Annotated in this window: 50 protein-coding genes and 1 tRNA gene (2 of these 51 cut by a window edge); 25 read left to right on the forward strand and 26 right to left on the reverse strand. The window is 70.5% G+C overall.

What is annotated here, in order from left to right; genetic code table 11:
• The 3 genes in view from V4F39_RS07310 to V4F39_RS07320 are tightly spaced (at most 26 nt apart) and all read right to left on the reverse strand, a layout consistent with a single transcriptional unit that may run on beyond the window.
• On the reverse strand, positions 1-2,331 hold the 5' portion of the coding sequence (locus tag V4F39_RS07310) for a response regulator (RefSeq protein ID WP_332288656.1). 384 nt of this gene lie to the left of the window's left edge; the window shows 2,331 of its 2,715 coding nt (coding positions 1-2,331); its start codon is at positions 2,329-2,331; the stop codon falls past the left edge of the window.
• Positions 2,328-3,176, reverse strand: coding sequence for a hypothetical protein (locus tag V4F39_RS07315; protein ID WP_332288657.1), 849 nt, complete (start codon positions 3,174-3,176; stop codon positions 2,328-2,330). The genes V4F39_RS07310 and V4F39_RS07315 overlap by 4 nt, the downstream gene beginning before the upstream one ends.
• 26 nt (positions 3,177-3,202) lie before the next feature.
• Positions 3,203-3,973, reverse strand: a complete 771-nt coding sequence (locus V4F39_RS07320; protein WP_332288658.1) for a substrate-binding periplasmic protein — start codon at positions 3,971-3,973, stop codon at positions 3,203-3,205.
• 227 nt (positions 3,974-4,200) lie between these two features.
• Between V4F39_RS07320 and V4F39_RS07325 the strand changes: the two genes are divergently transcribed.
• Positions 4,201-4,842, forward strand: coding sequence for an NAD(P)-dependent oxidoreductase (locus tag V4F39_RS07325; RefSeq protein ID WP_332288659.1), 642 nt, complete (start codon positions 4,201-4,203; stop codon positions 4,840-4,842).
• Positions 4,843-4,847: 5 nt separating this feature from the next.
• On the opposite strand, the gene V4F39_RS07330 is transcribed toward V4F39_RS07325, so the two are convergent.
• From V4F39_RS07330 to V4F39_RS07345, 4 genes are all read right to left on the reverse strand, one after another.
• Positions 4,848-5,834, reverse strand: coding sequence for an isopenicillin N synthase family dioxygenase (locus V4F39_RS07330; protein ID WP_332288660.1), 987 nt, complete (start codon positions 5,832-5,834; stop codon positions 4,848-4,850).
• Between the two features lie 32 nt (positions 5,835-5,866).
• A complete protein-coding gene (locus tag V4F39_RS07335) occupies positions 5,867-6,352 on the reverse strand; it encodes a nucleoside deaminase (protein WP_332288661.1) in 486 nt (161 codons plus the stop codon).
• Positions 6,353-6,360: 8 nt separating this feature from the next.
• Complete coding sequence (locus V4F39_RS07340) at positions 6,361-7,386, reverse strand: ABC transporter substrate-binding protein (protein ID WP_332288662.1); 1,026 nt, start codon at positions 7,384-7,386, stop codon at positions 6,361-6,363.
• A gap of 98 nt (positions 7,387-7,484) precedes the next feature.
• A complete protein-coding gene (locus V4F39_RS07345; protein WP_332288663.1) occupies positions 7,485-8,408 on the reverse strand; it encodes a LysR family transcriptional regulator in 924 nt (307 codons plus the stop codon).
• Between the two features lie 59 nt (positions 8,409-8,467).
• On the opposite strand from V4F39_RS07345, the gene V4F39_RS07350 reads away from it, so the two are divergent.
• Together V4F39_RS07350 and V4F39_RS07355 are read left to right on the forward strand one after the other, a co-directional pair.
• Positions 8,468-8,541: transfer RNA gene (locus tag V4F39_RS07350), tRNA-Gly, on the forward strand.
• Positions 8,542-8,909: 368 nt separating this feature from the next.
• The gene (locus tag V4F39_RS07355) at positions 8,910-9,827 is read left to right on the forward strand and encodes a GGDEF domain-containing protein (RefSeq protein ID WP_332288664.1); all 918 of its coding nucleotides are present in this window, start codon (positions 8,910-8,912) and stop codon (positions 9,825-9,827) included.
• 34 nt (positions 9,828-9,861) lie between these two features.
• Here V4F39_RS07355 and V4F39_RS07360 read toward each other — a convergent pair whose 3' ends face one another.
• A complete protein-coding gene (locus V4F39_RS07360) occupies positions 9,862-10,761 on the reverse strand; it encodes an aspartyl/asparaginyl beta-hydroxylase domain-containing protein (RefSeq protein WP_332288665.1) in 900 nt (299 codons plus the stop codon).
• Between the two features lie 19 nt (positions 10,762-10,780).
• Positions 10,781-12,253: an NAD-dependent succinate-semialdehyde dehydrogenase gene (locus tag V4F39_RS07365; RefSeq protein ID WP_332288666.1), complete on the reverse strand. Its 1,473-nt coding sequence runs from the start codon at positions 12,251-12,253 to the stop codon at positions 10,781-10,783.
• Between the two features lie 94 nt (positions 12,254-12,347).
• Between V4F39_RS07365 and V4F39_RS07370 the strand changes: the two genes are divergently transcribed.
• The 3 genes from V4F39_RS07370 to alaS are packed head-to-tail and all read left to right on the forward strand — an operon-like array spanning position 12,348 to position 15,671.
• Complete coding sequence (locus tag V4F39_RS07370) at positions 12,348-12,611, forward strand: type II toxin-antitoxin system Phd/YefM family antitoxin (protein WP_332288667.1); 264 nt, start codon at positions 12,348-12,350, stop codon at positions 12,609-12,611.
• Positions 12,608-13,003, forward strand: coding sequence for a type II toxin-antitoxin system VapC family toxin (locus tag V4F39_RS07375; RefSeq protein WP_332288668.1), 396 nt, complete (start codon positions 12,608-12,610; stop codon positions 13,001-13,003). The genes V4F39_RS07370 and V4F39_RS07375 overlap by 4 nt, the downstream gene beginning before the upstream one ends.
• A gap of 28 nt (positions 13,004-13,031) precedes the next feature.
• Positions 13,032-15,671: an alanine--tRNA ligase gene (gene alaS / locus V4F39_RS07380; protein WP_332288669.1), complete on the forward strand. Its 2,640-nt coding sequence runs from the start codon at positions 13,032-13,034 to the stop codon at positions 15,669-15,671.
• Between the two features lie 31 nt (positions 15,672-15,702).
• On the opposite strand, the gene V4F39_RS07385 is transcribed toward alaS, so the two are convergent.
• The 7 genes from V4F39_RS07385 to V4F39_RS07415 all read right to left on the reverse strand — a co-directional run bounded on the left by V4F39_RS07385 (position 15,703) and on the right by V4F39_RS07415 (position 25,273).
• Positions 15,703-18,228 (reverse strand): chemotaxis protein CheW, encoded by a 2,526-nt coding sequence (locus V4F39_RS07385; RefSeq protein ID WP_332288670.1) that lies wholly within the window; start codon positions 18,226-18,228, stop codon positions 15,703-15,705.
• A 120-nt stretch (positions 18,229-18,348) separates the two neighbouring features.
• Positions 18,349-18,471, reverse strand: a complete 123-nt coding sequence (cydX, locus tag V4F39_RS07390) for a cytochrome bd-I oxidase subunit CydX (protein WP_332288671.1) — start codon at positions 18,469-18,471, stop codon at positions 18,349-18,351.
• Positions 18,472-18,497: 26 nt separating this feature from the next.
• Positions 18,498-19,652, reverse strand: a complete 1,155-nt coding sequence (gene cydB, locus V4F39_RS07395; RefSeq protein ID WP_332288672.1) for a cytochrome d ubiquinol oxidase subunit II — start codon at positions 19,650-19,652, stop codon at positions 18,498-18,500.
• Complete coding sequence (locus V4F39_RS07400; protein WP_332288673.1) at positions 19,649-21,250, reverse strand: cytochrome ubiquinol oxidase subunit I; 1,602 nt, start codon at positions 21,248-21,250, stop codon at positions 19,649-19,651. The genes cydB and V4F39_RS07400 overlap by 4 nt, the downstream gene beginning before the upstream one ends.
• A gap of 27 nt (positions 21,251-21,277) precedes the next feature.
• The gene (cydC, locus tag V4F39_RS07405; RefSeq protein WP_378235071.1) at positions 21,278-23,002 is read right to left on the reverse strand and encodes a thiol reductant ABC exporter subunit CydC; all 1,725 of its coding nucleotides are present in this window, start codon (positions 23,000-23,002) and stop codon (positions 21,278-21,280) included.
• Positions 22,999-24,699 carry a thiol reductant ABC exporter subunit CydD gene (gene cydD / locus V4F39_RS07410; RefSeq protein WP_332288674.1) on the reverse strand — a complete coding sequence of 567 codons (1,701 nt, stop codon included), beginning with the start codon at positions 24,697-24,699 and terminating at the stop codon, positions 22,999-23,001. Before cydD ends, cydC begins: the two co-directional genes overlap by 4 nt.
• 4 nt (positions 24,700-24,703) lie before the next feature.
• Positions 24,704-25,273 carry a GbsR/MarR family transcriptional regulator gene (locus V4F39_RS07415; protein ID WP_332288675.1) on the reverse strand — a complete coding sequence of 190 codons (570 nt, stop codon included), beginning with the start codon at positions 25,271-25,273 and terminating at the stop codon, positions 24,704-24,706.
• Between the two features lie 104 nt (positions 25,274-25,377).
• On the opposite strand from V4F39_RS07415, the gene coaBC reads away from it, so the two are divergent.
• On the forward strand, positions 25,378-26,598 hold the full coding sequence (gene coaBC, locus V4F39_RS07420; protein WP_332288676.1) for a bifunctional phosphopantothenoylcysteine decarboxylase/phosphopantothenate--cysteine ligase CoaBC: 1,221 nt from the start codon (positions 25,378-25,380) through the stop codon (positions 26,596-26,598).
• Complete coding sequence (gene dut, locus V4F39_RS07425; RefSeq protein ID WP_332288677.1) at positions 26,595-27,044, forward strand: dUTP diphosphatase; 450 nt, start codon at positions 26,595-26,597, stop codon at positions 27,042-27,044. The genes coaBC and dut overlap by 4 nt, the downstream gene beginning before the upstream one ends.
• Before the next feature lie 15 nt (positions 27,045-27,059).
• Here the strand turns inward: dut and V4F39_RS07430 are convergent, their stop codons facing one another.
• Positions 27,060-27,581 (reverse strand): FKBP-type peptidyl-prolyl cis-trans isomerase, encoded by a 522-nt coding sequence (locus tag V4F39_RS07430; protein WP_332288678.1) that lies wholly within the window; start codon positions 27,579-27,581, stop codon positions 27,060-27,062.
• A 57-nt stretch (positions 27,582-27,638) separates the two neighbouring features.
• On the opposite strand from V4F39_RS07430, the gene V4F39_RS07435 reads away from it, so the two are divergent.
• From V4F39_RS07435 to V4F39_RS07445, 3 genes are all read left to right on the forward strand, one after another.
• Complete coding sequence (locus tag V4F39_RS07435) at positions 27,639-28,787, forward strand: JmjC domain-containing protein (protein ID WP_332288679.1); 1,149 nt, start codon at positions 27,639-27,641, stop codon at positions 28,785-28,787.
• Positions 28,784-29,281, forward strand: a complete 498-nt coding sequence (locus V4F39_RS07440) for a hypothetical protein (protein WP_332288680.1) — start codon at positions 28,784-28,786, stop codon at positions 29,279-29,281. Before V4F39_RS07435 ends, V4F39_RS07440 begins: the two co-directional genes overlap by 4 nt.
• A 138-nt stretch (positions 29,282-29,419) precedes the next feature.
• A complete protein-coding gene (locus V4F39_RS07445) occupies positions 29,420-29,644 on the forward strand; it encodes a hypothetical protein (RefSeq protein WP_332288681.1) in 225 nt (74 codons plus the stop codon).
• An 81-nt stretch (positions 29,645-29,725) separates the two neighbouring features.
• Here the strand turns inward: V4F39_RS07445 and V4F39_RS07450 are convergent, their stop codons facing one another.
• Positions 29,726-30,187: a DUF192 domain-containing protein gene (locus V4F39_RS07450; protein WP_332288682.1), complete on the reverse strand. Its 462-nt coding sequence runs from the start codon at positions 30,185-30,187 to the stop codon at positions 29,726-29,728.
• Positions 30,188-30,319: 132 nt separating this feature from the next.
• Between V4F39_RS07450 and icd the strand changes: the two genes are divergently transcribed.
• Entirely contained in the window at positions 30,320-31,579 is a 1,260-nt protein-coding gene (icd, locus tag V4F39_RS07455) for an NADP-dependent isocitrate dehydrogenase (protein WP_332288683.1), read from the forward strand.
• A gap of 98 nt (positions 31,580-31,677) precedes the next feature.
• A complete protein-coding gene (locus tag V4F39_RS07460; RefSeq protein ID WP_332288684.1) occupies positions 31,678-33,918 on the forward strand; it encodes an NADP-dependent isocitrate dehydrogenase in 2,241 nt (746 codons plus the stop codon).
• A gap of 31 nt (positions 33,919-33,949) precedes the next feature.
• Here the strand turns inward: V4F39_RS07460 and V4F39_RS07465 are convergent, their stop codons facing one another.
• Genes V4F39_RS07465 through V4F39_RS07475 form a run of 3 tightly spaced genes read right to left on the reverse strand, consistent with a single transcriptional unit; the run spans position 33,950 to position 35,670 of the window.
• On the reverse strand, positions 33,950-34,621 hold the full coding sequence (locus tag V4F39_RS07465; RefSeq protein WP_332288685.1) for a glutathione S-transferase family protein: 672 nt from the start codon (positions 34,619-34,621) through the stop codon (positions 33,950-33,952).
• Positions 34,622-34,643: 22 nt separating this feature from the next.
• The gene (locus tag V4F39_RS07470; RefSeq protein ID WP_332288686.1) at positions 34,644-35,216 is read right to left on the reverse strand and encodes a PAS and helix-turn-helix domain-containing protein; all 573 of its coding nucleotides are present in this window, start codon (positions 35,214-35,216) and stop codon (positions 34,644-34,646) included.
• A gap of 13 nt (positions 35,217-35,229) precedes the next feature.
• Positions 35,230-35,670, reverse strand: a complete 441-nt coding sequence (locus V4F39_RS07475; protein WP_332288687.1) for a PaaI family thioesterase — start codon at positions 35,668-35,670, stop codon at positions 35,230-35,232.
• An 82-nt stretch (positions 35,671-35,752) separates the two neighbouring features.
• Between V4F39_RS07475 and V4F39_RS07480 the strand changes: the two genes are divergently transcribed.
• Both V4F39_RS07480 and V4F39_RS07485 read left to right on the forward strand, forming a co-directional pair.
• On the forward strand, positions 35,753-36,472 hold the full coding sequence (locus V4F39_RS07480) for a CoA transferase subunit A (RefSeq protein ID WP_332288688.1): 720 nt from the start codon (positions 35,753-35,755) through the stop codon (positions 36,470-36,472).
• Positions 36,473-36,474: 2 nt separating this feature from the next.
• Complete coding sequence (locus tag V4F39_RS07485) at positions 36,475-37,113, forward strand: 3-oxoacid CoA-transferase subunit B (RefSeq protein WP_332288689.1); 639 nt, start codon at positions 36,475-36,477, stop codon at positions 37,111-37,113.
• 12 nt (positions 37,114-37,125) lie between these two features.
• On the opposite strand, the gene V4F39_RS07490 is transcribed toward V4F39_RS07485, so the two are convergent.
• Both V4F39_RS07490 and V4F39_RS07495 read right to left on the reverse strand, forming a co-directional pair.
• Complete coding sequence (locus V4F39_RS07490) at positions 37,126-37,719, reverse strand: hemerythrin domain-containing protein (protein ID WP_378235072.1); 594 nt, start codon at positions 37,717-37,719, stop codon at positions 37,126-37,128.
• A 39-nt stretch (positions 37,720-37,758) separates the two neighbouring features.
• Entirely contained in the window at positions 37,759-38,817 is a 1,059-nt protein-coding gene (locus V4F39_RS07495) for a quinone-dependent dihydroorotate dehydrogenase (protein ID WP_332288690.1), read from the reverse strand.
• A gap of 41 nt (positions 38,818-38,858) precedes the next feature.
• On the opposite strand from V4F39_RS07495, the gene rpiA reads away from it, so the two are divergent.
• A complete protein-coding gene (rpiA, locus tag V4F39_RS07500) occupies positions 38,859-39,518 on the forward strand; it encodes a ribose-5-phosphate isomerase RpiA (protein WP_332288691.1) in 660 nt (219 codons plus the stop codon).
• On the opposite strand, the gene mnmC is transcribed toward rpiA, so the two are convergent.
• The gene (gene mnmC / locus V4F39_RS07505) at positions 39,515-41,443 is read right to left on the reverse strand and encodes a bifunctional tRNA (5-methylaminomethyl-2-thiouridine)(34)-methyltransferase MnmC2/FAD-dependent 5-carboxymethylaminomethyl-2-thiouridine(34) oxidoreductase MnmC1 (protein ID WP_332288692.1); all 1,929 of its coding nucleotides are present in this window, start codon (positions 41,441-41,443) and stop codon (positions 39,515-39,517) included. The genes rpiA and mnmC overlap by 4 nt on opposite strands.
• Positions 41,444-41,763: 320 nt before the next feature.
• Here mnmC and V4F39_RS07510 point away from each other — a divergent pair, with 320 nt between their 5' ends.
• From V4F39_RS07510 to V4F39_RS07545, 8 genes are read left to right on the forward strand one after another with little or no spacing between them, the layout of a single operon-like run.
• Positions 41,764-42,381, forward strand: coding sequence for a polysaccharide biosynthesis/export family protein (locus tag V4F39_RS07510; RefSeq protein ID WP_332288693.1), 618 nt, complete (start codon positions 41,764-41,766; stop codon positions 42,379-42,381).
• Complete coding sequence (locus V4F39_RS07515) at positions 42,378-43,907, forward strand: GumC family protein (RefSeq protein WP_332288694.1); 1,530 nt, start codon at positions 42,378-42,380, stop codon at positions 43,905-43,907. The genes V4F39_RS07510 and V4F39_RS07515 overlap by 4 nt, the downstream gene beginning before the upstream one ends.
• Positions 43,908-43,916: 9 nt before the next feature.
• Entirely contained in the window at positions 43,917-45,068 is a 1,152-nt protein-coding gene (locus V4F39_RS07520; RefSeq protein WP_332288695.1) for a glycoside hydrolase family 5 protein, read from the forward strand.
• A complete protein-coding gene (locus V4F39_RS07525) occupies positions 45,065-46,363 on the forward strand; it encodes a VpsF family polysaccharide biosynthesis protein (protein WP_332288696.1) in 1,299 nt (432 codons plus the stop codon). The genes V4F39_RS07520 and V4F39_RS07525 overlap by 4 nt, the downstream gene beginning before the upstream one ends.
• The gene (locus V4F39_RS07530) at positions 46,360-49,023 is read left to right on the forward strand and encodes a WecB/TagA/CpsF family glycosyltransferase (protein ID WP_332288697.1); all 2,664 of its coding nucleotides are present in this window, start codon (positions 46,360-46,362) and stop codon (positions 49,021-49,023) included. The genes V4F39_RS07525 and V4F39_RS07530 overlap by 4 nt, the downstream gene beginning before the upstream one ends.
• Before the next feature lie 2 nt (positions 49,024-49,025).
• Positions 49,026-50,489 carry a glucosamine inositolphosphorylceramide transferase family protein gene (locus tag V4F39_RS07535; protein ID WP_332288698.1) on the forward strand — a complete coding sequence of 488 codons (1,464 nt, stop codon included), beginning with the start codon at positions 49,026-49,028 and terminating at the stop codon, positions 50,487-50,489.
• Between the two features lie 2 nt (positions 50,490-50,491).
• A complete protein-coding gene (locus V4F39_RS07540; protein ID WP_332288699.1) occupies positions 50,492-51,601 on the forward strand; it encodes a glycosyltransferase in 1,110 nt (369 codons plus the stop codon).
• Positions 51,602-51,623: 22 nt separating this feature from the next.
• Positions 51,624-53,069, forward strand: coding sequence for a lipopolysaccharide biosynthesis protein (locus tag V4F39_RS07545; protein ID WP_332288700.1), 1,446 nt, complete (start codon positions 51,624-51,626; stop codon positions 53,067-53,069).
• A 10-nt stretch (positions 53,070-53,079) separates the two neighbouring features.
• Here V4F39_RS07545 and V4F39_RS07550 read toward each other — a convergent pair whose 3' ends face one another.
• Positions 53,080-54,192, reverse strand: a complete 1,113-nt coding sequence (locus V4F39_RS07550; protein ID WP_332288701.1) for a GNAT family N-acetyltransferase — start codon at positions 54,190-54,192, stop codon at positions 53,080-53,082.
• 243 nt (positions 54,193-54,435) lie between these two features.
• Here V4F39_RS07550 and V4F39_RS07555 point away from each other — a divergent pair, with 243 nt between their 5' ends.
• On the forward strand, positions 54,436-55,260 hold the full coding sequence (locus tag V4F39_RS07555) for a hypothetical protein (protein ID WP_332288702.1): 825 nt from the start codon (positions 54,436-54,438) through the stop codon (positions 55,258-55,260).
• Positions 55,261-55,290: 30 nt separating this feature from the next.
• On the opposite strand, the gene V4F39_RS07560 is transcribed toward V4F39_RS07555, so the two are convergent.
• Positions 55,291-55,388 carry the end of a hypothetical protein gene (locus V4F39_RS07560; RefSeq protein ID WP_332288703.1) on the reverse strand. It continues 850 nt past the right edge of the window, so the window shows 98 of its 948 coding nt (coding positions 851-948); the start codon falls outside the window, past its right edge; its stop codon occupies positions 55,291-55,293.

A 55,388-nucleotide genomic window follows, 5' to 3' on the forward strand; every position in this document is an offset into this window, starting at 1 on the left:
CACCGGCGGGTCGGCGGGGCGCAGCCAGCGGGCGAGGGTGCGGTACAGGTCGTCGACGTCGATCGGCTTGGCGACGTGGTCGTTCATGCCGACGGCCAGCACCCGCTCGCGGTCGCCGGTCATCGCGTTGGCCGTCATCGCGATCACCGGCAGCCGCTGCCAGCGCGGGTCGCTGCGCAGTCGCCGCGTCGCCTCGTAGCCGTCGGTGACGGGCATCTGGCAGTCCATCAGGATGCCGTCGAAGGTCTGCTCCTCCAGCCGCTGCAGCACCTCGTCGCCGTTGGCGGCCACCGTCGTGACGATGCCCACGCGGTGCAGCAGCTCCAGCGCGAGTTCCTGGTTGATGTCGTTGTCCTCCGCCAGCAGCACGCGCAGGCCCCGCAGGCGCTCGCGCTCCCCAGGGGTGGTTTCCTTGCGGGCCACCGGCTGGCCGCGCGATTCCGCACGGCCGAGCGCGGCGCAGCAGGCGTCGAACAGCGTGGACGGCGTCACCGGCTTGGTCAGCACGGCGCAGACCGCCACATGCTGCTGCCGCATGCGTTTGAGCACCTCGTCGCGGCTGAACGCCGTGACCATGAGCACGTCGATCGGCGCCGTCGCGGCCTGGCGAAGCCGCACCGCGCACTCCACACCGTCCATGCCCGGCATCTTCCAGTCGAGCAGCACGATGTTGAAGGGCCGGCCTTGGCGTTGCTCCCGGGCGACCGTCTCGATCGCCGCTTCCCCGCTGCCGACCGCCGTCACGTCGAAGCCGAACTGGGCCGCCATCGCCACCAGGATGGTGCGCGCGCTCTCGTTGTCGTCCACCACCAGCAGGCGGCCGCCCAGCGGCGGTGTCCCCGCCGCTGGCGGCACGGGGGACGAGCGGGGTGAAGCCGCCACGCCCAGCCGCAGCGTGAACGAGAAGCGGCTGCCCGCGCCGAGCTGGCTGCGCACCTCGATGTGCGAGCCCATCAACCGCACGAGCTGCTGGCTGATCGCCAGGCCCAGGCCGGTGCCGCCATAGCGGCGCGAGGTGGTGGTGTCGGCCTGCGCGAACGGCTGGAACAGCTTGGCTTGCTGCGCCTCGCTGATGCCGACACCGGAATCCTCGACCCAGAAGCTCAGCAGCACGCTGCCGGCGTCGCGCTCCAGCTCCTCGATGCCGATGACGACCTCGCCGCGCGAGGTGAACTTGACGGCGTTGCCTGCCAGGTTCACCAACACCTGCTGAAGGCGCAGCGGGTCGCCGACGAGCATGTCGGGCAGCGTTGGGCTCTGCCGGATGAGCAGCTCGATGTCCTTCTCGTCGGCCTTCAGGCTGATCATGTCGATCAGCGCATCGATCGTGTCGATCAGGCTGAACTCGACCGATTCGATCTCCAGCTTGCCGGATTCGATCTTCGAGAAATCGAGGATGTCGTTGATGATGCCCAGCAGCAGCTTCGCCGAGGTGTGCACCTTCTGGATGTAGTTGGTCTGCCGGGCATCGAGGCCGGACTGCAGTGCCAGGTGCGACATGCCGATGACCGCATTCATCGGCGTGCGGATCTCGTGGCTCATGTTGGCGAGGAACTCGCTCTTCGCGCCGTTGGCCAGCTCGGCCGCCTCCTTCTCGATGGCGAGTTGCTGGCTGAGGCGCTCGGATTCGCGCCGGCGTTCCATCTCGGTGCGCAACGAGACGCGCATGCCGTTGATGGCGCTCGCCAAGGCGTCGATCTCATCACGCTGGTGGCGCCCGCGATCCGGCAGCTTGAGCGGGCTGTCGAGGTTGTCGATGGTCATCTTCGACGAATAGGCGGCGATGTGGCTGAGATGCCGCGTGATCAGCTGGCGCATCGCCAAAATGATGGCGAAGGCCAGGACGGCCGCGCGGACGATCTCGGTGATCACGATTGCCGTGCCGGTCTGCCACAGGCGGCCATGCAGGCCCTGCAGCGACGCTTCCACGTGGAGCTGGCCGATCGAATGGGTCTGGCGCCTGTCGAGCGGATCCGTGTAACGGAGTTCGAACTCCCTGCGCAGGGATGAGCCGTCGTCCGCGTCGTCCGGGACCGCGGCGCCCGCTGCACGCGCCTGCCAGGGCAGGTTGCCGCTCAGGCGGGCGTGCACGATGTCGGGCAGTTGCGCGATGCCGTCGAGCTGCTTCTCGACCAGGTTCTGGTCCAGCAGCCAGACATTGGCGGCGAGCGCGGGCACATGGCTGTTGGCGATGATGTCGAAGGTGTCTTCGATCGCACGCACGCCCGCCCGGTAGCCGCTGTGGATCTGGTATGCCGCCGAAACCGCCGCGATGACCACGCTGATCGCGAGGATCAGCACGGTCATGCGCCGGGTGATCGAAGGCGTCATCGAAGCGGCGACGGCGTCCGCGGCGGCGTCATCTGTGTGTATCGGTCGACAATTTGTTGGAAGGCGCCCGTGCTTTTCATCGTTTTGAGCTGATGTTCGAGGCGTTGCATGTCGCCGGCGGAGCGGCCGACGGCATGCACGCTCACCGGTTCGCGAAAGATCTCGTGGAAAGTGACTTTTTCTGCATAGTCGATGCCCGGAGTATCACTGTCTTTGCGGGCCGCCAGCACTTTGCGGTGGTAGTGGAAGATGTCCCGGTCGATCAGGATCACGTCGACCTGTTCCTGCCAGAAGGCCTGGTTCTGGGCGAGCCGGTTCTGCGTCTCCGCGTAGGCGGGCGAGTCGGCCAGCAGGTGGCGGTGAAAGCGGTTGAAGGCCGGCCCGAGCAGTTGGTGCGCCCCGCCATAGGCCAGCACACGCTTGCCGACCAGATCGCGGAAGCTGTCGATGCGCAGGCCGAGGCGCGCCTTGGTGACGGCCACGTCGTGGAACTCGTAGAGCTTCACCGCCGGGTAGCGCGTGGGCGGGCCGGCCTGGGCACCCACGTACATCGACAGGTTCGGGAAGCGGGCCAGCGGATCGAATTCCAGCTGCAGGTTCGGGAAGAAGCGGGGCACCATCACCCGGCCGTCGGCCTGCAGCGCCATGCGCATGAGGTCGACGAAGATGCCGTCGCGGGCGAACTCGTCGGCAAACGGGGGGATGTTGCGGATGAAGCCGACCTCGGCCTGTCCGGCAGCGGCGGCCCGGCGGCCGGCGGCGGCCAGGCTGGCGGCGAGTGCTGCGGCGAGGGCGCGCAGCGCCCCGCGCCGTGTGCCCTCGCAGGAGAGGCGGGCGGGTTCCATGCGCATCCGGCTGGGGGTGGAGGAGGCTACAGCCCGAACTGGCGACGGAATCGGGTGGTGATGCGGTCGTACTCGCCGCTCGCCTTGATCGCGAGCAGGCCTTGCTCGAAGGTGGCGGCCAGCGCCTCGCCGCCGGCCGCCTGCTTGGAGAACGCGATCCAGAATCCGTCGGTCTGCAAGGTCCCGACGAGCTTGACGCGGCCCTGCAGCGCGGGGGTATTGGCGATGCGCATGTAGCCCGGCATGGTGTTGAGCAGGATGTATTCCACGCGGCCGGCCGCCAGCATGTTCAGCAGGTTGGCGTCGGAATTCGCGCTCTGGCGGGTGATGCGCGGGTTGGTCATGAAGCTCGTAGGGTAGGTGTAGCCGGCGGTGATGCCGACCAGCTTGCCCTCCAGGTGCTTCTCGGTGAGGCCGGCGCGGGCCGCGTCGCTGCGCGCGAAGATGGCCAGGTCTTCATGGAAGAGCGGCGTGGCATGCCAGTGGTAGGTGTTCCGGTTCGCTTCGGTGATCGTGGCGTTGAAGCAGCCCGCCACGCGCCCCGTCTCGGCGTACATCAGGCAGCGCGAGAAGGGCACCACCAGGAAGTTCACCTCGATGTCCTGGGTGCGGAAGGCGGCGCGCACCAGGTCCGGAGACAGCCCTTCGACGCCCGAGCGATCGGCCTTCATCGACGAATAGGGCGCCCAGTCGTCTTCCGCGGCGAGGGTGAGGGTCCGCTGCGCCTGCGCGGCCGTGATCAGCAGGCCCAGTGCGAACGTGAGGAGGATGCGCAGTGTCATGAGAAGTCGGTTCACGAAGAGGCAGCCATGCTGCCGGGCGGCGTGTACTGCAACCCGTGGCCGACCCGCTGCCACGACGCGATCGAGTAGACCGCAGCCGTTTTGCGATGTCCAGCCAATCCCTCGGCGGCCAGACTTTATCTTGAAGGCTGGCTTCATGGTCATGGAAGCCTGGGCAGACTTCCCGAGTGATTGTGAAGATCCTATCGTTCCAGCCTGATGCAACCCGTTGGATGGAACCCATGAAGATCGCACTCATCGGCGGCACCGGCTTTGTCGGCTCGGCCGTGCTGGAAGAACTGCTGCGCCGCGGCCACGCCGTCACCGCGCTGGCCCGCAACACCGGCAAGTACGCCCCGCGTGAAGGCTTGGCGGTGGTGCGGGCCGACGCGCTGGACGCCGGCCAGGTGTCGGCCGCGGTGGCCGGCCAGGATGCCGTCGTCGACGCCTACAACCCGGGCTGGACCGAGCCGCAGATCCACGACCTGTTCCTGCGCGGCACCGACGCCATCCTCGACGGCGTGCAGGCCGCGGGCGTGAAGCGCGTGCTGGTGGTGGGCGGTGCCGGCAGCCTCTACGTGGCGCCAGGCCTGCAGCTCGTCGACACGCCGGAGTTCCCGGCCGCCTACAAGCAGGGTGCGCTGGCCGCGCGCGAGGCGCTGAACCGCATCCGTCAGCGCGGCGCGCTGGACTGGACCTTCCTGTCGCCCCCGATCGGCCTCGCCCCGGGCGAGCGCACCGGCGCCTACCGCGTGGGCACCGACGACGTGCCGATGGACGGCGGCCAGCCCGCCGGCATCTCGGTGGCCGACCTGGCCGTGGCCATCGTCGACGAGATCGAGTCACCGCGCCACGTGCAGCGCCGCTTCGTCGCCTACCGGTAGGCGGGTCAGTACTTGGCGAAATTCGCGTTGACGCGGCGGTAGAGGTAGTCCTCCGCCGTGATCGGCTCGTACTTCTTCGCGGGGCCCTGGACCACCACGTCGCGGTTGGCCTGCGCGAAGAAGGCCAGGCTGTAGCGCGCACCCTGGTATTCGTGGGGCTGCGGGTTCTTCACGCGGTGGAAGTTCGACGGCAGCTGGTCGTCGCTCCAGCGCATCAGCATGTCGCCGATGTTGCAGGTGATGACGTCGTCCGCCGGCTCGATCGGCGTCCACGCACGGCTTTCCATCTCCTTGCCCGGCAACACTTGCAGGCCGCCCTGGCCGGTCTGCTGGAACAGCAGCGTCAGGCAGTCGTAGTCGGTGTGCGCACCGGCGCGCCACAGGCCCATGTGGTCGCGCTGCTCCGGCGGGATCGCGAAGTAGTGCAGCAGGCGCAGCGTGCTCTGGTAGGCCGGCACGCTCGGGTCGTGCGCCTTGGTGAAGAAGTCGGTCTCGAAGCCGAGGCGGTCGGCGAAGCACGACAGCACGCGCATCGCCACTTCCCAGCAGCGCGCTTCGAACGCCAGCATGGTCTGTTCGAAGCCGGGCAGCACGGCTTCGCCCGGCCACAGGCCGTCCATGTGCGGGCGGGTGATCTGGTACGACTCCTTCTGGTCCGGCGTGCCGGTCGAGGGGCGCACCTGGGCGCGGCTTTCCCAGCCGGCGTTGAAGGCCTTCTTCAGCGGGTGGCGCGCCTTCACGCCGTCGGGCAGCGCGAAGAAGGACTCGGCCGTCTTGAACGCGCGGCGGATCTCGGCCACGTCGATGCCGTGGTTCACGAGCTGGAAGAAGCCGATGTCGACCGACGCGGCCCAGAGCTGCTCGGTGATCTCGGCCTTGCGGCGGTCGAAGTCCGACAGGTCGATGCGGCGGATCTCGCGGGTGCTGGTTTCCGACCCCATGGACCCCATGCGGGACTCCTTGGCCAGTTCTTCAAGAGAGGCGACGGTCATGGCGTTTGCTCCAGTTCCATTAAAGGCGGGTCTCAGAGATTCCAGAAGGCACGGTGCGGCGCGGCGGCCTCGTCGAGCAGCGCGGGGCCGAGGGTCTCGATGGCATGGGGCGCGGCGGCGAACACGTCGCGGCACGACATCTGCACGTCGCCCGCGCCGGCCTGCGTCGCGCGGAAGGTGCGCAGGCTGACGGCGTCGATGCCGAACACCACGCGGCGGATGTTCGACCAGAAGATCGCCCCGGCGCACATCACGCAGGGCTCGCCGGAGGCGTACATCGTGGCGCCGGCCAGCACGTCGCGGCCGTGCTTCGGGCTGGCGATGCGCAGCGCGTTGACCTCGGCGTGCGCGGTGCAATCGCCGGTGGCGGCGTTGTCGTTGTGCGCCTCGGCCAGTACCCGGCCGTCGGCGGCCACCACCACCGCGCCGAAGGGCCGGCTGCCTGCGCGCGAGGCGAGGGTGGAGAGCTCGATCGCGCGGCGCAGATAGCGCGCGTCGTTGTCGTTCAGCGTGTCCATGGCCGGTGTCAGGCCTTGAGCAGGCGCTCGGCCTTCGGCGGCAGGAACGACAGGTTGTAGATGCCGTCGGCGCTGGGCGCCTGCTTCAGGCCGAAGGTCTGGCTGACCTCGGCCACCTGCTGCGCCACCAGCTCGGGGCGCACGTCGCCCAGGCCGTGGGCGCGTGTGTCGGCAGCGGTGATGTAGCGCGCGGTGATCTTGAAGCGTTCGGCCTCGACCTTCTCGTCGATCATCGGTTCGCGCCGCTTCACGTAGGCCATGGCGGCGACCGGATCGGCCAGCGTTTCCATCAGCGCGCGGTTCGTCGCCCGCAGGAAGCCGCGCACGAGGTCGGGCTTCTCGGCGATCAGCCTGCTCGAGGCGAGGATCGCGTTGCCGTACAGGTTGAGCCCCGCCTCCGCATACGACAGCACGCTGAGCTGCGCCGGGTCGAGCCGCTGGAAGAGCGACAGCGCCGAATCGTGGAAGTAGGTGGCGCCGTCCACGTCGCCGCGGATGATGACGTTGTCGCGCTGCGAGAAATCGGTGGTGACCCACTCGAACGCATCCACCTTCATGCCGGCGTGCTTGGCGGCCATCGGCCAGGCGCGGCGGGTCGATTCGACCGCGGCGGCCGCGATGCGCTTGCCCTGCAGGCTCTTGAAGTCGGTGGTGATGCCGCGGTCCTTGCGGCCGATGATCACGAAGGGCGCGCGGTTGTAGTACTGGTAGACCGCCTGCACCAGCGGTGCGCCGGGCTGTGCGGCATTGAACTCCACCAGCGCGCTGATGTCGCCGAAGCCCATGTCGTAGGCGCCGCTGGCGGTGCGGGTGATGGCCGCGACCGAGCCGTTGCCGACGTCGAAGCCCGGCTCCAGCCCTTCGGCCGCGTAGTAGCCCTTGTGCAGCGCCACGAAGAACGGCGCCACCTGGCCGCTGATGCGGAAGTCCAGCGTGAACTTGAGCTTGGCGGGATTCGGCTGCGACAGCACGGCCGGGGCGGCCAGGCCGGCGACGCCGGCGGTGCTGAGTTGCAGGAAGTGGCGGCGTTGCATGGCGGTGGCTCCTGGATGGCTGCTGCTGAAGGGCAGTCTAGGAACCGGGCCTCCATGGCAGAAGGCCGCCGCCGGCCATACCCGGCATAACAGGTCTGTTATGCCGCCATCGATTCCGCCTCGGCATGGACCTGCTGGCGCAACCACCGGCTGGCTGCGCTGGTGTGGTTGCGCTCGTGCCAGAGCTGGTAGAAGCGCATCGGCGGGATCTCCGACGGCGCGCGCACCACGCTGATCGGCCAGGTGGCGGCGTAGTGCTCGGCGAAGCGGCGCGCGGTGGTGAACACGAGGTCGGTCGACAGCAGCACGTGCGGAACGAGGTTGAACTCGGGCACCGTGGCGGCGATGTGGCGCTGGTAGCCGGTCTTGGCGAGCTCGCCGTCGATCGGGCCGGTGCGGGGCGTGGCGCTGGCCGCGGGCGCGAGGTGGCGCATGCGCAGGTAGCGCGCCAGCGGCAGGCGGCGGTCCTGCTCCAGCGGATGGCCGCGCCGCATCATGCAGACCACCTCGTCGGTGTAGAGCGCGCCGATGCGCAGGTCTTCGCGGGGGCGCGGGTCGTTGCTGATGACGAGGTCGACGCCGCCGTCGTCGAGCGCCTGTGCCACGTCGAAGGCGGGGTTCGACGGCCGCACGTGGGCGCCGATGCGTGTGCCCGCGCCGGTGAGTCGCGCGATCACGCCGGGCAGGAAGGTGGGCGGCAGGCAATCGGCGCACACGATGTTGAAGGCGCGTTCGGCCGCGGCCGGGTCGAAGCGGGAGACGCCTTCGAGCCTGGCCACTTGGCCGAGGATTTCGCGCAGCGGTGCCTTCAGCGCCGCGGCCCGCTCGGTCGGCACCATGCGCCCGCCGCTGCGCACCAGCAGCGGATCGGCCAGCACCTCGCGCAGGCGCTGCAGCTTGCGGCTGATGGCCGGCTGGGCCTGGCCTGCGCTCTCGGCCACGCGCGTGATGCTGCACTCCTGGAGCAGCAGGGCGAGCAGCCGCAGGTCGTTGAGGTTCAGGGAATGCAGGTCGTCGGGCATGCCGCGATCATCGCAGTGCCGGGCCCTGCGCATTCAGGCTATAGAATGCGCGGCGCTACGCGGGTGTAGTTCAATGGTAGAACGGCAGCTTCCCAAGCTTCATACGAGGGTTCGATTCCCTTCACCCGCTCCAAACACCACCTTCCAGAAGCGGCCCCCGGGGCCGCTTTTTTGTGGCTTGCGAGCCCCCGCCCAGTTCGCGGCCTTGCGGCGGCGGGCCATCATCCCCGCGGCGCCGAGGCCGGTGGTGTGAGCAGTTTTCGGATAGGTCAAGCCCTGTTGCTGTGCCCATGGTGTCGTTCATTGCATGGCGGATCGACCCGTGCATGGCGCCTGTGCGCCCGGCACCTCGCGGGCACGCGGCGCATGCGTCATACACTGTGGAATAAGCACGCTCCAGGTCGGGCGGACCGCGCGCGGTTCGTGGCCGGCCGGGAGCCATCCTCTGGTATGCGCGCAGCGCGAGGCCGATGCCTTTCGTGCGCCTGATTCGCAAGTCGCATGAGCACGACGTACCAACTGCTGACCATCGGTCCGGTACCGGATGACCTGGCCGCCTCGGCATGGGGGCCGTTCGAGGCGACCGCCTGCACCTTCGAAGGCGCCAATGCGGTGCTGCATGAGCAGGCCTTCGATGCCGTGCTGATGTGGCTCGACGAAGACGAACTGCAGCAGCTGCCGTTGTGGCCGGCGCTCTCGCATGCCGTGCTCGACGCGGCGGTGTTGGTCGTCTCGCCGCAGTTGTCGCCGCTGGTGGCCATGCGCCTGCTGCAGGCCGGCGTGCAGGACGTGCTCGCGCCCGGCGAGGCCGAGACGCTGCCGCGCCGGCTGCGCCTGGCGATCGAGCGCAAGCAGCTCGACCGCACGGCGCGCAAGGCGCATGCGACCGACCTCGCCACGGGCCTGCCCAACCATGCGCAGCTGCTCGAGCACATGACGCACCTGCTGGCCCTGCGTGAGCGCGAGCCCGCTCCGATGGCCCTCGTCGTGCTGCGCATCGAAGGATTCGCCACCGCGTCGGCGCGGCTGGGCGTGGAGTCGGCCAACGTCCTGCGGCGCAAGGTGGCCGTGCGCCTGCGCGCGGGGCTGCGGGCGAGCGACGTGGTGGCCTCGGTGGGCAACGACGTCTTCGCCGTCCTGCTGGCCTGGATCGACGCGCCGACCGATGTGCCGGGCGTCGTCCACAAGCTGGTGCAGTCGCTGCAGCAGCCGTTCAGCGTGACTGGCCGCGACGTGGCCGTCGCCGTCAGTGCGGGCGTTGGCCACTATCCGGAGCATGGCAAGGATGCCGGCGCTCTGATGCGGCGTGCGATGGGCCAGGCCACGGGCGCGGCGCCGGTGGGCCGCGCAGGCTTCGCGAACCGCGTGGAGCGCGGCCCCGCCGCGGCGGCCAACGACGAGGATGCGGCGCCGGCGTAGGCGCCGTCCGCCGTCCGCCGTCAGCGGCGGCGCGTCACCAGAAGAGCATCCAGGCGACGGCCGCGATCAGCGCCCATTTGCCGGCGTAGTACAGCGTGCGGTTCGACGCCTTCAGCGCCTTCGCCTTCAGCCGGGCCTGGTAGGCGTGCTGGAAGACGCGGTTGATGCCGCCGACCGCCTCGGCCTCGGTGTTCTGGCTGGACGCCGCCGCCATCACGTGCTTCGCGAAGAAGCGGTTGAACCAGCGCAGCGGCGCCCCGTGCAGCGGCCGCTCCACGTCGCAGAACAGGATCACGCGCTGGTGCTGCGTGGCGTTCTCGGCATGGTGGATGTAGGTCTCGTCGAACATCACCGCCTCGCCGTCGCGCCAGTGGTAGCGCTGGCCGTCCACGTCGATGTAGCAGCCCGGGTCGTTCGGCGTGACGAGGCCCAGGTGGTAGCGCAGCGAGCCGGCGTACGGATCGCGGTGGCGCACGAGCTTGGCGCCCGGCGGCAGCGAGGCGAACATCGCCGCCTTGATCGTCGGGATGCTCTTCAGCAGCGCCACGGTCTGCGGGCACGCGGCCTGCGCGGAGGCCAGGTCCTTGCCGTACCAGCTCAGGTAGAAGCGCTTCCAGCCGGTGCGGAAGAACGAGTTGAAGCCGATATCGTTGTAGGCGCCCGCGGCGCGGATGTCGCCCGCCTCGTTCAGGCGCATCGCCTCGTCGCGGATGGTCTGCCAGTTCGCCTTCAGCACCTCCAGTTCGGGAAAGTCCTTTGCGTCGAGGTACGGCGTGGCCGGCGTGCGCGAGAACAGGTACATCAGCGCGTTGACCGGCGCCAGCAGGATCGTGAAATCGAGTGCGCGCTTCAGGCTGAACCGCACCCGGCCGCGATAGTGGATATAGAGCGCCGATGCGAGAAACACCAGCAGGACGGCGTGCCGAACTTCCATGACTGCCTCAAGCGTCGGGTTACTTCTGGATGTCGCCCAGGCAGAGGTACTTCACCTCGACGTAGTCGTCGATGCCGTGGTGCGAGCCCTCCCGGCCCAGGCCCGACTGCTTCACGCCGCCGAAGGGCACTTCGGCGGTGGAGATCAGGCCGGTGTTGATGCCGACGATCCCGTATTCCAGCGCCTCGCCCACGCGGAAGATGCGGCCCACGTCGCGGCTGTAGAAGTAGCTCGCCAGCCCGAACTCGGTGTCGTTAGCCAGCGCGATGGCCTCGGCTTCGGTCTTGAAGCTGAACACCGGCGCCACGGGGCCGAAGGTTTCCTCGCGCGCGCACAGCATGTCGCTGGTGGCGTGGGCCAGCACGGTGGGCTCGTAGAAGCGGTCGCCGCTTTTGCGGCCGCCGGTGAGCACGCTGGCGCCCTTGGCGACGGCGTCGGCCACGTGGCGTTCGATCTTCTCGACCGCCGCGTCCTCGATCACCGGGCCGATCGTCACGCCGGCCTCGAAGCCGTTGCCCACCTTCAGGCCCTTCACCTTCTCGGTGAGCTTCTGCACGAAGGCGTCGTACACCGTGTCCTGCACGTACAGGCGGTTGGCGCACACGCAGGTCTGGCCCGCGTTGCGGTACTTGCTGGCGATGGCGCCTTCCACCGCGCTGTCGAGGTCGGCGTCCTCGAACACGATGAAGGGCGCGTTGCCGCCCAGTTCCAGACTGAGCTTCTTGATCGTCGGGGCGCACTGGCCCATCAGGATGCGGCCTACCTCGGTCGAACCGGTGAAGGAGAGGTGCCGCACCACGTCGCTGCCGCACAGCACCTTGCCGACGGCGGCCGAATCGCTGCTGGTGATGACGTTGAGCACGCCCGCCGGCATGCCGGCGCGCTGCGCCAGCTCGGCCACGGCCAGCGCCGACAGCGGCGTCAGCTCCGCCGGCTTGATGACCACCGGACAGCCGGCCGCCAGCGCGGGCGCGACCTTGCGCGTGATCATCGCGATCGGGAAGTTCCACGGCGTGATGGCCGCGCACACGCCCACCGGCTGCTTGATGACGAGGAAGCGCTTGCCGTTGTCGTTGGTCGGGATCGTTTCGCCGTACACCCGCTTGGCTTCCTCGGCGAACCATTCGATGAAGCTGGCCCCGTACACCACCTCGCCGCGCGCCTCGGCCAGCGGCTTGCCCTGCTCGGCCGTCATGATGCGGGCGAGGTCGTCGGCGTTCTGGTTGATCAGCGTGAACCAGCGCTGCAGGATGGCCGCACGCTCCTTGGCCGTCTTGGCGCGCCAGGCCGGCCAGGCCTTGTCGGCCGCGGCGATGGCGGATTCGGTCTCGGCCGGGCCCAGGTCGGCAACGTCGACCAGCTTCAGGCCCGTGGCCGGGTCGGTCACGTCGAACCGCGCGTCGCCAGGCAGCCATTCGCCGTTGACCAGGCCGTCGGTCTTCAGCAGGCTGGGGTCGTTGAGTTCGGCGAGCGGGGTGGTCTTCGTATCCATTGGAGTCTCCTGTGCAGGCGGCACTGTAGCGTTGGCACCAAGGCCTTGCCGCGGACGCTAGAATCTGGTTGATTCAACCAATTGGGGTGCTGCCATGGCGTCCATCGGCTTGTTCGAGGCCAAGACCCACCTGTCCGAGCTGGTGGCCCGGGCGGAGCGGGGCGAGGAAGTCGTCATCACGCGGCACAACCGGCCGGTGGCCAAGCTCGTTCCCGTCGATGGCGTGCCGGCCGACCTGGTCGAGCGCCGCCGTGCTGCACTGATGCGCATGGGCAGCATCGGGCGCGAAGTCGCGCGCAACGGCGGCCCCGTCACCCGCGAGGAGATCCTCGAGTGGGTGCATGAGGGCCGGCGGTGATCGTCGTCGACACCTCGTATTCGCTGGCTGCCGTGATGCCCGACGAGACCCGCCCTGCCAGCCTGGAGTACGCGCTGCAGGCGCGCCTGCTGGTGCCCGCGATCTGGCCCCTCGAGGTCGCCAACGCACTGCGCAACAGCCTGCGGCGAGGACGGCTGGACGCCCAGCAGCTGCCCGCGCTGTGCGAGACGCTCGAGGCGCTGGAGGTCGAGGTCGAGCAGCCATCGCCCTCGCCGCTGCGGGGCGTGCTCGAGGCCGCGCAGCGGCACGGCCTGACGCCCTACGACGCGAGCTACCTCGAACTTGCCCTGCAGCGCCGCGCGTCGCTCGCGACGCTCGATACCCAGCTTGCCGCCGCCGCCCGGCGTGCCAACATTCCCGTGCTCGATTGAGCCCGTCCTGCTTTCCACTGAGACCGACATGAAAGCCTCCGCCATCCGCTCCACGTTCCTGAAGTTCTTCGAATCGAAGGGGCACACCATCGTCAGCTCCAGCCCGGTGGTGCCGGGCGACGACCCGACGCTGCTGTTCACCAACGCCGGGATGAACCAGTTCAAGGATGTGTTCCTCGGCTTCGACAAGCGGCCGTACACGCGCGCCACCACGGCCCAGAAGTGCATCCGCGCCGGCGGCAAGCACAACGACCTGGAGAACGTGGGCTACACCGCGCGCCACCACACCTTCTTCGAGATGCTGGGCAACTTCAGCTTCGGCGACTACTTCAAGAAGGACGCGATCGCCTACGCCTGGGAGCTGCTGACCGAGCACTTCAAGCTGCCGAAGGAGAAGCTCTGGGTCACCGTCTACTCCGAGGACGACGAGGCCTACGAGATCTGGAACAAGCAGGTCGGCGTGCCCGCCGAGCGCATCGTGCGCATCGGCGACAACAAGGGCGGCCGCTACATGTCCGACAACTTCTGGATGATGGGCGACACCGGCCCCTGCGGCCCCTGCACCGAGATCTTCTACGACCACGGCCCCGAGGTCGCCGGCGGCCCCCCGGGCAGCCCGGACGAGGACGGCGACCGGTACATCGAGATCTGGAACAACGTCTTCATGCAGTTCAACCGCACCGAAGACGGCGTGATGCACCCGCTGCCCAAGCCCAGCGTCGACACCGGCATGGGCCTGGAGCGCGTGACGGCGGTGCTGCAGCACGTGCACAGCAACTACGAGATCGACCTCTTCGTCGCGCTGCTGGCCGCGGCCAAGGCCTCGGTCGATGCCGCCGGGGCGGGCGACTGCGACAAGGACAGCCCGTCGCTGAAGGTCATCGCCGACCACATCCGCGCCTGCTCGTTCACCGTGGCCGATGGCGTGATCCCCGGCAACGAAGGCCGCGGCTACGTGCTGCGCCGCATCGCGCGCCGCGGCATCCGCCACGGCTACAAGCTCGGTGCGCGCAAGCCCTTCTTCTACACGCTGGTGGCGGCGCTGGTCGAGCAGATGGGCGAGGCCTACCCGGAGCTGCGCCAGCAGCAGGCCCGCATCACCGAGGTGCTGAAGCAGGAGGAAGAACGCTTCTTCCAGACCATCGCCAACGGCATGGAGATCCTGGAAAGCGCGCTGGCGAACGTTGAAACCGCTGGCACCAAGGTGCTCGACGGCGAACTGGCCTTCAAGCTGCACGACACCTTCGGCTTCCCGCTCGACCTGACGGCCGACGTGTGCCGCGAGCGCGGCGTGACGGTGGACAGCGCCGGCTTCGACGCCGCGATGAACCGCCAGCGCGAGCAGGCGCGTGCCGCCGGCAAGTTCAAGATGCAGGCCGGCCTGGAGTACAGCGGCGTGCCCACCGCCTTCCATGGCTACGACGGGCTGACGCACGAGAACGCGAAGGTCACCGCCATCTACGTCGACGGCACGCCGGCGCAGAGCGCCAGGGCCGGCGACGACGCGGTGATCGTGCTCGACCACACGCCGTTCTACGCCGAGAGCGGCGGCCAGGTGGGCGACACCGGCGAGCTGCGCAACGGCAGCAGCCGCGTGCTGGTGGAAGACACGCTGAAGATCCAGGCCGACGTGTACGGCCACCACGGCCGCGTGGTCGAGGGCGAGGTGAAGGTCGGTGACGTGATCAATGCGAAGGTCGACACCGAGCACCGCGCCAAGACCGTGCGCAACCACAGCGCCACCCATCTGATGCACAAGGCGTTGCGCGAGGTGCTGGGCGCGCACGTGCAGCAGAAGGGCTCGCTGGTCAATGCGGAGCGCACGCGCTTCGACTTCGCGCACAACGCGCCGCTGACGCCCGAGCAGATCGCCAAGGTCGAGGCCATCGTCAACGCCGAGGTGCTGGCCAATGCCGACACCAGCGCGCGCACGATGCCGATCGACGAGGCGCAGAAGCTCGGCGCGATGATGCTGTTCGGTGAGAAGTACGGCGACGAGGTGCGTGTGCTCGACATCGGCTCCAGCCGCGAGCTGTGCGGCGGCACGCACGTGCAGCGCAGCGGCGACATCGGCCTGTTCAAGATCGTGGCCGAAGGCGGCGTGGCCGCCGGCATCCGCCGCGTGGAAGCAGTCACCGGCGACAACGCGCTGGCCTACCTGCAGTCGCTGGAACACACGGTGGACGGCGTGGCCTCGGCGCTGAAGGTCACGCCGGCCGACGTGCCGGCGCGCGTGGCCGCGGTGCTCGACCAGGTGCGTTCGCTCGAGAAGGAGATCGCCGCGCTGAAGGGCAAGCTGGCCTCCGCGCAGGGCGACGAACTGCTGGGCCAGGCGGTGGACGTGGGCGGCCTGAAGGTGCTGGCCGCGCGCCTGGAAGGCGCCGACGCGAAGACGCTGCGCGAGACCATGGACAAGCTGAAGGACAAGCTCAAGTCCGCCGCGATCGTGCTGGCCGCCGTCGACGGCGACAAGGTGCAGCTCGCCGCGGGCGTGACGGCCGACAGCGTCGGCAAGCTCAAGGCCGGCGAGCTGGTGAACTTCGTCGCCCAGCAGGTGGGCGGCAAGGGCGGCGGCAAGCCCGACATGGCGATGGCCGGGGGCACCGATGCCAGCAAGCTGCCCGCGGCGCTGCAGTCGGTGCGCGGCTGGGTGGCCGAGCGGGTCTGACGCGGCGCGGCGGGCGCGGCGGTCCGCGGGGTCAGGCGATGGCCGCCGCGGGCTCGTTCGACGTCGCCTGCCACAGCAGCCGGGCGTCGAGCAGCGTGAGCATCTGCAGGCCCGTGCCGCGCACCAGGCGCTCGGGGCCGCCGGGCAGCGCCTGCACCGCGTCGGCCGGCACCTCGAAGACGGGGCCGAGGGCGTGCACCCTCAGGGCCAGCCGATGATGGCGTGCGGCCTGCACGACCACGAGCGGGGCGTCCGCCGGCGCCGGCGCCGCGCTGCCCCGTAGCAGCGCCAGATCGAGCACGGGCAGCCACTCGTCCTCGAAAGCAAGCAGGCCCGGCAGGTGCCGCGGCGTGCTGGGCAGCGGTGTGAACCGCGCCGTGTCGGGCGCCTGGATCACCTGGTCGGCCGGCAGGCCCAGCCAGGTGTCGTCGATGCGGAAGCCGGCCACCTGCAGTGCCTGCGCGCCGCGCGCGTGCGAGGCCGAAGGGGCGTGCGTGAAGACCTCCAGCGCCGGTGCCGCCTGCGGCAGCCGATCGCCCAGGCGCGTCAGCACCAGCGCGCCCACGTCGTCCTGCGGCGCGCGCGGCGCGACGGGGTATTCGCGGTAGCCGCCGGCCATCGCGTAGCCGGCGGCATGGGCGACGCCGTCGAGGTCGATCACCGCGCTGCCTGCCTCGCCCCGTTCCAGTGAGGCCCAGCCCGGCGGCAGCGGCGCACTGCTGCCCACGGCGAACCGCTCGTCGCTGCTGGCGACCACGGTGCCGCTGCGGCTCACCAGCAGTGCGCAACTGGCGGCGCCGTGGGGCAGCGCGTCGGCCAGCATCGCGGCGAACTGCGGTGCGCCGTCGAACACGATCGCGATGCCGCCGAGGGCCCGGCCGCCGTCGTCGCGCACGCAGGCGCCGTACACATAGGTGGGCCGTCCGCCGTAGAGCGTGCTCGGCAGGTGCCGCGATACCGCGTGGCTCTGGCTGTCGCGGGCGGCCAGGGTGTCGGCCACCCAGGGCTCGTCCAGCACGCGGCCCTGCCAGTGCGCAGCGGCCGGGTCGGACACGGCCACCACGCAGCCGGCCGCGTCGAACAGCACCAGCAGCGAATACACCGTGTACAGCCCATTGATGTGGCGCAGCACCGCGGCGGCGCGCTGGATCGACCGGGTCTGCGGCGGCTCGGCGAGCGTTTCGCGCAGCACGCCGTCGAGCGCCCACCACCGGCAGTCGTTCGCACGCTCGTAGAGGTTGCGGTCCATGATGTCGATGGCCAGCCGGGCGTGGTGGCGCGCCTGGTCGAACACCGCGGCCAGCGTCGCGCGGTACAGGTTGCCGATGGCCTGGTCGAACACGCCGCGCAGGCGCTCGCCGGTCTGGCCCACCTCGTTCAGCAGCGTGTCGGCGAAGGCTGCGTCGACCGTCGCCGTTGCGCGCTGCCGGCGCAGCCTGCCGTTCCAGAGCAGGCGCGACAGGTCCTGCTCGATGCGCCGGGCCTGCGGGGCGATCGCCAGCAGCCCCGCATCGAACAGGCCCCGCGTGTCGAGCCGCGTGGCCAGGCTGGCGATGCCGTCGTTCGCGTCGTCGGCCTGCAATGCTTCGAACGCCTGGTCGATGGGCGCCAGCGCGAGCGCCGACCAGCCGGGGCCGTGGTAGCCCTCGTAGCCGGTCGCGTTCGCCGCGACGGCGAGGTAGTCGCGCCCGGCGAAGCGCAGGCGGGCTGCGCCGGCGGGCCGCAGCGGCGCGCCCGCGGGCAGTTGCCAGGGGTCCGAACTGGCCACGACCCGGCCGGCGGCGTCGACCAGCACCAGCACGTCGGCGTCGTCGCCGGCGAGCAGTTGCCGGAAGACGCGGTGCATCTCGTCGTCGAGGCGGAACGACAGGCACAGCACGCCGGCCACGCCGCCCGCCGGGCCGCGCACGGCGCTGGCGTAGAGCAACCCGCACCGGCCGCCCAGCAGGGGCGTCGGCCCGTGGTGCTCGACGTAGCCGCCCTGGCGCAGTGCGCGGGTGAACCACGGTGCGTCGGCGATGCCCGGCAGGTCGGTGTCGACCGTGCGGTCCAGCCTCGCCAGCACGCGGCCCGACGGCGACAGCACGACGATGTCGTCGTATACCGAGTACTTCGCGACGTAGGCGCGGAAGCGCGCCTCGATCGCGCTGCGGTCTGCGTCGGGCACCGGCGCGTCGCCTGCGTGGAAGCGCTGCGCGTGTGCGCACAGCGCGCTGTCGGTCGACAGGAAGCCGACGTCGGCCGTGCGCTCGAAGAGGTTGCGCACCAGGATGTCGATCGCCACCTGTGCACGCCCTTGCAGGCGGTGGCGCAGGTTGGCCAGGGTGCGGCTGGCCAGCGCATCGAGCAAGGTGGCCCCGAGCGACGCGAACGCGCGGCGCGTGTCGCCGATGTCGGGCACGGTACCGCTCATCTGGCCCAGCAGCGCGAGGCTGTCCCACACGTCCTGCAGGCGCTGCAGGTTCTCACGGTGCTCCTCGACCGTGGGCATGCGCGCCACGAATGCGGCGACGTCCGGGGAGAACGGAACGCCCCGGTGGAGGATCTTCTTGGACATGGCAACGGCCCCCAACATCGGCCGGCGGGTACTGCGATTACGTGGCAGGCTACGCGCCGCCATGCGGGCCGATCTGCGGAAAAGCGGCGCAAAAAGGGGCCGGCCGTGCCGCCGGCGGCGTCAGTCGTGCGATGCCGAGCCGCGCCGTGCCTCGTCGTCCTCCATCAGTTCGTACCACATCGCATTGAGCACCGCGAAGGTGGCGGCCAGCGGCAGGCCGAGCAGCCAGGCGAAGTACCACATGGTCGGGTTCCTTTCTTCTTGCCCGTTCAGTAGGCGTGGGTGTGCGGGTCGTCCAGCGAGGCTTCGTCGACCTTGCCCCACAACACGTGGTAGACCCAGCTCGTGTAGGCCACGATCAGCGGGATGAACACCGCGGTGACGACCAGCATGATGAAGAGCGTGAGGTGGCTCGAGGACGAATCCCACACGGTGAGGCTCGCGCGCGGGTCGGCCGACGACGGCAGCAGGAACGGGAACATCGACACGCCGACGCTCAGGATGATCCCCGTCACGCCGAGCGCGCTCGACAGCAGCGCGAAAATCTCGCGCCGCGCGCGCAGGCCGATGAAGGCCATGGCCGCGCCCACCAAGCCCAGTGCCGGGGCGGCCCACAGCGCGGGGTGCGCGCGGTAGTTGTCGAACCAGGCGCCCGCGGCCGCCACCGCCACCTTGCGCAGCGGGTTGGAGGGGCCGAGCGTGTCGACCTCGCTGGTGATGCGGTAGCCGGCTACCCCCTGCGCCAGCCACAGGCCGCCCAGCGCGAAGAGCACGAGGGTCGCCACCGCGGCGATGCCGCCGTAGCGACGCGCCCGGTCGGCCACGGGGCCGGAGGTCTTGAGCTGCAGCCAGGCCGCGCCGTGCATCACCAGCATCGCCACCGAAACGCCGCCGCACAGCAGCGCGAACGGGTTCAGCAGCCCGAAGAACGTGCCCTCGTAGGTGATGCGCAGTTCGTCGCTCAGCCGGAACGGCACGCCCTGCAGCACGTTGCCGATCGCGACGCCGAAGATCAGCGCGGGCACGAAGCCGCCGATGAAGAGCGCCGCGTCCCAGCCCCGGCGCCATGCGGCGCTGTCGCGCTTGCTGCGGAACTTGAAGCCCACCGGCCGCAGGATCAACGCCGCGAGGATCGCGAACATCGCCAGGTAGAAGCCCGAGAACGACACCGCGTACAGCGGCGGCCAGGCCGCGAACACGGCACCGCCGCCGAGGATCAGCCACACCTGGTTGCCTTCCCATACCGGGCCGATGCTGTTGATGATCACGCGGCGCTCCTTGTCGGTGCGCCCCGCGAAGGGCAGCAGCATGCCGGTGCCGAGGTCGAAGCCGTCCATCACCGCGAAGCCGATCAGCAGCACGCCGATCAGTGCCCACCAGATGAAGCGCAGCGTGTCGTATTGGAGGTATTCGTGCAGGATCATGCGGTGTGCTCCACGGCTTGCGGGGGTTGCGGGCCGACCAGCGGCGACAGCAGCGCGGCGCCTTCGCCGCGATCGGGGTGGGGGCCCTGGCGGATGGCCTTGAGCATCAGCTTCATCTCGATCACCAGCAGCACGGTGTAGATGAGCACGAAGCCCACGAGGGTGGACAGCACCGTCGCCACGCCCAGGTCGGAGACGGCGGCCGCGGTGGGCAGCACGCCCTCGATGATCCAGGGCTGGCGTCCGAACTCGGCCACGATCCAGCCGGCCTCCGCCGCGATCCACGGCAGCGGGATCGCGAGCACCGCCAGCTTCAGCAGCCATCGGTGGCGGTCGAGCCGCCGGCGGGCCGAGAGCACGAAGAACGTGGCGGTCAGCACGATGAAGAACATGCCCAGTCCGACCATGACGCGGAACGACCAGAAGAGCGGCCAGACCTGCGGCACGGTGTCCCAGGCGGCCTTGTCGATCATCTCGGGCGTGGCCTGGCGAGGGTCGTCGATGTAGCGCTTGAGCAGCAGCGCGTAGCCCAGCTCGAGTCCGTGCTCCTCGAAGGTCTTGCGCACGTCGGGCGGGATGGCCGAATCGCGGCCGGCCGCACGCACGGTTTGCAGCGCGTCGTAGGCCAGCACGCCGTTGTGGATGCGCTCCTTCGCACGTTCCACCAGTTCGTGGATGCCGGGGATCTCGGTGGTGAGCGACCGGGTGCCGATCAGGCCCATCACGATCGGGATGTGGATCGCGAAGTGCGTCTCGCGCGCGGCCTGGTCGGGGAAGCCGAAGGCGGTGAAGGCGGCCGGCGCGGGCTCGGTGTGCCACATCGCCTCGATCGCGGCGAGCTTCATCTTCTGGTGCTCGGTGCTGAGGTAGCCGGATTCGTCGCCCAGCACCACGACCGACAGCGAGGCGGCCAGGCCGAAAGAGGCGGCGATCGTCATCGAGCGCTTGGCGAGCTGCAGGTGCCGGCCCTTGAGCACGTACCACGCCGACACGCCGAGCACGAAGATCGCCGCCACCACGTAGGCCGCCGACACCGTGTGCACGAACTTGGCCTGCGCCACCGGGTTGGTGAGCACCGCGAAGAAGTCGGTGACCTCCATGCGCATGGTCTGCGGGTTGAACTGCGCGCCAACCGGGTTCTGCATCCAGCCGTTGGCGATCAGGATCCACAGCGCCGAGAAGTTGGAGCCGATGGCCACCGCCCAGGTGGCGATCAGGTGGCCGACCTTCGAGAGCTTGTCCCAGCCGAAGAAGAAGAGGCCGACGAAGGTGGCCTCGAGGAAGAAGGCCATCAGCCCCTCGATGGCCAGCGGCGCGCCGAACACGTCGCCGACGTAGTGGCTGTAGTAGCTCCAGTTCATGCCGAACTGGAACTCCATCACGAGGCCGGTGGCCACGCCCATCACGAAGTTGATGCCGAAGAGCGTGCCCCAGAACTTGACCATCTGCCGCCATACCGGGCGGTCGGTCATCACGTACACCGTCTCCATGATCGCGAGGATGACCGCCAGGCCGATCGTCAGCGGCACGAAGAGGAAGTGGTACAGCGCCGTGATCGCGAACTGCAAACGCGAGAGCGCAACGATGTCGAGGTCCATGGTGGAGTGCCTTCCGTGGGGTCGGTGTCAGTCGGGCCGGAGGGTGGCGAGGGTCGTGTCGAAAAGGGGGTCGCCGCGGCGCAGGTCGGCGGCAATGCGGCCGTTGCGCATCACGAGCAGGCGATCGGCCAGCGCGGCTTCACGCTGCAGGTGCGTGGCCATCAGCCAGGCCGGGCCAGCCGATGCGCCGGCGCGGGCCGCAAGGCGCTGCAGCACGTCGTGCGCGGTCGCGGCGTCCAGGCCTTCGGTGGGTTCGTCGAGCAGCCACAGCGGCACGCGCCGCAGCAGCAGGCGCGCCAGCGCCAGCCTGCGCTGCTGGCCGCCCGACAGGCCCAGGCCGCCCTCGCCGAGCGGCGTGTCCAGGCCCTGCGGCAGCGCGGCGACCACCTCTGCCAGTCCCGCGGCCTGCAGGGCCTGCAGCAGGCGGGGGTCGTCGGCGGCGGGGTCGGCGAGGCGGAGGTTGTCGCGCAGGCTGTCCTGGAAGAGCTCGGTGCGCTGCGTCAGCAGCGTGTGGGGCAGCGCCTGCAGGCGGCCGCGGCGCGGTGCCAGTTCGCCGGCGATGGCGGCCAGCAGGGTCGACTTGCCGCTGCCGCTGGGGCCGACGAGCGCCACGCGTTCGCCCCGCGCGATCGACAGCGACACGTCGTGCACCGCGGCGGCCGGGGCGTCGGCATGGGCGACGGTGACCGACTGCAGGCGCAGCGCGCCATCCCCGGCCGGTGCCGTGTGCGCGGCCTCGGGTGCGGCGTCCGGCCGCAGGCGTGGCGCCAGCCGGCGCGCGGCCAGGGCGCAGCGGCCGAGCTCGACGGCGCCGCGGCGCAGCGCGGCAAAGGGCTCCATCGCCCCCAGCACCATCAGCACCGCCAGGGCGGCGAGTGGCACGCCGATGCGGCCCGCCTCGACGAGCGCTGCCGCCGCGAGCAGGGTGCCGGCCAGCAGCAGCGTGCCGGTGGCGCCGAGGGCCATGCCGGCGCGCACGTCGAGCCGGTGGAGTGCATCGTCGGCCTGCGCGAGCCGCCGGTCGGCATCGGCCACGGACCGGCACTGCGCCGCCAGCCGGCCCGCCATCGCCAGCGTGGCCTGGCCGGCCACCAGGTCGACCGTGCGGGCGCGCAGGGCCTCGACCGCATGCGCGCGCCGCCGAGCCGGCCGGTCCGCCCGGCGGGCGGCGGCCAGCGGCACGCCCAGGCCGGCACCGGCCAGCACGCCGCCGAGTGCCAGCCCCAGCAGCGGATGCAGCCACAGCCCCACGCACAGGCCGACGACGAGCGCTGCGGCGATGCCGGCCACCGCGGGCACCAGCACGCGCAGGTACAGCGTGTCGAGCGCGTCGATGTCGGCCGTCAGGCGGAACAGCAGGCGCGCCGGCCGCGCCAGCAGGCTGCGCGCGGCCGCCGGCTTCGCCCAGCCGAGGAACAGCCTTTCCCTCAGGGCGGCCAGCACGGCCAGCGTCGCGTCGTGGGTGACCAGCCGCTCGCCGTAGCGCGAGGCGGTGCGGCCGAGCGCGAACAGCCGCACCCCGGCCCCGGGAGCGAACAGGTCGAATGCCCAGGCGGTGGCGAGCGACAGCCCCGCCAAGCCCGTGGCGGTGATGAACCAGCCGGAGAGCCCCAGCAGCCCGATGCCGGCCGTGACCGTCAGCGCGGCCAGGGCCGCGCCCCCGATCAGCATGCGCCGGCGTTCGGAGAAGAAGAGCCGCAGCACGGCGCGCAGCGCGGCGTGGCGGCCCCGGCGTGCGCGTGCGCCCGTCATGCCGTGCTCCCCTCGACGGACGTGTCGTGCAGTGGGACGGCGCGGTCGAGCCGCGCGGCGAGCACCGGGTCGTGCGTGGCGACGATCAGCGTCCGCCCCTGGGCCAGCATCAACAGCCGCTCGGTCACCTCGTCGGCCGTGGCGCGGTCGAGGTGCGCGGTGGGTTCGTCGACCAGCAGCAGGTCGGCTGCCGGATCGGCCGCGGCGCGGGCGATGGCCAGGCGCAGCGCCTCGCCGCCCGAGAGGCCGACGCCGCCTTCGCCCAGCGGCGTGGCGGCGTGGGCCTGCGCAACGTGGCGCAGCGCGGCGATGTCGAGCGCCTGGGCGACGCGGGCGGCGCCGATGCCCGGGCGGCCGAGCGCGATGTTGGCTTGGACCGTACCGGCGAAGAGGTGCGTCGCCTGGCCGATCCAGGCGATCCGGCGGCGCAGCGCTGCGGCGTCGGCGGACGTCAGCGCCTGTCCGCCGATGGCGATGCTGCCGGCGTCGGCCGGCACGAGGCCGGCGATCAGCGCCAGCAGCGTCGACTTGCCGCTGCCGCTCGGCCCGACCAGCGCCAAGTGCTCGCCGGGCGCCACGTGCAGGTCGAAGCCGCGCAGCACGTCAGTGGCCGCGCGGGCGTGTCGGAAGCGCAGGCCGTGCACCTCGACGGCCGGCGGGCGCGGGTGGTGCACCGGCAGCGCATCGGCCGCAGGCGATCCTGCGCCGCCGGGCAGCGGCACGCCGTCGTCCGCCAGCGCGGCCAGCGAGGCCAGCGCCGCCTGCCCGGCGGCGCGGTCGTGCCATGCCGCCGACAGGTCGCGCAGCGGCTCGAAGAACGCCGGCGCCAGCAGCAGGACAAAGAGCCCCTGGCCGAGCGACAGCCGCCCGCCCCAGGTGCCGGTGTCGAACTGACCCAGCAGGTGCAGCCCCGTGTACACCGCCACGGTCGCCACGCCGAGGGCGGCGAACAGCTCCAGCACCGCCGACGACAGGAACGCGATGCGCAGCACCGCCATCACGCGCTGGCGCAGCTGGTCGGCCGAGGCGCGCAGGCGCCGGGCCGTGGCTTCCACCGCACCCATCGCGCGCACGGTGGCCAGCCCGCGCAGGCGGTCGAGCAGGAAGGCGTTCATGCCGCCCAGCTCGACCAGGTGCGCCCGGCTGGCGGATTCGGCACGCCAGCCGATCAGGGCCATGAACAGCGGAATCAGCGGCGCCGCCAGCAGCAGCGCGAGCGCGGCCAGCCACGACAGCGGCGCCACGGCGGCCAGGATCGCCGGCATCACCACCATCACGCGCAGCCGCGCCGGCTCGAAGCGCGAGAGGAAGGGCACCAGGCTTTCCGCCTGTTCGGCCAGCACGCTCGCGGCCAGCCCCGAGGCCGGGCGGGCGGCATCGAGCGGCGAGCGCTGCGCGAGCGCCGCGGTGGCGCGATCGCGCAGCGCCGTCAGGTGACGCCGCGCGGCCCGGAAGCTGCCCCGTGCGCCCGCTGCGTCGAGTGCGCTGCGCAGCAGGCCGAACAGCACGACGCCGCTGGCCGGCGCCCACGCCTGCGCGAGCCCGCCGCCGTCGGCCAGCCGCTGCAGCGCCCACGCGAGACAACCGGCCTGCGGCAGCCAGAGCAGCGCCGCGGCGGCCTGCAGCCAGGCCCCCGCGCGGGAGACAGGGGGCAGCTCGGCAGGCCCGGGCGGCGCAGGAGGGGGCTGCGTGGCCATCGCGTCAGCCGGCCTTGCCCTTGCTGCCGGCCACCAGCTTCACCTTGCCGGTGAACTCCAGCAGCCGCTGCACCTTGGAGCCCATCTTCATCAGCTGCGACAGGGTCTGGCGGTCCATGCGCTGCACGTCGTCGAACCAGGTCGTCATCAGCTCGATCAGCTCGTGCATGCCGCGCATGCGCTCCTGCGCGATGCGGTCTTCCTCGGTCGCGGGCGTCTCCAGCAGTGCGGCGCGCAGCATCGACAGCGTCGGCTCGATCTCGCGGCGGCGGCGTTCCTCGGCCAGCGTGCGGAAGATCTCCCATGCGTCGGTCGGCGCCTCGAAGTACTCGCGGCGATCTCCGGGCAGGTGGCGCAGCGTGACCAGGCGCCAGGACTGCAGCTCTTTCAGGCCCATGCTGACGTTGGAGCGGCTGAAGGCCAGCTGCTCGGCGATGTCGTCCGCGTTGAGCGGCCGCACAGACACGAAGATCAGCGCATAGATCTGCCCCACCGTCCGGTTGATGCCCCAGCGGCTGCCCATCTCGCCGAAATGGGCCACGAAGCTGCGAACGAGGGGAGAGAGGGTCGACATGGGAGGCGACTGTAGTTTGAATTTTCAGTAATTACTGAAATTTAAAGACAAACCCTGCGGCGCCGCGGGGCTTCGGGCCGCCGGTCTGCCGCTACAGTGGCGCCATGTCCGAACGCCTCGACCTCGCCGGCCGCCACATCCTGCTGGGCCTCTCCGGTGGCATCGCCTGCTACAAGTCGGCCGAACTCGTGCGCGAGCTGGTGCGGGCCGGTGCCACCGTGCAGGTGATGATGACCGAAGCCGCCGAGCACTTCATCACCCCGGTGACGATGCAGGCTTTGTCCAACCGCCCGGTCTTCACCAGCCAGTGGGATGCGCGCGCGGCCAACAACATGCCGCACATCAACCTCACCCGCGAGGCGGATGCGGTGCTGATCGCGCCGGCCAGCGCCGACTTCATCGCGAAGCTGGTGCAGGGCCGGGCGGACGACCTGCTCAGCCTCACCTGCTTGGCCCGGCCGGCCGGGCGCTGCCCGCTGCTCGTCGCCCCCGCGATGAACCGCGAGATGTGGGCCCACCCCGCCACGCAGCGCAACGTACGCCAGCTGGTGGCCGATGGCGCCACGGTGCTCGGGCCCGACGCCGGCGACCAGGCCTGCGGCGAGATCGGCGACGGCCGGATGCTCGAGGCGGTGGACCTCTGCGAGGCCATGGTCGCGTTCTTCCAGCCCAAGGTGCTGGCCGGCCGGCGCGTGCTGGTGACGGCCGGGCCCACGTTCGAGCCGATCGACCCCGTGCGCGGCATCACCAACCATTCGAGCGGCAAGATGGGTTTCGCCATCGCCCGCGCGGCGCAGGAGGCGGGCGCCCAGGTCACGCTGGTGGCGGGGCCCGTGCACCTGCCCACGCCCCGCGGCGTGGTGCGCCTCGACGTGCAGACGGCGCAGCAGATGCACGACACCGTGCTGCCGGCCGCACCCGGCCACGACGTGTTCGTCGCCACTGCCGCGGTGGCCGACTGGCGGCCGGCGGCGAGCGCGCAGCAGAAGATCAAGAAGCAGGGCGACCGGCGCGTGCCGACGCTCGAGCTGACCGAGAACCCCGACATCCTGGCCGCGGTGGCACGGCTGCCTTCGCCGCCCTACTGCGTGGGCTTTGCGGCCGAGAGCGAGAACCTGCTGGCCCACGCCAGCGAGAAGCGCGTGCGCAAGAACGTGCCGCTCATCGTCGGCAATGTCGGGCCGGCCACCTTCGGCCGCGACCACAATGCCCTGGTGCTCGTCGATGCCGACGGCCACCGCGAGATTCCCACCGCCGACAAGCTCACGCTGGCGCGCGCCCTGGTGCGCGACATCGCGGGCCGGCTCGACTCCTCCCGCCCATGACCCTCATCGATGTGAAAGTGCTCGACGCCCGCATGGCCGAGCAGATGCCCGCCTATGCGACACCTGGCAGCGCAGGCCTCGACCTGCGCGCCTGCCTCGATGCCCCGCTGGTGCTCGAGCCCGGGCAGTCGGCGCTGATCCCCACCGGCCTGGCCATCCACATCGGCGATCCGGGGTTCGCCGCGATGCTGCTGCCGCGCTCGGGCCTGGGCCACAAGCACGGCATCGTGCTGGGCAACCTGGTCGGCCTGATCGACAGCGACTACCAGGGCCCGCTGATGGTGAGCTGCTGGAACCGCAGCCCCGTGAGCTTCACCGTGCAGCCGATGGAGCGCATCGCGCAGATGGTGATCGTGCCGGTGGTGCAGGCCTCGTTCCGGCGCGTGGACGCGTTCGACGCCAGTGAGCGCGGCACGGGCGGCTTCGGGTCGACCGGCACGGCCTGACCCGCCGCGGCCGGGTCAGTGCAGGCCGGGCGCCGGCGGCACGGTGCTCAGCACATTGAAGGCGGCTTCGCCGACGCTGCCGGCCTCCACCTCTTCCTCCGTCGCCTCGCGCACGTCGCGCACCGTCAAGTGCAGCCGCAGCGCGATGCCCGCCAGCGGGTGGTTGGCGTCGAGCACGACTTGCGACGGGTAGACCTCGGTGACGGTGTAGACCGCGTCCTTGGGCATGTCGGGCGTGGCGGCGCCTTCGGGCAGCCCCTCGAACTGCATGCCGGGCTCGACCTGTTCGGGGAACAGCGCGCGGTCCTCGAAGCAGACGAGGTCGGCGTCATAGTCGCCGAACGCATGTTCGGGCTCGAGGTGGAGGTGGACTTCGTAGCCCGTGGCCTGGCCGGCCAGCGCTTCCTCGACCTTGGGCAGCAGGTCGTCGCCGCCGAAGAAGAATTCGACCGGCTCGGCCAGTTCGTCGATGGCTTCGCCCTGGGTATCGGAAAGGCGCCAGGTCAGTGAGACGACGCAGGGGGCAGTGATCAGCATCGGGCGATGATGTCACAACGTACGGGCCCCTCCGCGCGGCGCGGCGAGAATCCCGCGATGGACATCGATCGACCTTTGCCGCTGCTGGGCGGGCTGTCGCCGGCGGCTTTCATGCGCCGCCACTGGCAGAAGAAGCCGCTGCTCGTGCGCCAGGCCGTGCCCGGCGTGCAGCCGCCCGTGACACGGGCCGAGGCCTTTGCCCTGGCCGCCCGCGACGACGTCGAGTCGCGCCTGGTGGTGCAGTCGGGCGAGGACTGGCGGCTGCGCCGCGGGCCGCTGCCCCGCGCTGCGCTGCCGCCGCTCAAGCAGCCCGGCTGGACGCTGCTCGTGCAGGGGCTGGACCTGCACGAGGCCGCGGCGCATGAGCTGCTCGCGCGCTTCCGCTTCGTGCCCGAGGCGCGCCTCGACGACCTGATGGTCTCCTACGCCACCGACGGGGGCGGCGTCGGGCCGCACCTCGATTCCTACGACGTCTTCCTGCTGCAGGTGCAGGGGCGGCGGCGCTGGCGCATCGCGCCGCCCGGTGACGCCACGCTGCGCGAGGGCCTGCCGCTGAAGATCCTGGCCCGGTTCGAGCCGCAGCAGGAATGGGTGCTCGAACCCGGCGACATGCTGTACCTGCCGCCCCGCTGGGGCCACGACGGCGTCGCCGAGGGCGGCGACTGCATGACCTGCTCGATCGGATTCCGCGCGCCGTCGCGGGGCGAGCTGGCGCGGGACCTGCTCCAGCGCCTGGCCGACATGGCGGCCGAGGAGGCCGACGAGCGGCTGTACCGCGACCCTTCGCAGCCCGCCACGCAGGCGCCGGGCCAGGTGCCGGCCGCGCTGGCCGTGTTTGCGCAGCAGGCGCTGCAGCGTGTCTTCGAGGATCCCGATGCCCTGGCCTGCGCGCTGGGCGAGACCCTGAGCGAGCCGAAGTCGGCCGTGTGGTTCGAGCCGGGCGAGCCGCTGAAGGAAGGTGCCGCCGTCACGCTCGACCGCCGCACCCGCATGATGTACGACGAGCGGCACGTGTTCATCAACGGGGAGTCGTTCCGCGCGGGCGGCCGTGATGCCACGCTGATGCGCCGGCTGGCCGACGGCCGCCGGCTGGCGGCGCCGGACGTCGCGCGCCTGAGCCCGCAGGCGCGCGGCCTGCTCGGCGACTGGGCCGCGGCCGGCTGGGTCCGCGGCGCTGCCGCTGCGGCGGGCGAGGCGCAGCGATGACGCCGGACGCCGGTGGCGAGGGCGGCCGCTTCACCGGGCTGCGCGAGTTCCGCGAGGTGGCGCTGCAGGTGCTGCACGACGCCCTGGCGGCCGGCCAGCCGGACATCCTGCTGCTGGACGCCGACTTCGCGGCATGGCCGCTGGACGATGCCGGCCTGCTGCAGGCGCTGACCCGCTGGGCGCGGGCGCCGCAGCGCCGCCTGCATCTGCTCGCCCGGCACTACGAGGAACTGCCGCGCCGCCACCCCCGTTTCGTGCACTGGCGGGACCTGTTCGCGCATGTGGCGTTGTGCCGAGCGGCACCCGGCGTCGACGCCTCGGAGTTCCCCGTCCTGGTGCTCACGCGCAGCACGGGGCTGTACGCCACGGCGCCGCCGTCATGCCGTGGTTACAAACTCGTGACAGAAGCCGACCTTCGGACCTGGCGCGAGGTTTTTGACGCTATTTCACAACGGTCTGAAGAGGCGTCTCCGGGGCACTCCCTCGGTCTCTAGGGAACTCCCCTAGTCCTCGTATAATCATGGGCTAGACAAAGGGACAGCTCGAGCGTTCCTTGTCTTGGGTGGCGAGCAGCGCCTTGCGTAGTCGCCCCATGACCAGTAATTGTTCGACATTCAGATCTGAGGACACAAATGAACAAATCGCTCCTGTTGGCTGCCCTGTTTGCTGGTGTTGCCCTGACCGCCTGCGGCAAGAAGGAAGAAGCTCCGGTCCCGGCTCCGGCGCCTGTCGAAGCTCCGGCTCCGGCGCCCGTGGAAGCCCCGGCTCCCGCCCCTGCCGCCGCTGCCGAAGCCGCCTCCGCTGCTGCCGAAGCCGCGTCGGCTGCCGTGGAAGCTGCTTCCGCCGCCAGCAACTGATCGTCCACGATCCTTGCTCGAAGAAGCCGCCCTTGAGGCGGCTTTTTCATGCCCGCTCCACGGGAGCGCGGCCCCGTGGCTTCAGCGGGGGGCGTTGCTGAATGGCGCACCCGACAGCTTGAAGCCCGGCTTGATGCCGCGCTTCGCGAACCAGCCCTGGTTCATCTCCAGCGCATAGCGCACGGGCTGCGACGAGCAGTGGCTGTCGAGCTGCTGCGGCTGCATGTCGGCGATGCTGACCACCGTGCCATCGTCCGCCAGGAAGGCGATCGACAACGGCAGCAGCGTGTTCTTCATCCAGAAGCAGCGCTGTGCCGACTGCTCGAACACGAACAGCATTCCCTCGTGCGCCGCCATCTCCTTGCGGAACATCAGGCCCTTCTGGCGCTGCTCTTCCGTCGCGGCGACTTCGGCGCGGATGTTGTGCATGCCGGCGTTCAGCGCGATGGCCTGCAGGCGTTGCGGGCCCTCCTGGGCGGAGGCGCCCATGGCGGCGCAGGCGGCGAGCAGCAGGCCGGCCAGGGCCTTGGGTATCGGTTTCATCGGTCTGGAAGGGAGCTGGAGGCGCACATGGTAGCGAGCGCTCCGGGCCTCGCCCGTCCCCATGGTTGACAGGGACCCTGAACTAGAATTAATCGCGATCCCCCTTCGTTGTTTACCGGAGCCCCTCCATCCATGTACCAGCACATCAAGGTGCCCGCGGGCGGCCAGAAGATCACCGTCAACGCGGACTTCTCGCTCAATGTTCCCGATGAGCCGATCATTCCCTTCATCGAGGGCGATGGCACCGGGCTGGACATCACGCCGGTCATGTTGAAGGTGGTGGATGCGGCGGTGGCGAAGGCCTACGGCGGCCGCCGCAAGATCCACTGGATGGAGGTCTACGCCGGCGAGAAGTCGACGAAGGTCTACGGCCCCGACGTGTGGCTGCCCGAAGAAACGCTGCACGCCGTGCGCGACTACGTCGTCTCGATCAAGGGTCCGCTGACCACGCCCGTCGGCGGCGGCATCCGGTCGCTGAACGTCGCGCTGCGCCAGGAGCTCGACCTGTACGTGTGCCTGCGCCCGATCCAGTACTTCAAGGGCGTGCCCAGCCCGGTGAAGGAGCCTGAAAAGACCAACATGGTCATCTTCCGGGAGAACTCGGAAGACATCTACGCCGGCATCGAGTTCGAGGCCGAGAGCGACAAGGCGAAGAAGCTCATCAAGTTCCTGCAGGAGGAAATGGGCGTGCGGAAGATCCGCTTCCCCGACACCTCCGGCATCGGCGTCAAGCCCGTCTCGAGGGAAGGCACCGAGCGCCTGGTGCGCAAGGCCATCCAGTACGCGATCGACAACGACAAGCCCAACGTGACCATCGTGCACAAGGGCAACATCATGAAGTTCACCGAAGGGGGCTTCCGCGACTGGGCCTACGCGCTGGCGCAAAGGGAGTTCGGCGCGCAGCCGATCGACGGCGGCCCGTGGTGCAAGTTCAAGAACCCGCGCACGGGCAAGGACATCACCATCAAGGATTCGATCGCCGACGCCTTCCTGCAGCAGATCCTGCTGCGTCCGGCCGAGTACTCCGTGATCGCCACGCTGAACCTGAACGGCGACTACGTCTCCGATGCGCTGGCGGCGCAGGTCGGCGGCATCGGCATCGCGCCCGGCGCCAACCTGTCGGACTCCGTCGCGATGTTCGAGGCCACGCACGGCACCGCCCCGAAGTACGCCGGCAAGGACTACGTCAACCCCGGCTCCGAGATCCTCTCGGCCGAGATGATGCTGCGCCACATGGGCTGGAAGGAAGCCGCCGACCTCATCATCAGCGCGATGGAGAAGGCGATCGCGTCCAAGAAGGTCACCTACGACTTCGCCCGACTGATGGAGGGTGCGACGCAGGTGTCCTGCTCGGGCTTCGGTCAGGTCATGATCGACGCCATGGATCAGTAGTCCCGGCCCCTGTACCGTACCCCCGTTTCACGCCGCGCAGGCGCCAGGCCCCACCTCGGGCGGCGCCGGCGGGCGCTACCTCATTCAGGAAGTCCACGATGAGCACCACCCAGCAACCCACCATCATCTACACCCTCACCGACGAGGCGCCCGCGCTGGCCACCTGCGCGTTCCTGCCCGTCGTGCGTGCGTTCACCGCGCCGGCCGGCATCCGCGTCGAGACCAGCGACATCTCGGTCGCCGGCCGCATCCTGGGCCAGTTTCCCGAGTGCCTGACGGAAGCGCAGCGCGTGCCCGACAACCTGGCGGAGCTGGGCAAGCTGACGCTCCAGCCCGACGCCAACATCATCAAGCTGCCCAACATCAGCGCCTCGGTGGCGCAGCTGATGGCGGCCATCAAGGAACTCCAGGGCAAGGGCTACAAGATCCCCGACTACCCGGAGAACCCGAAGACGGACGAAGAGAAGGCCGTGCGCGCGCGCTACGCGAAGTGCATCGGCAGCGCGGTGAACCCGGTGCTGCGCGAAGGCAACTCCGACCGCCGTGCGCCGCTGGCCGTCAAGAACTACGCCCGCAAGAACCCGCACAGCATGGCCGAGTGGAGCCAGGCCTCGCGCTCGCATGTCTCGCACATGCATGCCGGCGACTTCTACCATGGCGAGAAGTCGATGACGCTGGACAAGGCGCGCGACGTCAAGATGGAGCTGGTCACCAAGAGCGGCAACACCATCGTGCTCAAGCCCAAGGTCGCGCTGAAGGACGGCGAGATCATCGACTCGATGTTCATGAGCAAGAAGGCGCTGCTGGCTTTCTACGAGAAGGAGATCGACGACGCGTACAACACCGGCGTCATGTTCTCGCTGCACGTGAAGGCGACCATGATGAAGGTCTCGCACCCCATCGTGTTCGGCCACTGCGTCAAGATCTTCTACAAGAAGGCCTTCGAGAAGCACGCCAAGCTGTTCGAGGACCTGGGCGTCAACGTCAACAACGGCATGGTGAACCTCTACGACAAGGTCAACACGCTGCCGCAATCCCAGCGCGACGAAGTCCTGCGCGACCTGCACGCCTGCCATGAAGGCCGGCCCGAGCTGGCGATGGTCGACTCGGCCAAGGGCATCACCAATTTCCATTCGCCCAACGACATCATCGTCGACGCCTCGATGCCGGCCATGATCCGCAACGGCGGCAAGATGTGGGGTGCCGACGGCCGCCTGAAGGACGTCAAGGCCGTGATGCCCGAGAGCACCTTCGCCCGCATCTACCAGGAGATGATCAACTTCTGCAAGTGGCACGGGGCCTTCGATCCGAAGACCATGGGCACCGTGCCCAACGTCGGGCTGATGGCGCAGCAGGCCGAGGAGTACGGCTCGCACGACAAGACCTTCGAGATCGCCGAGGACGGCGTCGCCAACATCGTCGACCTGGCCACCGGCGAGGTGCTGCTGTCGCAGAACGTGGAAGAGGGCGACATCTGGCGCATGTGCCAGGTGAAGGACGCGGCCATCCGCGACTGGGTCAAGCTGGCCGTCACGCGCGCCCGCAACTCCGGCATGCCCGCGGTCTTCTGGCTGGACCCGTACCGCCCGCACGAGAACGAGGTCATCAAGAAGGTCAAGACCTACCTGAAGGACCACGACACCACCGGGCTGGACATCCAGATCATGAGCCAGGTGCGCGCGATGCGCTACACGCTGGAGCGCGTGATCCGCGGGCTCGACACGATCTCGGTCACCGGCAACATCCTGCGCGACTACCTGACCGACCTGTTCCCCATCATGGAACTGGGCACCAGCGCCAAGATGCTGTCCATCGTGCCGCTGATGGCCGGCGGCGGCATGTACGAAACCGGGGCCGGCGGCTCCGCCCCCAAGCACGTGCAGCAGCTGGTCGAGGAGAACCACCTGCGCTGGGATTCGCTGGGCGAGTTCCTGGCGCTGGCGGTTTCGCTGGAGGACCTGGGCATCAAGGCCGGTAATGCGCAGGCGAAGATCCTGGCCAAGACGCTGGACCTCGCCACCGGCAAGCTGCTGGACAACAACAAGAACCCGCTGCCCAAGACCGGCCAGCTGGACAACCGCGGCAGCCAGTTCTACCTGGCGATGTACTGGGCGCAGGCGCTGGCCGAGCAGACGGAGGACAAGGTGCTGCAGGCGCACTTCGCGCCGCTGGCCGCCACCCTGGCCGCCAACGAGCAGACCATCGTGGCCGAACTGCTCGCGGTGCAGGGCCAGCCGGCCGACATCGGCGGCTACTACCTGCCGGATGCCGAGAAGACCCGGGCCGTGATGCAGCCGAGCAAGACGTTCAACGCGGCCCTGGCTTCGGTGCGCGGCTGATCGGCCTGCCGTCCGCCCCGCGGCGGGCGGCTCACCGGGAGAGCCGATAGGGCCCGCCGCGCTGCAGGGCCTGCCGGTAGGCCGGGCGCGCGTGGATGCGTGCCAGCCAGTCGGCCAGGTGGGGGCGCGACGGCCCGGTGTCGCCGCCGGCCGCTGCGGCCTCGACCGGAAAGCTCATCTGGATGTCCGCGGCGCTGAACTCGGCGCCTGCGAACCAGGGCTGCCGGGCCAGCGCGGCGTCCATGAAATCGAGTTGCCGGCGCAGGTTGGGCTGCACGAGCAGGTCCATCACCTTGTCGGCGATGCCACGCGCGATCGGCTTGACGAAAAACGGCATCGGCTGGCTGCGGATGCGTTCGAAGACCAGCTTCAGCAGCAGCGGCGGCATGGCCGAACCTTCGGCGAAGTGCAGCCAGTAGGTGTATTGGCGCCCCTCGGCGCTGCCGCGCGGCGGTGCCAGCCGGCCCGCGCCGTAGGTGTCGAGCAGGTACTCGACGATGGCGCCCGATTCGGCCACCGTGATGTCCCCGTCGGTGATGACCGGCGACTTGCCCAGCGGGTGCACGGCGCGCAGTTCCGGCGGGGCGAGCAGCGTCTTCGGATCCCGCTTGTACAGCGTGATCTCGTAGGGCAGCGCCAGCTCCTCCAGCAGCCACAGCACTCGCTGCGAACGGGAGTTGTCGAGGTGGTGGACGGTGATCATCGGCGCCGCGCCAGGCCAGGGCTCAGGCCCGCAGCATCTTCTGCACCAGCTCGGGCGTGGTGGCGGCTTCGTACTTGCGCATCAGGCGGGCGCGGTACACGTCGACCGTGCGGGGGCTGATGCCCAGGCGCTTGCCGATCAGCTTGCTGGTCAGGCCGTCGATCAGCAGCGCGGCGATCTCCCGTTCGCGGGCCGTGAGTTCGCAGCCGACACGGCGCTGCGCGGAGAGATCCTCGAAGGTCCAGATCCCCGCGGCGTGCGGCTGGCTGGGATCGAGGGCGCGGCCGGAGACGTGGCACCAGAAGAGCTCGCCGCCCTTCGCGCCGCCCAGGCGCTTCATCACGCGCTCGTCGGCGTAACGCCCCCCCGGGCCGAGGCGGGCGACGATGCGCGCGCCGGTGCGCTCGAACTCGTCGTGCGTGGGATAGAGCCGCTCGAAGGACTGGCCGATGATGTCCTCGCGCGAGGCGCCGAAGATCTCCAGCATCTGGCGGTTGCAGTCCACCATCAGGCGATGGCGCGACATCACCAGCCCGATCGGTGCCTGGTCGAACGCGGTGCGGTAGTCCAGCGGAAGCTCGGCGAGGGCCACCATGGCAGGCTCCGGTTCAGAGCAGGGCGTAGGTGGTGGTCGCCTGGGCCGCAAGCTGGCCGTCGGCGCCGGTGATGTCGATGCCGCCGAAGGCCAGGCTCTTGCCCATCTTGAGCACCCGCGCGCGCACCCGGGCGCTGCCGGCGCCGGCGGGCACCGCACGCAGGAAGCTGGTCTGCAACTGCACCGTGGTCATCGGCCGGAAGCGGCCGCCGTGGCGGCTCATGACGGCCAGCACCATGGCGGTGTCGGCCGCGGCCATCAGCGTCTGGCCGCAGACCACGCCGCCGACGTGCACGTGATGCGGCGTGACGGGCAGCGAGAGCAGCACCTCGCCGGGCGAGGCCTCCAGCACCTGCAGCCTCAGTTCCTGTACCCATGGCGCGAAGAGGCTGGAGAGCGCATCCTGCAGGCCCGGTACCGACACGGGCTCGGTTGCGGCGGGGGTGGGCTCCATGCTCCTCCTTAAGCGATTGTGCGTATCTTCTACTTAATCCTATACGTAGTACGCTCGCGCGTCCCGTTCCAGGAGCTTCCAGATGAACAAGGTTTTCCCTAGTGCCGCGGCGGCACTCGATGGGGTTGTGAAGAGCGGCCAGTTGCTGGCGGTCGGGGGCTTCGGCCTGTGCGGCATCCCCGAGGCGCTGATCGACGCGCTGCGCGACAGCGGCGCGAACGACCTGACCGTGATCTCGAACAACGCAGGGGTCGACGGCTTCGGCCTCGGCAAGCTGCTGGAGACGCGGCAGATCAAGCGGATGATCTCCAGCTACGTCGGCGAGAACAAGGAGTTCGAGCGCCAGTACCTCGCCGGCGAACTGGAGCTGGAGTTCACCCCGCAGGGCACGCTGGCCGAGAAGCTGCGCGCCGGCGGCGCCGGCATCCCGGCGTTCTTCACGCGCACCGGCGTCGGCACGATCGTGGCCGAAGGCAAGGAGACGCGCGAGTTCGATGGCCACTTGTACGTGATGGAGCGGGCGCTCAACCCGGATGTGGCGCTGGTCAAGGCCTACAAGGCCGACAAGAGCGGCAACCTCGTCTTCCGCCGCACGGCCCGCAACTTCAACCCGGCCTGCGCGATGGCCGGCAAGCTGACGGTGGTGGAGGTGGAGCACCTGGTCGAGACGGGCGACATCGATCCCGACGACATCCACCTGCCCGGCATCTACGTGCACCGCATCGTCGTGAATGCCCATCCCGAGAAGCGCATCGAGAAGCGCACGATCACCGAGAAAGTCACTTCGAAAGCAGGAGCCTGACCATGGCCTGGACGCATGACGAAATGGCCGCGAAGGCCGCCGCCGAACTGCAGGACGGCTTCTACGTGAACCTGGGCATCGGCCTGCCCACGCTGGTGGCCAACCACCAGCCCCCGGGCATCGAGGTCTGGCTGCAGAGCGAGAACGGCATGCTCGGCATCGGCCCGTTCCCGACGGAGGACGAGGTGGACGCCGACCTCATCAACGCCGGCAAGCAGACGGTGACGACGATCCCCGGCTCGTCGATCTTCGGCTCGCACGACAGCTTCGCGATGATCCGCGGCGGCAAGATCAACCTGTCGATCCTCGGTGCGATGCAGGTCAGCGCCAAGGGGGACCTGGCCAACTGGATGATCCCCGGCAAGATGGTCAAGGGCATGGGCGGCGCGATGGACCTGGTGGCCGGCGTGCCGCGCGTGATCGTGCTGATGGAGCACGTCGCGAAGAAGAAGGACGGCAGCACCGACCTGAAGATCCTGCCCGAGTGCACCCTGCCGCTGACGGGCGTGGGCGTGGTCAACCGCATCATCACCGACCTGGCGGTGATGGACGTGACGCCTCAGGGCCTGAAGCTCGTCGAACTCGCGGCCGGCGTCACCCGCGACGAACTGCAGTCGAAGACGGGCGTGCCGCTGCTCTGAACGCGGCCTGCCTCACGCGCGTGCCGGCCCGAGCCCGATCGGCGCCGGCACCAGCGCGACGATGCGGCTGAACAGCGCCGCGTAGTCGGCGGTCGGCGCGTGGCCGGTGAAGGGGTCGCGGTTCTGCTCGAACGCGGCGTCCAGCTCCGCCCAGTCGGTGGGCGTCAGCACGCGTTCCGCCAGCGGCAGCAGCTGCTGCTCCTCCAGGCTCATGTGGGCCCGGTAGTGGTCGACGTACCACTCCATCGCACGCTCGAACGGGCCCCGCCGCGGTTCGCCCATCATCTCGAAGCCCAGCAGCGCGTGCTCGACCTCGCGGATCGCGCGCTCGCTGCGGCCATGCTGGTGGTCCAGCTCGTCGAGCAGGTCGCGCGAGAGCGGCGTGCGGGCGCGCAGCTTGGGGAACAGCAGCTCCGACTCCTTGCGGTGGTGGCGCTGTTCGGGGAACTCGTCCACGTAGAACAGCATCGCGCGCAGCGCCGTGAAGTCGGGCAGCGTGCCCTCGCGCCGCGACTGCGCCAGCAGCAGCAGGATCGAGCGCAGCATCGCGGAGAGGGCCGCGTGCTCCTGGCGGATGATGTCGGTGGTCTTGTGCATGATGGGCATGCACTCTAGGCCTGCGCGCCGCGGCCACCCTGATCCAGATCAAGGCGCTGCGATCGGGCCGCGCATCGCGAGCGCCGCTTCGTGCACCAGGGCGGGCCCGCGGTAGATGAGCCCGGTGTAGATCTGCACCAGGTCGGCGCCGGCCGCCAGCTTGGCGCGTGCATCGGCGCCGCTGAGTACGCCCCCCACGCCCACGATCGGGAAGCCGCTCCCCAGCTCGGCGCGCAGCTGGGCGATGACGCGGTTGCTGGCTTCGAAGACGGGGCGGCCCGACAGCCCGCCGGTTTCCTGGGCGTGCGGCAGGCCTTGCACCGCCTCGCGCGAAATGGTGGTGTTCGTCGCGATGACGCCGTCCACGCCGGTGCGGCGCAGCGTGCCGGCGATGAGCTTGACCTGCGTCTCGTCGAGGTCCGGCGCGATCTTGACGAACATCGGCACGCGGCGCGAGCGGTCGGGCTGCGCCGCCTCCAGTTGCTGCTTGCGCGCCTGCAGCGTGCTCAGCAGCGCATCGAGCGCCTCGTCGCTTTGCAGCGAGCGCAGGTTCTGCGTGTTGGGGCTGGAGACGTTGACGGTGACGTAGTCCGCATGCGGGAACACGCCCTCCAGGCAGGCCAGGTAGTCGTCGGCCGCCCGCTCGATCGGCGTGCTCGCGTTCTTGCCGATGTTGAGGCCGAGCACCCCGCCGCCCCGCCTGAAGCTGTACGCGCGCTGCACGTTCGACAGGAACGCCGTCAGCCCTTCGTTGTTGAAGCCCAGGCGGTTGATCAGCGCCCCGGCGGCCGGCAGGCGGAACATGCGCGGCTTGGCATTGCCCGGCTGGCCCTTGGGCGTGACGGTGCCGATCTCCATCGCGCCGAAGCCCAGCGCGCCGAAGCCGTCGATGCAGCGTCCGTTCTTGTCGAGCCCGGCGGCCAGGCCGATGCGGTTGGGAAAGCGCAGGCCGGCGACGGTGACCGGGTCCGATACGCGCGCCTGGGCCCAGAGGCACTGGGCCGGCGTGTTCTGCAGCCGCGAGACGGCATCGAGGGTGAGGTCGTGCGCGCGCTCGGCATCCATGCCGAAGAGCAGCGCGCGGGGAAGGGCGTAGGGAACGATCATGGCGCTATTGTCCCGCGCCGCCGGCACTCGATAATCCGCGCATGACACAAGACGAACTCAAGGCCCTCGTCGGCCAGGCCGCACTGGCCCATGTCGTGCCCGGCAGCATCGTTGGCGTGGGCACCGGCTCCACGGTGAACAAGTTCATCGATGCGCTGGCAGGCATCCGCGACCGCATCGCCGGGGCGGTGTCCAGCTCGCAGCAGAGCACCGCACGGCTGGAGGCGCACGGCATCCGCGTCTTCGACGGCAACGAGGTCGAGCACCTGCCGGTGTACGTCGACGGCGCCGACGAGATCGACCACCGCGGCTTCATGATCAAGGGCGGCGGTGCCGCGCTGACGCGCGAGAAGATCGTCGCCGACCTGGCGGACCGCTTCGTCTGCATCGCCGACGCCTCCAAGCTCGTGGGCACGCTCGGCGCCTTTGCGCTGCCGGTCGAGATCATCGCGTCGGCGCAGGCGCAGATCACCCGGCGCTTCGCCGCGCTGGGCGGCCAGGCCACGCTGCGGGCGGGGGTGCTGACCGACAACGGGCATCCGCTGCTGGACGTGCGCGGCCTGTCGATCACGGATCCGCTGGGCCTGGAGACGGAAATCAATCAGTGGCCCGGCGTGGTCAGCGTCGGGATCTTCGCGCGCCACAAGGCACGCGTGTGCCTGCTCGGCACCGCCGACGGCGTTCGGACGCTGGAGTTCTAAGCGCCGTTCCCGCCGGGGCGGCGCATCCTGCGCACCGCGAAGCGGGCCGGGTCGAGCGCATCGACGAGCGCTGCCTCCAGCGGCATCGGTGCCCCCGTGATCCACGCGGCCAGCAGCTCGCCGGCGAGCGGCGCCCAGGTGATGCCGCGCGAACCGAGCGCGGTGCACACGTAGAGGCCCGGTTCCCGTGCAACATGCCGCGGCTGCTCGGCCTGCGCGTCCGGCTGCGGCACGGCGCCGACCACCGGCAGCCGGTCGCTGGCCACCAGGCGGAACGCCGTGCGGCCGCTGACCCTGCCGCTGCCGGCGTCGATGTGCGTGCCGGTCAACCGTGCCAGCTGGGCGAGGTTGGCGGTGGTGTCGGCCGGCCGGACGGCGGGGTCCTCGTCGCCGAACTGCGCCGTCGCCCCGCACAGCACGCTGCCGTCCGGCAGCGCCAGCGTGTAGCCCGCGCCGGCCACCGGCAGCGCCGGCGGCACGAGCCCGGGTTCGCCGGCACCGACCCGCGTGAGCTGGCCGCGCTGGCGCTGCACGGGCCAAGCAGGGCCGCCGAGCAGCCGCAAGGCATCGTGCGCATTGCAAAGCACCACCTGTGGAGCGGCGGCGATCACGCCGCCATCCGCATCGAGCGCCAGCCAGCGCCCGCCCTCGCGCCGCAGGCCGGCCACGGCCGTGCCGGGGTGGGGCGTGACACCCGGCCCGGCGAGCCACTGGCGCACCAGCGCCCCGGGGTCGAGCCAGCCGCCCTGGGGATAGGCCCAGGCAGGCTCGCCGAGCGGCAGCCCGCTGCGCTGCCGGGCCTGCGCGGCGTCGAGCGCCTGCACGTACTCGGGCGGCAGCGCCAGGTCGGCCAGCACGGCCTGCATCGCCTCTGCGGCCCCTGCGTCGAACACCAGCCTCAACAGGCCGTCGATGCGGCCGGGCACGCGACCGTCGGCCAGCAGGGGCGCGTAGCAGCGTGCCGCCGCCAGCGCCGCCGCGCGGTTGAAGCGGGCATGCAGGCCGTCCTGCGGATTGACGATGCCGTGGAACAGGCCGCCCGGATTGCCCGAGGCCTCCTGCGCCGGTGCGGCATGGCGCTCGAGTACCGTCACCTCGCAGCCCTGCCGGGCGAGCGCGCGGGCGCAGGCGGCTCCGGCCAGCCCGGCCCCGACGACGAGCACGCCGGTGCCGGCGGCGTTCATCGGCGCGGCCTGCACCGCGCGGGGTGCCGCGAAATGCGGCGCGAAGCGGGCGACCGTCATCTCCGGCTTCGGCGGCAGGCCCGGAGCGAGCTGCACCTCGAATCCCGCGGACACGAGGTCCCGGCGCATGCTGCGCGCGATGCTCCAGGTGGCGGCCGTCGCGCCCGGCGCAGCGAGCCGGCCGAGCGCCTTGAGCACGTGGCGGTCCCACATCGCCGGGTTGCGCGATGGCGCAAAGCCGTCGAGGTAGATCGCGTCCGCCTGCAACCGGAGCTGGCGCATGCCGCTGGCGACGTCATCGAAGAGCAGGTGCAGCAGCACGGCGCCGTCCTCGAACGCCAGCCGGTTCATCCCCGGCGCCAGCGGCGGCCAGGCAGCGACCAGCTGGCGCGCCAGCGGCGCGTGCGGCGAGACGGACAGCGCGCGGTCAAGGTCCTCCCGCCGAGGCGGATGCTTCTCGATCGAGACGAACCAGAGCCGTGCGCAGTGCTGCGGGTCGTTGCGCCATGCGGCCCAGGTCGCGAGGAAGTTGTTGCCCAGGCCGAAGCCGGTCTCGAGCACGACAAAGCGGGGCCGGCCGCGCCAGCGAGTCGGCAGGCCGTTGCCGCCGAGGAACACATGCTCGGCCTGCGCCTGGGCGCCCGTGCGCGCGTGATAGACGTCGCCGAAGGCCGGCGCCTCAGGCACCCCATCCGGGCCGAAGCGGATCGTCGCAGGCTCGAGGCGATGGAGCTGATTCACGCGCATCCCGCCAAGTGGTGTTTGTGTGCTGAAGAAGTGAGGAATTTTGCACTGACGGCTCCCTTCCTCAGGGGGGGGAGGGTGCCACTCTTCGGCGTGATACAGCCCTAGGATTTGGGCATTCGAACAGTTGCCAGGGGTAGGCGGGCTGGCGCCGCAGGGCTGAATAAAGCCTTGTCGTCCACCTCGTCGCGGTTTTCACCATGCATCGATTTTCACTGCCCGGATCACGGGGCGGCGGGCTTGCCATTGCCGTTTTTTGGCTGGGTGTCGCTGCCTCGTCTGGCGCAACCGACACGCACGCCGTTGCCGCCCCCGCCGTGGCGGTGCCGCCGGCGTACGTCTACCGGATCGTCCGTGGCGACGAGCTGAACTTCCGCTTCCTCTACACGCCGGAGCTGAACACCGTGGCCACGGTGCGCTCCGACGGCCGCGTGGCGCTGCCGCTGGCCGGCGAGCTGGAGGTCGAGGGCCTGAGCGTGGCCGAGCTGACGGCGCTGCTGGCGCAGCGTCTTGAAAGCAGCGTGAAGCGCTTCGAGGTCTCGATCAACGTCGCCGGCGCGGCATCGCAGCGGGTGTTCGTGGGCGGTGAAGTCGCGCGTCCCGGCGTGCAGCCTTTGCTCGGGCCGCTGACCGCGCTGCAGGCCGTGATGGCCGCGGAGGGCTTCCGCGAAACGGCCCAGCCGCGTGAGGTCGTGCTGATGCGCCGTGGCGAGCGCGGCGAGCGCCAGATGGTGAAGCTCGACCTCGATGCCGCGCTGGCCGGGGGCGACCTGTCGCAGGACGTCCTGCTGCAGCCGTACGACGTGGTGGTGGTTCCGCGCAGCGGCATCGCGAACCTCAACCTCTGGATCGACCAGTACGTGCGGCGCAACCTGCCGATCAGCGTGGGCTTTTCCTACTCGATCAACCGCGACGGGGTGGGGGTGCAGCGATGAAGAACGAGTGGGCCGCGACCGTGGTCATGCCCGAGCTCGCAGCAGTGCACAACGATCTCGCACGCCTGTCGGCCCCCGCGCTGGGCAGCTCGCGCCTGTCGCTGCGCGAGTTCCTGAACACCGCCTTCTGCGACCGGCGCCGCATCGCGCTGGCCTTCCTGGCGGCCATGGCGCTCACGGTGCTGGCGTCGTTCATGCCGTCGCCCCGGTACACCGCGGAGTCCTCGCTGCTGCTGCGGCTGGGGCGGGAGTACATGTACCGGCCAGAGGTCGGCGCGGCCGCCGCCGCGTCACCGATCGCCTACGACAGCCGCGAGACGCTGCGCGCCGAGGTCGAGATCCTGAACAGCCGCGACATCAAGGAAGCGGCGGTCGACCGGATCGGCCCGGCGGTCGTCTATCCGTGGCTCGCGAAGGACGCGAAGTCGGCAGCCGAGCTGCGCGACCAGGCGGTGCTCGAGCTGCAGCATGGCTTCGACGCCAAGCTGATCAAGGACTCCAACGTCGCCGTGCTCACCTTCACGCACCGCGATCCCGAGATGGCGGCCCGCGTGCTGGCCCAGATCACCGAGGCCTACCTCGATCACCGCCGCACGATCTTCAGCCCGGCGTCGCTCGGCACCGCGCAGGCCAAGGCGGACGAGCTGGCCGGCCGGCTGCGGTCGCTCGAGACGCGGCTGGAGGCGTTCAAGAAGGACAAGGGGATCCAGTCGTTCAGCGAGCAGCAGAGCCTGCTGATCACGCAGCGCAACGGCATCGAGATGCGACTCGGCGACATCGAGCAGCAGCTGGCGCAGACGGCCGGCCGCGCGGCGTCGCTGCGCAGCAGCCTGGGCGGCATGAACGACCAGATGACGCTGTCCTCGGAAACGCAGCGCAGCGAAGCGCTGGACAGTGCCCGCAAGTCGCTGCTCGACCTGAAGCTGAAGGAACGCGACCTGTCGTCGAAGTTCTCAGACGACGTGCCGATGGTGCAGGACGTGCGTGCCGACATCGCCCGCACCGAGGCCTTCATCGCCGACCTCCAGCGCAACCCCGAACGGCTGGTCCGCACGGGGCGCAGCCCGGTGCTCGACAGCATCGAGTCCGACTGGCTGCGCACGCTGGCGGAGCAGCGGCAGGCCAACGCCAGCCGCGCGACGCTGAAGGCACAGCGCGAGGCGATCGACCAGCGTCTGCAGCGCCTCGCGTCGAGCCAGCGCGAACTGCAGGTGCTGGAGCGCGAGCGCAAGCTGGTGGAAGATACCTACCAGGGCGCGATGCAGCGGCTCGAGGAGGAGCGGGTCATCCATGGGCTGGAGCGCGACCGCCGGTCCAGCGTCAGCGTGGTCCAGGCGCCGCGCGTGCCGCTCGAGGGCCGCAACCTGCAGCCGATCATCCTGGCGGTGGGCGCCGTGCTCAGCGTGGTGTGCGCGCTGCTGGTGGCCTTCGTCACTGCACTGCTGCGCGACACCTTCATCTCGCCCGAGCAGGTCCCGCGCGAACTCGGCCTGCCGCTGCTGGCCGCCGTGCCACTCGTCCGCTGAGGCGGCACGATGGTGGACGCCTTCACGGCCCGTGACGAGGCCGCCGGTCCGTCACGCCGCCGCGCCCTCCGGCGCGCGGTGGGCGCCGGCCTGGCGCTGGCGTTCGGCACGACGGCGCAGGCCGCCGCGCCGCGGCCTGCGCTGCGCCGCGGCGTCAACCTGACGCACTGGTTCGACTACGCGCGCAACCGCGGGGTCTCGCCGGAGGAGATGCAGGAGCTGGCGCGTTCGGGCTTCGACCACGTGCGGCTGCCGTTCGATCCGGTCGTGCTCGGCTGGCGCGATGCGGCGATGCCCGATCTGCGCGGGCTGCGTGCCGGCGCCGAGAGGGCGATCGCGGCCGGGCTCGACGTGGTGATCGACCTGCACATGGTCCACGAGACCAAGGTGGCGATCGAACAGGCCCCGCGGCTGGAAGACGGGCTGGTGGCGCTCTGGTCGCACGTCGCGTCGGCGTTCGCCGACCTGCCACCCGCGCATGTGGCGTTCGAGCTCTACAACGAGCCGCAGTACTACGGCTGGCGCGAGCGCCGCTGGCCCGCGCTGCAGCGGCGCCTGCTGGCCGCGGTGCGCGGGCATGCGTTCCGACACCTGGTGCTGCTGACCGGCGCGCGCGGCGGCAGCGCGGACGGCCTGATGGCGCTGCCGCCGGACGGCGACCCGTGGGTCGCCTACACCTTCCACTTCTACCTGCCCTACCTGTTCACGCACCAGGGCATGGACTGGCTCGACGAACGCCACACCACCGCGGGCCTGTGGACCGGCATCGGCTATCCCGCCAGCGCCGCGGTGGATGCCGAACCGCGCCTGAAGAAGCCGCACCGCCGGGCGCACCGGGAGCTGCAGGCCTACCGCGACGAGCGATGGGGCCCCGAGCGCATCGCCGGCGAGTTCACCGCGGTCGCGGCCTGGGCCCGGCGCCACGGCGTGACGGTGGTGTGCAACGAGTTCGGCGTGGTGCGGGCCGGCGTGGCGCCGGCCGCCCGCTACCGCTGGATCGGCGACGTGCGCCAGGCGCTCGAGCAGGCCGGCTTCGGCTGGACGGTCTGGGACTATGCCGACATCTTCGGGATCGCGGTCGACACCGGCGGTGCGGATGGCCTGCCGCGCCGGCTGGAGCCCGCGGCCCGGGTCGCGCTCGGCCTGAGGGCAGCACCATGACGCCGGCGCCCGGCGTCCGCTGGCGGCGCGTGGCCGCGTGCCTGTTCGGCCTGGGCCTCGCGGCCTACCTGGGTCTGTCGGCCTCCAGCCTGTTCGCGCTGGGCATCCCCTACGACGCGCCCTACGGGCCCATGCCGGCCAAGATCCATCCGGGCACCTACCTCACGCTGCTGGCGCTCTTCATCGCGCTGTGCAGCCATGGCAACCCGCTCGGCGTCGCGCTGAGGCTGCTCGGCCAGCAGCCGCTGGTGGCGGTCTACCTCGCGAGCGTGGTGTACCTGCTGGCCTATTCGGTGCTGCGCTATGGGCCGTCGGGGGCCGCGTTCGTGATCGACACGCTGATCATGGCCGGGCTCTGCCTGCTCACGACGATGCTGTTCGAGGCGCGGTGGCAGCGCCGCTTCCTCGCCCTCATCGGCTTCACGCTGGTGGCGAACGCGCTGCTCGGGCTGGGCGAGGCGCTGGCGCAGGCGCGCCTGGTGCCGTTGCGGCTGGCCGGCGGCCCGGAGATGCTGGACGAGTACTTCCGCGCGTCGGCCCTGCTGGGCCATCCGCTGATGAACGCGCAGACCACCGCTTCGCTGCTGCCGGTGGTGCTGCTGCTGCCCGCCCCGCGCGTGCTGCGGTACGCCATGGGCCTGGCGATGGTGCTCAGCCTGCTGGCCTTCGGCGGCCGCACGTCGTTCGCGGTGGCGCTGCTCATGTACGGCAGCTACGCCGTGTTCCGTCTCGTCGATGCCCTGGCGCGCGGGCGCCTGAGCTACCTGCAGCTCACCGGCGGCAGCGTGGGCCTTGGCCTGCTGATGGCATTGACGGTCGGGGTGGTCGCGGGCAGTGGTCTGGGCGAGCGCATCTTCAACGGCCTGGTCTGGGACAACAGCGCCAGCGTGCGCATGCGCGTGTGGGGCGTGTTCGACTTCATGGGCGCCGACCAGATCCTCTTCGGGACCAGCCCCGACGAGATGGCCAAGCTGATGATCCGCCTCGGCCTCGATGCGCCGGTCGAGGCGATCGAGAACTTCTGGCTCGTGCTGTTCATCCAGTTCGGCGTGGCGGGCTTCGTGCCCTTTTTCATCGGGTTCGGCTGCCTGCTGCGCTGGCTCTGGCGGCGGGCCTTCGGGGCGCTGCGCGTCGCGCTGCTGACCTTCGTCGTCATCTCGTCCACCACCAACTCGCTGGCCAGCAAGACCGTGGGGCTGAGCCTGCTGTGCTGCGTGGTGGCCTCCGCCGCGTCGCTGAGGCCCCGGCCGTCGGTTCAGCACCTCCCCTTCACCTCCTTGCGTACGAACCCGTGAAGCCCATCCACATCCGCATGTTCTATCCGGCCGATCCCGTTGGCGTGGTGCCTGGCGGGATCGACACCTTCATCCGCGGCATCATCAAGTCGGCGCCCGAGGACCTGCGCTTCAGCCTGGTGGGCATGACGACCGACCCGCAGGCGCGCCCGCTCGGGCAGTGGACCCGCTGCGTGCTCGGCGACGTGGAGTTCGACTTCCATCCGCTGGTGGCCGTGGAGCATGCCGGCCGGCGCGGCGCGCTGCCGCTGTCGGCCCGCTACACGTATGCGCTGTGGAAGCACCACGTGAAGCTGGCGCGCGGCGCCGACGTGTTCGACTTCCACCGCATCGAGCCCTGCCTGCCGCTGCGCGGCTTCGCGCAGCCGATGAACGTGTTCTTCCACCAGGACCCGGAGGTCGTGCGCTCGGCCCAGTCCGACATGCTGTGGCGGCGCATGCCCGGCCTCTACGGCAGCCTGGAGGCCAGGCTCGTCCCGGAGTTCGCGTCCATCTGGTGCGTGCGCGAGACGGGCGTGCACACCCTGCGCCAGCGTTACCCCGCGCAGGAGGACGACATCCGGTTCCTCCCGACCTGGGTCGACAACGCGGTGTTCACGCCGCCCAACGCGGCACAGCGCGAGCGTGCGCGCAACATCGTCCAGCAGCGGCTCGGGCTCGATGCCCAGGCCGAGTACGTCATCAGCGTCGGGCGGCTCGACTCGCAGAAGGATCCGCTGCTGCTGCTCGGCGCCGTGGCGCGGCTGCGCTCGCTCGGCCGGCACGTGCAGTTGCTCGTGGTCGGCGACGGGGCGCTGCGCGGCGCGATGGCCGATGCCGCGGTGGGCTGGGGCATCGAGCCGCACGTGCATTTCCTCGGCCTGCGGCGGCCCGCCGAGATCGCCAACCTGCTGCGTGCCAGCGATGCCTTCGCGCTGTCATCCGCGTACGAGGGCATGCCGATCGCGGTGCTGGAGGCGCTGGCCTCGGGCCTGCCGGTGGCGACGACCGACGTCGGCGAAGTGCGCCGCGTGGTGCTGCCCGGCACCAACGGCCTGATCGCCACCGACCGCACCGAGGCCGCGTTCGCCGAATGCCTGGCGCAGGTGCTGGACCACCGCGACCAGTGGCGCGGCGCGCCCGCCGCGGACGCGGTCGTTCCGTACCAGCCGGAGACCGTGCTGGCGCCGGTCTACGAGACCTACCGCCGGCTGGGCGAGCGCTACCGCCTGCGCTTCACCGGCACCGATGCCGCCTACCAGCCGCGCCATCGCGGCGTGGTGGTGGGCATGCCCGTCGACGTGATCTCGCGCGACCGTGTCCGTCGCGTGCTGATGCGCTGGGCGCTCAAGCGCGAATCGCGCTACGTGTGCTTCTGCAACGTGCATTCGCTGGTGGCCGCCAGGAGCGACACGGCGCATCGCCGGGTCATCGAGCAGGCCGACATGGCGCTGCCCGACGGGGCCCCGGTGGCGTGGACGCTGGCGCGCAACGGCTTCCCGCGGCAGACGCGCATCGACGGGCCGTCGAAGATGTGGTCGCTGTGCCGCGAGGCGGAGATGATGAACGTGCGCATCGGCCTGTTCGGCAGCACCGCGCAGACGCTGGAGCGTCTGCGCGAACGGCTGCAGTCGGCGTTTCCCGCGCTGCAGATCGGCTACATGGGGTCGCCCCCGTTCCGCGAGCTGACGCCGGACGAGGACCAGGCGGTGTGCGACGCCATCAACGACGCCAACGTCGGCCTGCTGTTCGTCGGCCTCGGCTGCCCCAAGCAGGAGGCCTGGATGGCGCGGCACCGCGGCCGCATCCGCTCGGTGATGCTGGGCGTGGGAGCGGCCTTCGATTTCCACGCGGGCACGGTCTCGCGCGCGCCCGAGTGGGTGCAGCACAGCGGGCTGGAATGGCTGCACCGGCTCGGGTCGGAGCCGCGCCGGCTGTGGCGCCGCTACCTCGTCTCCAACTCGTCCTTCGTGATGCGCACGGCCCGCGACGCCGCGCGCAAGCCGCGGTACGGCCTGCCCAACCGACGCGTCGCACCGCCCGGCGCGCGTTATGGCGGTATTGAAAGAAGACGTTCCATGAAGCATGAAGTCCAGTTCTCGCAGATGGGCGATCTGCGCCTGCGCATCGACGCCATGCTGCCGCGCGGCCGCGCCGGCCGGGTGGTCGGCTTCATCTCCAGCGGCTCGGGCGAAGGCACCAGCACGCTGGCGCGGGCCTATGTGCAGGCCGTCACGCAGGGCACGGGGCGGCGTGCGCTGCTGCTGACGGAATCGGCCTGGTCGGGCCGCAGCGTGCTGGTCGCGCTGTCGCAGGCCGAGGGCGACGGCCAGGCGGAGATCCGGCAGACGGCCCATGGCTGGTGGCTCGGCTCGCTGCTCAGCGAGCAGGCCGAGACCTCCCAGGAACTCGCGCTGCAGCGCGAGGCCTCGTGGGACATGCTGCGCCGGTCGTTCGACGAGATCGTGATCGACATGCCCGCGGCGTCGCGGTCGCGGGCGGGCCTGCTGATCGCGCCGCACTGCGACGGCGTGGTGGTGGTGCTGGAGGCGCAGAAGACCCGCCGTCCCGTGGTCGACAACCTGCTGGCGGAGTTGCGCGCGGTGCACGCGCGGCCGCTGGGTGCGGTGCTCAACAAGCGGCAGTTCCACCTGCCCGAGAGCCTCTACCGCAGGCTGTGAGCATGGCCGAGCATTGCACGCCATCGAGGGACCGCCGGCCGCTGCGCATCCGCGCCGGTGCGCCCGGCGCGGCGCCGTCCCCCTGGCTGCCGCGCCTGGCTGCGGCATTGCAGGGGGTGGACGGCGTCGAGCTGGTGGCGAGCGGCAGCGCGGCTGCCGCCGACATCGTGCTGGACACCGGGGAGGCCGGTGCGCCGGTCGTGCGCGGCAGCGAGCGTCGATGGGCCATCGTCGACGCGAAGCACCGCCTGCTGGCCGGCGATGCCGCCTGGTGGTGTTCACTCTCGCAGGCGCAGGGCGTCGACATGACGCTGATCGAGGAAGCGGCGGGCGGCTGGTGCGCCCTGCGACGCAGCCATGCCACCGGCCCGCTCGCACAGGGTGACGGTCTGCAGGAGGCGCATGCCGCGCTGGTGGCGATGCTCGTGCAGGCGCTGGTCGACGTGCGGCTGGGCGTGGCGCCGGACGCCGGGTGCCTGCTCCCCGCCCCGCGGCCGCCGGTGCGCCGGGGCGCGTGGCTGAGCCGGCTCCAGTCGCGATGGGCCCGCGGCCTGCGGCGCCAGCGGTCGCGCTGGCTGACGGAGCACTGGCGCGTAGGGGTCGTCGACCAGCCGATCCATGCGCTGCTGCAGGCCGAGACGATGCCTCCCATCCAATGGCTGACGCCGCCGGACGACGCCGGCTATTGGGCCGACCCGTTCGGCATGCCGGGCCACCCCGGCCTGCTGTTCTGCGAGCGCTACGACGAACGCACCTCGCTCGGCCACCTGGAGTGCCTGCGGCTCCACGGGTCGCGCATCGAAGTGGCCGGCCGCCTGCCGGTGGGGCGCGGCCATGCCTCGTTCCCCAACGTCTTCGAGGCCGATGGCCAGGTGTACGGGCTGGCCGAGACCGCCGCCGACCGGGAGTGCGTCCTGCACCGCGTCGGGCCGCAGGGGCAGTGGGTGCCCGTGGCCACGGTGTTGCACGGGGTGGCGGCGGCCGACCCGGCGATCTTCCGCTGGCAAGGACGCTGGTGGCTGGCCTTCACCGACCTGGACCGCGGCACCTGGGACAACCTGTGCCTCTACCACGCCGAGCGCATCGAAGGGCCCTGGCGGCCTCACCTCAACAACCCGGTGAAGGTCGACGTGGCCGGCGCACGCATGGCCGGCGGCTGCTTCGAGCACGAGGGCCGGCTGTACCGGCCGGGGCAGGACTGCCGCGCGGGTTACGGGCACGCCCTGGCGCTCTACCGCGTCGACGAAGTGGGCCCGGCGCACTACCGCGAGACCCTGGTGCGCCGGCTCGCGCCGCACGCCCGCGGCGAGGCGCCCGAAGGGCTGCACACGCTGACGGCGTGGGGCGAGCGCACCCTGGTCGACGGCAAGAAGCTGCGCTTCAACCTCCTGGCCCTGCGCCTCAAGCTCGGCCGCCGCAGCACGCAGGGCCGGCAGGCCGGCCCGGCCGTGCAGAAAGGGATCTGAGCATGGCGCGGCGATTGCACATCTATGTGCCGCATCTGGGCACCGGCGGCGGCGAGTTGTCGCTGATGCGGCTGGCGGAAGGGCTGGCCCGGACGGGCTGGGACGTCACCTTCATCGTGCACGGCGAGGCCCGGCGCCCCGCGCCGCTGCCGGCCGCCGTGGGCATCCGCACGCTGCAGGCGCGGCGCACGCTCGATGCGATCTGGAAGCTGGCCCGCTTCATCCGGCGCGAGAAGGTCGAGCTGCTGCTCACCGCGTTTCCGCACGGCAACGCGGCCGCGGTCGCTGCGCGGGCCTTGTCCGGCAGCGGGTGCAGGCTGGTGCTGTCGGACCACGCACCGCTGGCGCAGCAGGTGCGCCGCATGGGCGGCTGGCGGTACCGCCTCGTGCCCTGGATGGTCCGGTGGTGTTATCCGCGGGCCGACGCGGTGGTGGGCGTGTCGTCAGGCGTCTGCGAGGACCTGCGGGCGCGGCTGCCCGCCAACATGCCGCCGCGGCTGATCTACAACCCCGTGCTGCCGCCGGACCTCGGCGCGTTGTGCACGGCGCCGGCGCCGCATCCGTGGCTGGCCGATCCGGGATTGAAGGTCGTGCTGTCGGTGTCGAGGCTCAGCAGGGAGAAGAACCTCGGCAGCCTGCTGCAGGCCTTTGCACAGGTCGCGCGGGACGATGCCTCGGCCAGGCTGGTGGTGGCCGGCGACGGCCCCGAGAAGGCGGCGCTGGAGCAGCTGGCCCGCGGCTTCGGCCTGGCGGACCGGGTGCACTTTCCCGGCGAGGTGCGCAATCCGTTCGCCTGGATGAGCCGGGCCCGGGTCTTCGTGCTCGCCTCGCAGTTCGAGGGCTTCGGCAACGTGCTGGTGGAAGCGCTCGCCGCCGGGGCGCATGTCGTGAGCACCGATTGCCCGGTGGGCCCGCGCGAGATCCTGCGGGGCGGCGACCTGGGCGCGCTGGTGCCGGTCGACGACGCCCCGGCGCTGTCGTCGGCCATCGCTATGGCGCTGGCGCGGCCGCCCCGAGCCGTCGACCGGCAGTCGATCGCCTCCTACACCCAGGACCGCTCGTGCGCGGCCTATGCCAGCCTGTTCGAGTCGCTGACGGCGGCCCCGCGCTGACTTTCCGGAAAGACCCTTTTCGATGCTGCTGCGCCATACCCTCAACTACCTGCCGGCCCAGATGCTGGCGCCGGTCGCCCAGCTGGCGTCGATCATCCTGTGGACGCACTGGCTGCCTCCGGAGGAAATGGGGTTCTTCGCGCTCGTCACGGCGACCCAGGAGCTGACCTACATGCTGTGCATGGGCTGGTTCTCGATGTACGTGCTGCGCTTCCTGCCCGACGCCTCCGAGGGTGCCGCGCGCGACCGCTTCCTGCGTACCGAAAGCGTGCTGCTGCTGCTGGCCATGGTGCCGGTGGTGGCGGTGGCCGCGGTCACCGCGTGGGTGCTGCCCAGCGCCCATCCGCGCTGGCACACGCTGGTCGCCGTCACCGCCTGCATCGGCAGCCGGATGCTGGCGGCCCACTACGCCGAGCGGGCCCGGGCGCAGTCCTCGTTCGTCGCCTACAACCTGCTGCAGGCCAGCGGGCCGGTGCTCGGCCTCGGGCTGGGCATGCTCGCGCTGCAGTGGCTCCCGCCGACGGCCACCGTGCTCTGGCTCGGCTATGCGGCCGCGCAGCTGATCGGGGTGTGCCTGGCGGTGCCGTTGATGGGGGCGCGCCTGCGGGGCGGGCGCCTCGACCGCGAGGTCGTGCGCGAGGCGTGGCGCTTCGGCAGCCGGTTCCTGGTGCTGGCCGGCCTGGTCTGGGTGGCGGAGAACTACATCCGCTACCTGGTCCAGTGGCAGGTGGGCGCGGCGGCGCTGGGCCTGCTCGCCGTGGGCTGGGGCCTGGGCAGGCGCTGCGCGACGGTGGGGGTGATGCTGGTCACCACGGCGGCGTTTCCCCTGGCGTCGCGCCTGCTCAACCAGGGGCGGCGCGAAGATGCCCTGCAGCAGCTGCGCATCAATGCCGGCATGCTGCTGGCCGTCATCCTGCCGCTGACGGTGGGCTTCGGGATCGTCGGGCCGATGCTGGTGCAGCTGGTCGTCGCCACGGCCTACCGGGATGCCACGGCGGACATCGTCGCGCTGTCGGTGCTGTCGGGCACCTTGCATTGCCTGCACGTGCATGTGACCGACCAGCTGCTGGTGCTGGAGCGGCGCTTCGACCTGGCCGCGCGGGTCGACCTGGTGGAGATCGCCGTGGGGGCCACCGCCACGCTGATCGGGCTGCACCTGGGCGGGCTGCGCGGCGCCGTGCTGGGCGTGGCCGTCGGTTCGCTGGCCGCGGTGGCCTGCAGCACCTACTGGAGCGGGCAGCTCGGCTTCACCTGGCCCTGGGGCGATGTGCTGCGGGTGCTGGCCGCGACCGCGGCGATGGCCGCGGTGCTGGTGTGGCTGGGCTCGCGCAGCGGCGTCGGGGCGCTGGTGATGGAGGTGGCCGCGGGGGCGTCGACCTATGTGGCGGCGATCGCGGTGCTCTACGCCCCGCGGCTGCTGAAGGAACTGCAGCTGCGCCGGCGGGCGGCGGCGCCGCCGGCGGTGTGAGCGCGCGGCCTCAGCGCCGCCGCTTCTCGAGCCACCGGACGCACCACGGCTGGCGCTTCAAGGCCCGCTTCGCGCGCCAGCCCTGCAGTGCCACCCACCCGCGCCAAGACAACGCGAGGCGTCCGTCCCACAGCGGCGTCGGGCGGACCTGGAAGACCCGCTTGTGGAAATAGTCGCCGATGGCGAAATCGAAGTACCTGCAGCCCTGCTGGTGGAGGTGATGCATGGTCCGTTCAATCAGCAGCTTGCCTGGCGAGCAGGGTTTCCAGGTATCGCCGGCATGGCAGATGCGCAACATCACATAGCGGCCCTGGTGATGGATGCCGTAGAGCACGGCCACGACGTCTTGCGCCGAAACCAGGGCCGTCAGAATCACTTCGCCGGTTTCGAGTCCTGACTGGAGCCGGTCTTGGTAGAAGGCGCGGTAGGCTGGCTTGTCGAGCTGGTAGGCCGCGCCGGCATGCTGCATTCTTGCTGACTGAAGAGTTTCCAAGGCCTGGAACAAGGAATTCGCTTCGCCCTGGTTCGTTGCCCGGACGAACCGCGCATCGGGGTATTTCTGGAAAACGCGCCAAGAGCGCTCGAGTTCCTTGCGGACGGTTTTTTCCAACGAATAACGCCAGCCGTCCCAATCGTCCCCCAGCTGAACATGGTTGCCGAAGAAATCGCAGGGTTGTGCAGGCATGAGCGCGTGCAACGCAGCATTGCCCGGCGTGTGGAGCATCTTGCCCAGCGCGAGCAGGTCATGGCCACGCAGCGCCTGCCGAACGACCCGGCGCAAGGCCTGTCGTTGCGAGGGGTCGAACTTGAACGAAGCGTTGCATAGCGCGGCGTTGTAGTCCGTTATACCGAGATCGGCCATTTCCACCCTGCGCAGCCCGGCGGCGCGCCGGCTGATCAGCGGCAGGAGCAGCACGTCACGCCCCGCGCCGTCGCTGATGCACAGCCAAAGCGGTAGCACGCCGGGCTGGGCGCCGAGCTGCCGATACCACGCCTGCAGCCAGCCTGCCGCCTGGAAGGCCGAAGGCGCCCCGCCCGGCATCGCCTCATACCGTCGCAGGAAGCTGCAAATATCGGCTGAAAATTCGGCGCGGAAGAGCGCGGGGTATGCGGGTTGTGCCACGGGGTGATAATTTCGGATGCGCACCCTTATTTTCCGCAAGGATCATCTGGCAGTAAAGGGTTTTGTCGACGCCGCTCCCCACGCACGTGCGGGAATGCGCACGGATACCTCCCTGGCTCGACGCAACTGCCGGGTTTTCTGTCAGGCTTTTGTAGAATGCCCTTCCATCGTTCCTCCGGAATTTGTCGGGTGGTGGAAGCAGAAAATCCGAGTCGCAGTGGCCTGCGGTTGACGTCCTTCTCGATGGCCGAATTCCCGGCCGCGATGGACCTGCTGGCGCTGGGTTATCCCCGCACGCCCAGGAGCTTCTGGGAGGCGGGCCGCCGCCGGCTGCAGGCCGTGCCGCCCAACCAGGCCGACCAGCCGCTGGGCATGTTCCTGGAGCATGAGGGCCGCAGGCGCGGACTGGTGCTGGGTTTCAGCGGCAAGAGCGCCGAAGGGCAGCACAACCGCAATCTGTCGAGCTGGTTCATCGATCCATCGGCGCGGGTGCATGCGCTGTGGATGGCGCGCGAACTCTGCCCCGACGCCTGCGCCACCGCCTTCACCCTGTTGACGCCGGTGAGGGCCGTGCGCCGGCTGTTCCGCCACGTGCCGTTCCGCGCCGTCAGCCACCAGGCCGTCGTCGTGTGGACGCCCAAGGTCGCGATGCGCGCGCGCCCGGGGGTGCGCCTGCTCGGCCGCGCCGCCACGGTGGAGGCCGTGCGCGATCCCTGGACGCGCCGCGCACTGGAGGACCATGGCCGCCTCGGCTGCCTGGTCTGCGGCATCGAGGTGGGCGGGTCGGTGGTGCCGCTGGTCTTCCGTGCCCGCCGCCGTGTCCGGCTGCTGCCGGTGGCCGAACTGATCTACACCCCGTCGGTGGCCGCCGTCGTCGAGCACGCCGGCAACATCGGCAGGTACCTGCTCCAGCGCGGCTGGCCCTGCATGGAGTTCGAGGCGGCCGAGGACGAGGAGCTGCCGTTTCCGTGCACACGGCTGTTCCGTCGCCGTTTTGCACGGGGGCCTTACACCCGCCACGGCATCGATCACCTCTATTCGGAGCTGGTGTACCTCGGCGTGGACTGAGTGCCCCTGCGGCCGGCCCTCAGCGCCGGCTCAGCGATAGAACGGCGGGATGTCGCGCATCAGGCCGGCGGCCGTGCGGTCGAGCCGGAAGTCGATCGGGCGTTGCAGCCGCTGCACGCGGCGCGACC

This window comes from Aquincola agrisoli (assembly GCF_036621135.1).
In the GTDB taxonomy this organism is placed as follows: domain Bacteria; phylum Pseudomonadota; class Gammaproteobacteria; order Burkholderiales; family Burkholderiaceae_C; genus Aquincola; species Aquincola agrisoli.

Excerpts from the sequence above, each read along its gene's own strand:
- alaS (WP_332288669.1), top strand. The coding sequence starts at position 13,032 with ATGAAAGCCTCCGCCATCCGCTCCACGTTCCTGAAGTTCTTCGAATCG.
- V4F39_RS07400 (WP_332288673.1), bottom strand. The coding sequence starts at position 21,250 with ATGGACCTCGACATCGTTGCGCTCTCGCGTTTGCAGTTCGCGATCACG.
- V4F39_RS07485 (WP_332288689.1), top strand. The coding sequence starts at position 36,475 with ATGGCCTGGACGCATGACGAAATGGCCGCGAAGGCCGCCGCCGAACTG.
- V4F39_RS07315 (WP_332288657.1), bottom strand. The coding sequence starts at position 3,176 with ATGGAACCCGCCCGCCTCTCCTGCGAGGGCACACGGCGCGGGGCGCTG.
- V4F39_RS07525 (WP_332288696.1), top strand. The coding sequence starts at position 45,065 with ATGACGCCGGCGCCCGGCGTCCGCTGGCGGCGCGTGGCCGCGTGCCTG.
- V4F39_RS07340 (WP_332288662.1), bottom strand. The coding sequence starts at position 7,386 with ATGCAACGCCGCCACTTCCTGCAACTCAGCACCGCCGGCGTCGCCGGC.
- V4F39_RS07435 (WP_332288679.1), top strand. The coding sequence starts at position 27,639 with ATGGACATCGATCGACCTTTGCCGCTGCTGGGCGGGCTGTCGCCGGCG.
- cydC (WP_378235071.1), bottom strand. The coding sequence starts at position 23,002 with ATGACGGGCGCACGCGCACGCCGGGGCCGCCACGCCGCGCTGCGCGCC.
- V4F39_RS07470 (WP_332288686.1), bottom strand. The coding sequence starts at position 35,216 with ATGGTGGCCCTCGCCGAGCTTCCGCTGGACTACCGCACCGCGTTCGAC.
- V4F39_RS07370 (WP_332288667.1), top strand. The coding sequence starts at position 12,348 with ATGGCGTCCATCGGCTTGTTCGAGGCCAAGACCCACCTGTCCGAGCTG.
- V4F39_RS07355 (WP_332288664.1), top strand. The coding sequence starts at position 8,910 with ATGAGCACGACGTACCAACTGCTGACCATCGGTCCGGTACCGGATGAC.
- V4F39_RS07365 (WP_332288666.1), bottom strand. The coding sequence starts at position 12,253 with ATGGATACGAAGACCACCCCGCTCGCCGAACTCAACGACCCCAGCCTG.
- V4F39_RS07325 (WP_332288659.1), top strand. The coding sequence starts at position 4,201 with ATGAAGATCGCACTCATCGGCGGCACCGGCTTTGTCGGCTCGGCCGTG.
- V4F39_RS07475 (WP_332288687.1), bottom strand. The coding sequence starts at position 35,670 with ATGGAGCCCACCCCCGCCGCAACCGAGCCCGTGTCGGTACCGGGCCTG.
- V4F39_RS07460 (WP_332288684.1), top strand. The coding sequence starts at position 31,678 with ATGAGCACCACCCAGCAACCCACCATCATCTACACCCTCACCGACGAG.
- dut (WP_332288677.1), top strand. The coding sequence starts at position 26,595 with ATGACCCTCATCGATGTGAAAGTGCTCGACGCCCGCATGGCCGAGCAG.
- cydX (WP_332288671.1), bottom strand. The coding sequence starts at position 18,471 with ATGTGGTACTTCGCCTGGCTGCTCGGCCTGCCGCTGGCCGCCACCTTC.
- V4F39_RS07480 (WP_332288688.1), top strand. The coding sequence starts at position 35,753 with ATGAACAAGGTTTTCCCTAGTGCCGCGGCGGCACTCGATGGGGTTGTG.
- V4F39_RS07465 (WP_332288685.1), bottom strand. The coding sequence starts at position 34,621 with ATGATCACCGTCCACCACCTCGACAACTCCCGTTCGCAGCGAGTGCTG.
- V4F39_RS07385 (WP_332288670.1), bottom strand. The coding sequence starts at position 18,228 with ATGTCCAAGAAGATCCTCCACCGGGGCGTTCCGTTCTCCCCGGACGTC.
- cydB (WP_332288672.1), bottom strand. The coding sequence starts at position 19,652 with ATGATCCTGCACGAATACCTCCAATACGACACGCTGCGCTTCATCTGG.
- V4F39_RS07330 (WP_332288660.1), bottom strand. The coding sequence starts at position 5,834 with ATGACCGTCGCCTCTCTTGAAGAACTGGCCAAGGAGTCCCGCATGGGG.
- V4F39_RS07335 (WP_332288661.1), bottom strand. The coding sequence starts at position 6,352 with ATGGACACGCTGAACGACAACGACGCGCGCTATCTGCGCCGCGCGATC.
- V4F39_RS07520 (WP_332288695.1), top strand. The coding sequence starts at position 43,917 with ATGGTGGACGCCTTCACGGCCCGTGACGAGGCCGCCGGTCCGTCACGC.
- V4F39_RS07535 (WP_332288698.1), top strand. The coding sequence starts at position 49,026 with ATGGCCGAGCATTGCACGCCATCGAGGGACCGCCGGCCGCTGCGCATC.
- V4F39_RS07415 (WP_332288675.1), bottom strand. The coding sequence starts at position 25,273 with ATGTCGACCCTCTCTCCCCTCGTTCGCAGCTTCGTGGCCCATTTCGGC.
- cydD (WP_332288674.1), bottom strand. The coding sequence starts at position 24,699 with ATGGCCACGCAGCCCCCTCCTGCGCCGCCCGGGCCTGCCGAGCTGCCC.
- V4F39_RS07450 (WP_332288682.1), bottom strand. The coding sequence starts at position 30,187 with ATGAAACCGATACCCAAGGCCCTGGCCGGCCTGCTGCTCGCCGCCTGC.
- V4F39_RS07490 (WP_378235072.1), bottom strand. The coding sequence starts at position 37,719 with ATGCCCATCATGCACAAGACCACCGACATCATCCGCCAGGAGCACGCG.
- coaBC (WP_332288676.1), top strand. The coding sequence starts at position 25,378 with ATGTCCGAACGCCTCGACCTCGCCGGCCGCCACATCCTGCTGGGCCTC.
- V4F39_RS07540 (WP_332288699.1), top strand. The coding sequence starts at position 50,492 with ATGGCGCGGCGATTGCACATCTATGTGCCGCATCTGGGCACCGGCGGC.
- V4F39_RS07445 (WP_332288681.1), top strand. The coding sequence starts at position 29,420 with ATGAACAAATCGCTCCTGTTGGCTGCCCTGTTTGCTGGTGTTGCCCTG.
- V4F39_RS07440 (WP_332288680.1), top strand. The coding sequence starts at position 28,784 with ATGACGCCGGACGCCGGTGGCGAGGGCGGCCGCTTCACCGGGCTGCGC.
- V4F39_RS07360 (WP_332288665.1), bottom strand. The coding sequence starts at position 10,761 with ATGGAAGTTCGGCACGCCGTCCTGCTGGTGTTTCTCGCATCGGCGCTC.
- icd (WP_332288683.1), top strand. The coding sequence starts at position 30,320 with ATGTACCAGCACATCAAGGTGCCCGCGGGCGGCCAGAAGATCACCGTC.
- V4F39_RS07495 (WP_332288690.1), bottom strand. The coding sequence starts at position 38,817 with ATGATCGTTCCCTACGCCCTTCCCCGCGCGCTGCTCTTCGGCATGGAT.
- V4F39_RS07545 (WP_332288700.1), top strand. The coding sequence starts at position 51,624 with ATGCTGCTGCGCCATACCCTCAACTACCTGCCGGCCCAGATGCTGGCG.
- V4F39_RS07515 (WP_332288694.1), top strand. The coding sequence starts at position 42,378 with ATGAAGAACGAGTGGGCCGCGACCGTGGTCATGCCCGAGCTCGCAGCA.
- rpiA (WP_332288691.1), top strand. The coding sequence starts at position 38,859 with ATGACACAAGACGAACTCAAGGCCCTCGTCGGCCAGGCCGCACTGGCC.
- V4F39_RS07555 (WP_332288702.1), top strand. The coding sequence starts at position 54,436 with ATGGCCGAATTCCCGGCCGCGATGGACCTGCTGGCGCTGGGTTATCCC.
- V4F39_RS07345 (WP_332288663.1), bottom strand. The coding sequence starts at position 8,408 with ATGCCCGACGACCTGCATTCCCTGAACCTCAACGACCTGCGGCTGCTC.
- V4F39_RS07430 (WP_332288678.1), bottom strand. The coding sequence starts at position 27,581 with ATGCTGATCACTGCCCCCTGCGTCGTCTCACTGACCTGGCGCCTTTCC.